This is a genomic window from Amycolatopsis balhimycina FH 1894 (assembly GCF_000384295.1).
GTDB lineage: Bacteria > Actinomycetota > Actinomycetes > Mycobacteriales > Pseudonocardiaceae > Amycolatopsis > Amycolatopsis balhimycina.
Genome location: NZ_KB913037.1, coordinates 673,594 through 731,264, shown reverse-complemented (window position 1 = coordinate 731,264; position 57,671 = coordinate 673,594). Strand labels below are relative to the sequence as shown.

The following is a 57,671-nucleotide window of genomic DNA, read 5'->3' as shown; positions in this document are numbered from 1 at the left end:
GCCGACTTCACGCCGATCCACAGCTACAAGACGCCGTCGTACCGGCTGTACTTCGAGTTCGCCGACGAACTGTTCGCGTGCCTGCGGCGGCACGTCGGCGAAGACATCGGCCACCCGCCGCCGCTGCCGCCGTGCCTGGCGGCGGTTCCGGCCGAGCGGTTCGCGGAGTTCGTCCGCTACTACTGCGAGGACCGCGAGTCGGGGGAAGCCCACAACTACTTCGGCAATGGAGGCGTGTTCTGATGACCCTGGGCTACGAAGAGGCAGTCGGCTCGCTGCACGCGATCGATCCCGCGTGGCCGCGGCCCGCCGTGCTCGACGTCCTCGAAGCGCCCGAGAACCGGCACCTCCTCGACTTCGTGCAGGAGGACCCGTTCGGGGCGCACGTGTTCCCGGGCAACGTCCCCGGCTCACCGCCGGAGTTCCTGCGCGACCTGGACGCGCAGCTGGCTCTGTCCTCGGGGCCGATCCACCTGTGGTCCTACATCCCGACCTGCGCCTACCGCTGCCGGTTCTGCCAGTACCCGGTGGTGCTGGTCAAGGGCAAGATCGAGAAGGCGGCGCACTGGGTCGATCTCAACATCGCCGAGGCGCGGCTGTGGCTCGACGCCGTGCCCCACCTGCGCGGCGCCGAGGTCGGGGAGTTCAACGTCTTCGGCGGCACGCCGTCGCTGCTGCCGGAGCCGGAGATCCGCCGCCTGCTGGAGTTCTACCGGTCGAACTTCGGGTTCACCGCCGACACGACGATCCGCTTCGAAGGCGACCCGAGCACGTTCACCCCGGCCAAGCTCGAACTATTGCGGGAACTGGGCTGCACCAAGCTGTCCAGCGGCGTCCAGTCGTTCGACGACCACGTGCTCGAGCTGTGCGGCCGCGAGCACACGGCGTCGATGTGCGTCGACTTCGTCCGCAACGCGACCGCGGCGGGGTTCGAGTGGGTCAGCATCGACCTGATGTACGGCCTGCTCGACCAGACCCTCGACAGCGTCCGGCGCGACCTCGACGTCGTGCTGGAGAACGAGGTGACCGCGGTGGTGTGCACGAAGCTGCACCTGGCCTCCTACAGCGACACCCGCACCGGCGTGACCGGTGAGAAGCCCGCGGCGTGGCAGTTGCCCGCGTACCGGGACAAGCTGGTGCGCGACGGCCACCGCTGGCCTGCGCTCGGTGAGCAGTACCAGATGCGGGAACTGCTCACCGAGGGCCTGCGCGCGGCGGGCTACACCGAGCACCCGACGATGTACTTCGCGCGCGACGGCCTCGGACCCGAGAAGTGGAAGTCCATCATGGTCGACCAGGACAAGCAGGAACCCGAGGTGGCGATCGGGCTGGGCGGCAGTTCGAGCTGCCGCGCGTCCGAGGCGATCACCGACGTGAACTCCCGCCGCTACACCGAAACCGTGCTGTCCGGCTGGATCCCGCTGGGGTCGGCGACGCGGTTCACGGCCGAGGCGCAGGAGGCCCGGGCCGTCAAGATGGCGCTGACGACGTTGCAGCCGCTGCGGGATTCCCTGCACACCGCGCGGTTCCCCGGGCGTTCGCTGTTCAAGGAACCGTGGCTGGGCAAGTTCCGTTCGCTGGCTTCGCGAGGCCTCGTGCGGGTGCGGCCGGACGACGGCGTGGTCGAGCTGACGCCGCCGGGGGAGACGCTGGTGGAGGCGATCATCACCACGGAACTCTGAAGATCACTACATCGGGTGACGGCTGTCTCGCGAGGAGCGACCGGGGCGGGCAGCATGGGCTCGGACGTCCCGTACCGAGATCGGAGCCCGGATGAGCCGAACCGTCGCCGGACTGCTCGCCGGCGCTGTCGTGACGGTGGTCCTCGCCACCCCGGCCGAAGCGGCGCCCGCGGACTACTCGCTGGCGGCCGCGAACTACGCGGGCACGCAGATCGCGGCGCACGAAGGCGTGCAGGGGAGCGTCCGCGCCGACCCGGCGGGGCAGACGCTCGGGCACGACGTCAGCGGTCACCAGGGCGTCGTCGACTGGCCCGCCGCGGCCGGCGCCGGCGCGAAGTTCACCTACGTCAAGGCGACCGAGGGCACGGGATTCGTCAACCCCCGGTTCGGTCCGCAGTACGACGGCGCGCACGCGGCGGGCATGATCCGCGGCGCCTACCACTTCGCCCGCCCGGACGTCTCGGGCGGCGCGCAGCAGGCGGAGTACTTCCTCGCCCACGGCGGCGGCTGGCGCTCCGACGGGACGACGCTGCCGGGCGCGCTGGACATCGAGTACAACCCGTACGGCGAAGTCTGTTACGGCAAGAGCCCGGCCGACATGACGGCCTGGATCGCGGATTTCACGCGCACGTACCTGGCGAAGGTCAAGCGCAGCGCGCTGATCTACACGAGCACGGCGTGGTGGAAGCGCTGCACGGGCAACACCGGCCGGTTCGGGAACACGAACCCGCTGTGGCTGGCCCGGTACGCCCCGGCGATCGGCGAGCTGCCGGCGGGCTGGGCGAAACAGGCCATCTGGCAGTTCGCGCGCGACGGCGGCCTGCCGGGGGACCAGAACTACTACAACGGCCCGCTCGGCCGCGTCCAGGCCTTGGCGAAGGGCCCCCGCTAAAGCCGTAGCCGCAGGTCGGGCCACGGCGGCCGGTGCACCATGGCGAGGCCGGCGAGGGTCGCGGCGACCAGCCCGATGCCCACCGCCAGCAGGGCGACGCGGGTGGCGTCCACCGCCGGTTCCCACTTGGCCTGGCCGTCACGGACCGCGAACACCCCGACCGGCCGGTGGACCGGGATCACCGTCGTCCCGTCCGGGGTTTCGTAAGGATCGCCGAAGATGCGGGGTTCGGTCATGCTCGCCATCGAACCGAAAAGCGCCGCCGCTGACAAGATCGGACAAAACCTTGTCGCCTCCGTGACCGGGTGCTTACGATCGGTCGAGGTCTTCGTGGTTTGTCCTCTGTGGACCGAGGAGGCACCGTGCGCAGGATCGCCGTTCTCGCTGCGGTTTCTTTCGCCGCGGCCGTCGTCGTCTCCGCTCCGGGCGCCGCAGGGGCCCCGCGGGCCTGGTTCACGTCGTGGGCGCAGTCGCAGGACGGCCGGGCCGACACCGCGGTCACCGGCCGGTCGCTGCGGATGATCACCCACCTCAGCCAGGGCGGCGACGCCGTGCGCGTCCGGTTCCAGAACACGTTCGGCACCGGGCCGCTGGCCATCGGGCACGCGACCGCCGGGCCGAGCGCGGGCGGCGCCGCGGTCACGGAGGTGCGCGACCTGACCTTCGGCGGGCGCCTCGCCGTCACGATCCCGGTGGGCGGCGAGGTCTGGAGCGACGAGACGAGACTCGCGACGGGCCCGGATTCCGACCTCGCGGTCAGCATGTCGGTCGAGGGCACCGCCGTGCCCGGCCGGCACGGCGCCGCGCTGCGCGACAACTACCTCACCCCGCCGGGTTCGGAGGACCACACCGCCGACGTCGCGGGCGGGGCTTTCACGTCGACGGTCGGCTCGACGTACGTCGTCAGCGCCGTCGACGTGCACAACACCGCGTTGCGGGGCACGGTCGTGCCGTTCGGCAGCTCGGTCGTCGACGGCATCGGCAGCACCAACTGCGGCCCGGGCTGCACCCAGCTCGGCGCGAACCGGCGGTGGACCGACGACCTGGCGCGGCGGATGGTCGCCTCGTCCACGCAGCTCGCCGTCGCCAACGCCGGCGTCTCGGGCACGACGAGCGCCCGGTCGTGTCCCGGCATGCCGCCGTCGGCCGCGGGCCTGGACGCTTCGAGCCGGCTGGACCGGGACGTGCTGGCGCTGCACGGCGTCACGGCCGTCATCTACTACTACGGCACGAACGACCTGGCGTACGACTGCGACGCGGCGACGATCCTCGACAGCTACCGCGCGGTGTTCGCGCGGCTGCGGGCGGCCGGGATCCCGGTGTACGTCACGCCGAGCACGCCACGGCCGGGGTACGGCGACCAGGCCAACCTGGCCCGGCACGAGATCGCCCTGTTCGTCCAGCGCTGGAACACCTGCGGCGGCACGTGTTCCGGCGTCGTGGATTTCGCCACGGTGCTGGCGGATCCCCTGCAGCCGAACAGCATCCTGCCGGCGTACGACAACGGCGACGGCATCCACGCGAACGCCGCCGGCCAGCAGGCGCTCGCAGACTTCGTCTCGCTGCCGATGCTCGCCCGATCCGGGCCGGTTCTCCACACGATGGGGTGACCGGGCGAGTCGGAACGGGGGAACTGTGCCCGCCGGTCCGCAGAGTACGTCGGGTGATGAACGAGTCGATGGACGACGCCGGGTGCTGCCTGCTGTCGGTCGCCTGGAACGTCGTCCCGCCGGCCGAAGGGCAGCCCGGCTCCCGTCGCGGCGATCTGCGGCGCACGGTGGTGGCCGTGTGCCGGACCGCCGGCCACGGCGCCCGGGACTGGGCCGCGCGGTACGGGGCAGGCACCGAAACCGAGTACCGGCCGTTCCTGCAGCTCGCCGACGTCGCCTACGAGATCGCGACGCTCCTGCTGCTCGTGGAGGACTTCCTGGTGCCGGACCTGGAACGGGAGCACCGCCGCTGGGCGGAGATCGAGGAGCTGGCGTCACGGATGACGGAGCTGGCCGAGTGGACGGCGGCTTTCCTCTTGTCAGGCGCATCCTTACGGCTGTAAGGTCGCCCCTGACAAGGAGGTTTTCCATGGGTACTGCGGTGATTGCCCGTTGTTCGTTCTGCGCGAAGCCGAACACGGAGGTGGAGACACTCATCGGCGGGCCGGGGGTGTTCATTTGCGACGGCTGCGTCCAGCTGTGCGTGACGGCGATCGACGGAAAGCCCGCCGACGCGCCGCTCATCGCACCGTGGGAGCACGACCTGCCGTTGGAGCAGGTGCTGTCGAACCTGGGTCCGGTATCGGCGGCGAGCACCCAGGTGCAGCAGAACCTGGCGGCGTGGGTGGCGAAGGCCCGCGCCCTGGGTGGCACGTGGTCGCAGATCGGCGAGGCCCTGGGGATGACACGCCAGTCGGCGTGGGAGCGGTTCGCCTAGGGTTTGACACCCACACCGGCGTAGAAGCGGACTTCGTGCGCGAACCTCGTCTCCCGCAGCAAACTCGGGGCAGTCCCACCGTGTCGAGGCCGCGAAGGCCGGTTGCGCGTGTCGTGGCCGGACTCGGCGTTGCCCGTCGGAGCTGAGCGCCGGGTAGTGGCGGCGGCACTCTCCTGCGTCGGCCCGCCCGATGGGGCAGACTCTGCGCCGCTTCGTTGACGCCCGTCTCGGGCGGCGCGCAGGCTGGAGCCCGGCTGTCTGGGAACAGGACGATTCCGGCTCGACGTCCGGCGGTGTCGAACGCACCGCGGGACGGTCGCGCCACGGACCCGGGGGATTTCCGTTGGCGAGCACGAAACTGGACGCGGCACTGGCCTCCCGGGTGCACGGTGCCCGGGCCCGGGTCGCGGAGGAGCTGCCGGAGCGAGTCCGGGTGCTCGTGCACGTCACCGGCGACCTGCACGCGGTGGAAGAGGCCGGCCTGTGGGTGGAGCTGGTCGCCGGCCCGGTGGTCACGGGCACGATCGCCGTCGACGACCTCGAAGCGGTTGCCGAGCTGCCGGATGTCGCCTACGTGAGCAGCGACCGGATTCGCCTTTCGCACCTCAACAAGAGCGTGCCCGCGATGCACGGCGACGCCGCTCGCACCATCCCGCCCGGATTCAGCGGCAAGGGCGTCGTCGTCGGCGTCGTCGACTCCGGGATCGACATCTTCCACGGTTCGTTCCGCACCCCGTCGACCGGGAAGACCCGCATCCACTCACTGCTCGATCTCACGCAGCGGCACACGATGGCGGTGACCGGCACCGGCACCGGGAACCCCGTCGGGCTGCGGTGGCGGCCACCGCCGCTGCCCCACGAAAAGGTGCCGTCGGGCCCGGCGAACACCACCGCCCCGCTGCCCCTGACCGCGACCAAGGAGCAGGTGCAGGCGGCCCTGCTGGCGGCGTTCCCCTCCATCAAGGCCGAGGACATCGAAGTGACCGGTGGTCCGTGGCCGGGGACTGCCATCGTCGTCGATTTCGTGGGGAAGTACGCGCCCAACGTCTACGACACCGGGCGGATCGCTTCGTTCGTGCCGACCGGCACGGGCGCGTCCGGCATCAGCATCATCCGGGGCCGGGAGTTCGTCCGTGAGGAGATCGACCTCGGGCTGAGCCTGCCGATCCAGCCGTACCTTTCCCGGGACGTCGACGGGCACGGCACGCACGTCGCGGGGATCGCCGCCGGCAACGGGGCGCAGAAGGGCAACTGCCACGGCGCCGGCCGCTACGTCGGGGTCGCGCCGGAGGCCGACCTGATCATCGTGCGCCGGACCGGCTTCGACAGCGACATCCTGCGGGGCGTCAAGTACATCTTCGACACGGCCGCGGCGCTGGGCAAACCGGCCGTGGTGAACATGAGCTTCGGCAACAACCTCGGTCCGCACGATGGCACCGACACCCTCGACATCGGGCTGGACGGGCAGCTGACCGGCACGACGAAGCGGATGATCGTGACTTCCGCCGGCAACGACGGCGCGGTGCTGGACCCGGTGAATCCGGTGGTGGGCGGGGCGCTCTACCCAGCCGGCGGCGGTGTGCACGCGCGCAAGACGGTGCCGGCGCACACCGCGGCGAACGCGCCGGTGACCGTCCGGGTCGTCGTCGCGACGACTGACGATCGAGCGGACAAGGAAGACGACTTCCTCGATCTCTGGTACCCGGGTGCCGGCCAGCTCGACGTGGACCTGGTGGCGCCGGGGAACGCGGGCTCGTTCGGCCGGACCGGGCTGACCGGACAGACCGCCAAGCCCGTCGCCGGTCACCCGGTGACCATCCAGTCGGTGCGCAACGCCTCACCCAAGGGCACCCACCTGATCAGGATCACCATCGCGCCGAGGGCGGGCAGCACGATCGCCATGGGCGAGTGGACGGTCAAGCTGTGGGAGACGGCCGGCACGGCGACGATCTTCGACTGCTGGATCCCGGTGACGACCGAGGACGTCCACCCCCGGTTCCACCTCGAAGACCAGGTCCGCACCCGGACCGTGCACTCGCCGGGAACCGCGAACCTGCCCATCACGGTCGGCGCGTACAACCCCGACGACCATCAGGTCGCCGAGACGTCGGCGCGGGGATCGACGGCCGACGGCCGGACCAAGCCGGAGCTGTGCGCCCCGGGAGTGGACATCACCTCGGCGCTGAACCGCGGGGAGAGCTCCGGCGGCAGCTGGTGCGAGTGCTGCTACGACTTCTACCAGACCGAATCGGGCACCAGCCAGGCCGCGCCGCACGTCACCGGCGTGGTGGCGCTGATGTTCGAGATGAACCCGAACCTGAGCCACGCGCAGGTCAAGGACTTCCTGCAGCGGACGTGCGACCCGCCGGACCCGAACCCCCATCTCCCCAACGGCGAGGACGGGTACGGCTTCGGGCTCGTGAACGCCGAAAAGGCCGTGAAGGCGGCGAAACCGCAGGCCGTGAGCCTTGGCGGCGAGCCGATCGTGCTCTCGCCCGCCGCGTACTTCCCCGTCGCCGGGCGGGCGCGGCGGCTGCGGGACCGGGTGGGGCGCAGCCCGGAGGGCCGGCTGATCGCGGCGCTGGTGTCCGAGCACGTGGATGAGGTCCGGCGCCTGATCGACACCGACCGCCGGGTTCTGGTGGCCTGGCACCGCATGCACGGGCCGGTGCTGCTGCGGCTGCTGGTCAGCGACGTCGACCGGGACGTGCCGGTGCCGGTGCGGCTCGGCGGCAGGCCGGTGGCCGAAGGGCTCGCCCGGTTCCTCGACGCGCTGGCCCGGGCCGGCAGCCCCGCGCTGCGGGCGGCGGTGGCCGAACACCGCGAAGGGGTGCTCGGCCTGCCGGGCAGGTGGTTTCCCCCGGCGGACGACGCGAAGGCGAGCTGATGGCGGCGAAGGCGGGCACCCTCGAACTGCTGGCCAGGGAGATCGCGTCCGCGTTGCGGCCGCTGGAGCAGCACCTCGCCGAGAGCACGCGCGAAGAGTTCCTCGAACGGCTCGGGCTGCGCCTGCCGGGCGGGCTCGGGGCGGCCGGCGGCGCCATCGGCGCGGTCGTAGTGCAGGCCGGCGGCCTCGCCCCGCTCATCGGGCGGCTCGTGGACGCCGTCGGCGGCGGGGACGTCAAGCAGGTCGCGGACGCGGGTGTGGCCCTGCTCGGCGCGATCCGCACGACGCTCGACGCGATCACCGCGCTCGGACCCGCCCTCGACGCGGCGGTCGCCGCGGCGGGCAGCCTGACCGACGCCCAGCGAGCGCGCCTGCGCGCCGAAGTGGCGCAACTGCCGAAGCGGCTGGTGGACTTCGTCCTGCTCGGCTACCTCGAAGGCAAGGGCCCGGGTGTCGTCGACTTCCTCACCCTCACCGGGATCGTCCAGAGCGAGCCCGTTCTCCTCGACAGCGCCGACCCCACGGTGGTGCCGGTCCGCCGGAAGGCGATCCGGTTCGACCGGCTGATCGCGGCGCTGACCGACCCGCCGGGCTGGCTGCGGGACATCTTCGACTTCGGCAACGCGACCTTCGACGGCTCGAAACTGTTCAGCGCGATCGGGGCGTACTTCGCGGGGCGCGACATCCCCTACGTCCAGCTCGCGCCGCCTGGCGGGGCGCCGGTGCTGGACGCCTACGTGCTCCGGCTCGCCGCCGACCGCGCGAGCCTGCCGCCGTCCATCACCGCCCGGCTGCGCCTGCCGCTCGCCGGCGACCTCGTCGAGAAGATCCCGCTGACTCCCTTGTGGACGGTCGTCGTCGAGGTGCACGGCCGGTACGACGAGGGCCTGACCGCGCGGATCGTCCCGCCGTTCGGGTTCGAGCTGCTTCCGGCGACCGGCGAGCTGCACGTGGACGCGTCCGTCGGGCTGGAGGCGAAGGGGACCGAGCCCATCGTCCTCATCGGACGGACCGGCTCGTCGCGGCTGGAGTTCACCCGGTTCGCCGTCGCGCTGGGCCTCGAAGCGGACGGGACGACCGCCGGCGCGGTCTCCGCCGAACCGTCGGCCCGGATGGTCCTCGAAGGCGGGCACGTGCTCGTCGACCTGTCCGAAGGGGACGGTTTCCTCCGCACGATCACCGGCGGCGGCCGGTTCGAAGCCGGGTTCGACGTGCAGGCGCGGTGGACGCCGTCCGGTGGCCTGCAGCTCGGCGGCAGCGGGGGCGTCGACCTCGCCCTGCCGATCCACGTCGACCTCGGGCCCGTCGAGATCACCACGCTGTACCTGAGCGCCGGCGTCGCGGACGGCGGGGTCCCGATCGAGATCTCCGGCGGCTTCACCGCCTCGCTCGGGCCGATCTCCGCGACGGTCGACCGGGTCGGCGTCGTCGCCGTGACGAGGTTCCCCGCCGGGGGCGGCAACCTCGGCCCGCTGGACCTGGGGTTCCGGTTCAAGGCCCCGAGCGGGATCGGGCTCGTCGTGGACGCCGGCGTCGTCACCGGTGGCGGGTTCCTGTCCTACGACGAGAAGACCCGCGAGTACGCCGGCGCGCTGGAGCTGCGGTTCGCGGGGTTCCTCGAGCTGAAGGCGATCGGGCTGATCAGCACCAGGATGCCCGACGGCTCCGACGGCTTCTCCCTGCTCGCGGTGATCACCACCGAGTTCCCCGGCGGGCTGCAGCTCGGGCTCGGCTTCACCCTGCTCGGGGTCGGCGGCGTGCTCGGGCTGCACCGCCGGATGAACCTCGACGCGCTGGTCGAGGGCGTGCACAGCGGCGCCATCGAATCCGTGATGTTCCCCCGCGACGTCGTCGCGAACGCCCCGCGCATCCTGTCCGACCTGCGGGCCTTCTTCCCGCCGGAGCAGGGCACCTTCCTGGTCGGGCCGATGGCGAAGATCGGCTGGGGCACCCCGGCCCTGGTCACCGTCTCGCTCGCGGTCATCGTCGAGATCCCCGGCGACATCGCCATCCTCGGCGTGCTCCGGTGCGTGCTGCCCGAGGAGCACCTGCCGCTGCTGGTGCTGCAGGTGAACTTCGTCGGCGCGATCGAGTTCGGCAAGCAGCGCCTGTGGTTCTACGCGGAGCTGTTCGACTCCCACATCCTGTCCGTCACCATCTCGGGCGGCATGGGGCTGCTCATCGGCTGGGGCGACGACGCCGACCTCGTGCTGTCGGTGGGCGGGTTCCACCCGTCGTTCTCGCCGCCGCAGCTGCCGTTCCCCGTGCCGCAGCGGATCTGTGTCGACATCCTCAACCAGCCCGGCGAGCGGATCAGTGTCTCCGGCTACTTCGCCGTCACCAGCAACACCGTCCAGTTCGGCGCCGCGGCCGAGCTCGTGCTCGGGTTCGACGACTTCGGCATCAACGGCCACCTCAGCTTCGACGCGCTGTTCCAGTTCTCGCCGTTCGCCTTCGTCATCGAGATCTCGGCCGGGGTGACGCTCAAGGCGTTCGGCGTCGGCCTGTTCGGCATCGACCTGCGGTTCCAGCTGTCCGGCCCGGCGCCGTGGCGCGCCCGCGGCAGCGGGTCGATCTCCCTGCTGTTCTTCGAGATCTCGGCCGACTTCGACATCTCCTGGGGCTCGAAGGACAACCCCACCCTGCCGCCCATCGCCGTGCTGCCGCTGCTGGCGGGCGAACTCGGCAAGCAGGAGGGGTGGCAGACCCGGCTGCCGACCGGTGGCACCAACCCGCTGGTCACGCTGCGCCCGCTCGACGACACCGACCAGCTCGTGCTGCACCCGCTCGGCACGTTGTTCATCCGCCAGCGCGCGATCCCGCTGAACGTCACGGTCGACAAGGTCGGGGCGCAGCGCCCGGCGGACGGCAAGCGGTTCACCGTCACCCCGGCCGGCGGCTTGCGGCGGGTCTCGACCACCAGCGACAAGTTCGCGATGGCCCAGTTCCAGAACATGGACGACGCGGCCAAGCTGTCGCGGCCCGCCTTCGAGAACCAGGACGCCGGCCTCGAGCTCGCCGCCGCGGACCAGCGGCTGCTGTCGACGCGGGCCGCCCGGCGCAGCGCGCGGTACGAGATGATCGTCACCGACAGCAAGGTGCGGAAGGCGCACCAGGCCGGCGCCGCCGTCGCGGAAGCGGAGGTGGCAGCGGCGGCGGCGCCGACGAAACGGCTCTACCGGCCGAGCTCCGGGGTGTTCACGAAGCTGCTCGACGGCAGCAGCACCGCGCGGTCCCCGCTGTCCCGGCAGGAAGCCGCGCAGCGGCAGCCGTTCCCGGCGGAGCAGACCGTGCGGCTGCCCGGGCAGCGGTTCGTGATCGCCCAGCAGCGCAACAACAGCCAGGCGTTCGCGCCCACCACCGGCGGCCCGGTCCCCAGCGGCACGGAAGCCGTCTTCGGCAGCAGGACCGCTGCCGAGGACGCGCTCGCCGGCTGGGTGCGCGCGGACGCCCGGCTCGCCGGCACGCTCCACGTCCTGCCCGGCACCGAGGCCGCGGGCACGCCCGCGCGTCACGGGACCTGGTCGAGCGCCGGGCCGCTGCCCGCGGCGACCGCCTTCGGCCCGGGTACCGAAGTGCTGCTCCGCACCGGGAAGGTCCTCGTCGCCGGCGGGCGCGACGGGACAGGCCAGGCCATCGCCGCCACCGCGGTGTTCGACCCGGTGCCGGGCACCTGGACCGCGGCGGGGCAGCTGGGCCACGCCCGCGACGGGCACACCGTGAGCCTCCTGCCGGACGGGACCGTGCTGGCCGTCGGCGGCCGCGCCGCGGCCGCGCCGGACGGCCTGGCGAGTGCCGAGCGCTACGACCCGGTCGCCGCGGCGTGGACCCCGGCGGCCCACCAGCCCGCCACGGCCAGGTACGGGCACACGGCCACGGTGCTCGCCTCGGGCGACGTGCTGGTCACCGGCGGGATCGGGGCGCACGGCCGCTCACTGTCCACTGTGGAGCTGTACCGGGCGCGGACCGGCGCGTGGGAGCCGGACCGCAAGCCGATGACCGACCGCAGGCACGGGCACCGGGCGGTGCTCGTCGACGGCGGCCGGGTCCTGGTCGCCGGCGGCGCGGTGGCGACCGGCGAGGACGAGGTGCCCACGGCCCTCTGCGAGCTCTACGACCCGGAGACCGGCTCGTGGACACCGACCGGCAGCATGACGACCCCCCGCGCCGGGCACCAGGTGACACCGCTGCCCGGCGGCGCGGTGCTCGTCACCGGCGGCGACGGCCCGGTGACCACCGCCGGCGGCCGCGTCCGGCTGTCCGCTGTGGACAGTGCGGAACGCTACGACCCGCACACGGGGCAGTGGACGACCGTGGCGCGCATGCCCGCCGGCCGCACCCGCCACCGGGCCCTGCCGCTGCCGGACGGCCAGGTCGCCGTGATCGGCGGCGCCGCCACCGTCCCGGCCGCGGGCTACCGCTCGGTGGTCACCTACGACCCGAGGACCGGCGCCTGGGCCGGCGTCGGCGCCCTCGCCACCGGCCGATGGGACTTCGCGGCCGTCGCGCTGGCCGACGGGCGGGTCCTCGTCGCCGGCGGCCACGCCCGCGCCGGGGCCTCGGCGGCGAGCGGCACCGCCACGGCGACGAACCAGACCGAGATCCTCACCCCGTGACACCCACGAAGGGGCTCCACCGATGAGCAGTCCGACAATCGCGGCGACCGGGACCTGGACGGCCGCGGGCACCCTGCCGTCGCCGGCCGCGTGGTACGGCCGGCACGACGGCGCCGTGCTCCTGACCGGTGGCACCGACAAGGTGCTCGTCATCGGCGGGGCGGACGGATCGGCCACCGCGGCCGGCCGGACCGCCGTCTACGACGCGGCGGCGAAGACCTGGACCGCGGCCGCGGCCATGCAGGTGACGCGCCGGCTGTACACCGCCACCGTGCTGGACGGCGGCAGCGTGCTCGTGGCCGGCGGGATCACCGGATCGCGGCAGTTCCCCTCGCCCGGCCTGAACACGGTGGAGCTCTACGACCCCGCGCAGGACGCCTGGACCACCGCGGCCCCGATGAAGCACGCGCGGTGGGGTCACAGCGCGGTGCTCGTCGGCGGCAAGGTGCTGGTGGCCGGCGGCTTCGCCGTCCGGTCGGGACAGTCGGAGCTGGCGCTGGCCGGTGCCGAGCTGTACGACCCGGTGGCGAAGACCTGGACCGAGGTGGGGCCGATGACCGACCCGCGGGGCGGGCACGCGGCCGTCCTGCTCAAGAACGGCAAGGTGCTCGTGACCGGGGGCGCGGTGCCGGTCGGCAAGGGCACCGACACCGACCTCGCCTACTGCGAGCTGTACGACCCGGCGCAGAAGACCTGGTCGGTCACCGGCAGCATGACCGCGGCCCGGGCCGGGCACCAGGCCACCGCGCTCGACGGCGGTGCCGCGGTGCTCGTCACCGGCGGCCGCGCGCCGGGCGGGCGCGGGGACGGCACGTTCGACCCGTTCAGCCGGGCGGCCGCCGAACTGTACGACCAGGCCACCGGCACCTGGTCGCCGGTGGACGACCTGCCGGGCGGCCGCGTGCACCACCGGGCCGTCGCCCTCGGCCCGGACCAGGCGCTCGTGGTCGGCGGCACCGGTGACGTCCACGACGACGCCGGCTACGAGAGCGCGGCGATCTTCGACCGCGCCACCAAGAAGTGGACGACGGCGGGCGGCCTGGCCACCGGCCGGTGGGCCTTCGCCGCCGTGGCGCTGTCCGGCGGCCGGGCCATGGTCGCCGGCGGCGTCGCGCGGTCCGGTGCCGCGGCGGCGAGCGCGGGGGCCGAGGAACTGACCGGCACCGCCGAAATCTTCGCCACGGCGGCGACGCCGTGACCGCGTACTCGTTCCTGCCCTGGCTGCGGTCGGGCATCGCCACCGAGATCGTCGCGCCGACCGGGGACTCCAGCCGCGCGACCATCCCGGTCACGCTGCACGTCGCCGGCGACCCGATCACCGGCAACGCCCCGCCCCTCGGCGCCGACGTCGTGCGGGACGTGCAGATCTACGGACCCGGCGACGTGATCGGCGTGGCCGCCAACGCCGTCTCGCGGGTCGAACCGCGGCCGTGGATCACCAACGTCGAGCCGAACTACCTCGCGCACATCGAGTTCTACGACGAGGACTTCCTCTGGCGCTACAGCCCGGCCGGCGCGAAGGACGCCGGCGGGCGGCTCGCGCCGTGGCTCGCGCTCGTCGTGCTCGCCGCGGACAAGGACGGGAAGGACGGCGAGTTCACCGAGACCGCGGTGCCCGGCAGGCCCCTGCCGTTCGTCACCGTCCTCGACCCGGCCGTGCTGCCGCCGCTCGGGCAGCTGGGCGCGTTCGCGCACGTCCACGTCAACGGCGAGCTCGACGAGCCGGTGGTGTCGGCGAACATGGACGCCGTGCTCCCCGCGCTGCAGCGGGTGCTCGACACCAACCCGGACAACGCGTGCGCCCGGCTGATCTGCCCGCGGCGGCTCGCGCCGAACACCGGCTACCACGCCTTCCTCGTGTCCGCGTACGAAAGCGGACGCCGCGCCGGCCTCGGCCTGCCGCCCCGGCCGGTCGGCACCCGGTTCGCCTGGGGCGAGGGCGAGCACGAGCTGCCCGGGCAGCTGCCGTACTACCACCGCTGGTTCTTCGCCACCGGCAGCGCGGGCGACTTCGAGTACCTGGTGCGGCTGCTCGACCCGGGCCACGTCCCGGCGGAGGTCGGCCTGCGGGACATGGACGTCCACCGCAAGGCGGCACCCGGGCTCCCGGGCATCACCACGCCGGCCGCCATCGGCGGCGTGCTGCACCTCGGCGGCGCGCTGGCCGACCCCGACCACCAGGACGACGTCCGGGACACCTGGGACGGCTGGGAGGTGGACGGCGCTCCGTTCCACCCGTTCCAGACCGCGCTCGCCGAGCGGATCAACCTGGCGGACGACTATCTGGAGCGGGGGCCCGCCGAGGCGCACGCGAACCTCGCCGAGCCGGAGCCCCGGCGTGATCCGGTGATCACGCCGCCGCTGTACGGCCGCTGGCACGCCCGCACCGCCCGGCTGATCCACGAGCGGTCCGGCTCGCCGGTCCCGGCCGTCCGCAACTGGGTGCACCGGGTGAACCTCGACCCCCGGTACCGGGTCGCCGCGAGCCTCGGCGCGCGGATCGTCCGCGAGCGGCAGGACGAGTTCATGGACGCGGCCTGGGCGCAGGTCGGCGAAGTCGTCGCCGCCAACGCCCGCATCCGCGCCGCGCAGCTTCAGCGCGAAGTCGGGTTCGCGCTGAAGAAGAAGCACCTCGACGAGCCGGCGACCTTCGCCGCCGACGGCCCGCTTTCCGCGCGGGCGCTGACCCTCACCGCGCCGGCCCACCCCCGGGTCCGGCTGGGGACGGGCCCGGCCGCCCTCGCCGCGGGCGGCGCGGCGGGGGAGCGGGTCGCCGTCGGCTACCAGGTCGCGCGCAGCCGGGTCACAGCGGCGCCGATGTCCGCCCCGATGCGCCGGATCACCCGGCCGGGCACCCGGCTCACCCGCGCACTCGGCTTCCCCACCGGGCGGCCGGACGAGCTGGTTTCCTTGCTGGACCGGGAAACCGGCGGCGTGAGCGCCGCCGGCCCGAAGCGGACCCCGAGCGCGGTCGTCACCCCGGCCGAGATCGCCGCCACGATGACCGACCCGGTCTTCGGGTCCGGCGAGCTGCCCCACAGCGCCGACTTCCGGATCACATTGCCGGGCACCGGGTTCGTGGCCCACGAGGGCGGCGGCGACAGCGTGGAGGCCGCGCGCTTCCGGGCGGCGGTCTTCGACGTCGAAGACGCCTGGCGCGTCGCCGGGATCGGTGGGCAGGCCGAGCCGCCCGAGCTGCTCGGCGTCGCCGCGGCCACCGGGGCGATGCTCACCGGCCTCGACTCCGACGCCACCGTGCCGGCGGCCGTGCTCGACTCGATCGCCGTGCCGAAGCGGCTGCGGCCGTTCGCCGAACGGTTCCAGGAGGTGATGGCCTACCCGGTCATCGACCTGCCGATGTACCGGGCGCTGCTCGACCTGTCGGTCGACTCGTTCGTCCCGAACCTCGGCAAGGTCCCGCCGAACACGATCTGCCTGCTGAGCACGAACCAGAAGTTCATCGAGGCGTTCCTGCTCGGGCTCAACTTCGAGATGAACCGGGAACTGCTGTGGCGGGAGTACCCGGCCGACCAGCGCGGCACGACCTTCCGCCAGTTCTGGGACCCCCGCACCGAGCTGCCCCGGCCCGGCGAATCCGAGGCCGCACGGCGGGAGCGGCTCTACGACATCCCGCCCATCCACCTGTGGGACAGGGCTTCCGCGCTCGGCACGCACGACAACCGGGACATCGAGCAGGAAGAGGAGCTCGTGCTGGTGATCAGGGGCGAGCTGCTCAAGAAGTACCCCAACGCCGCCGTCTACGCCCAGCGCGCCGCCTGGTTCCCCGACAACCAGCACCCGGACCTGAAGAAGGAGCGCGTCCCGGTCGAGCCGCACGACCCGGCCCACCCGACGACCGGCGAAATCAAGCTTCCCCTGTACGAGGCGCAGGTCGCACCGGACATCTACCTGCTGGGGTTCGACCTGACGAAGAAGAAGGCCAAGGGCGACCCGAACGGCGGTGACCCCGGGTGGTTCTTCGTCATCAAGGAACGGCCCGGTGAACCGCGGTTCGGCCTCGACGACGGGCCGGTCGTCGACGTCGAAACGTGGAACGACCTGACCTGGGCCGCCGTGACCGACCCCGGCGACCGGTTCCTCGACGTCGACGACCCGGCGAAGACGGTGCCGCTGGTGCGCCTCAGCGACCCGGCGGCCGACGCGGAGAAGCAGGGCCAGCACGACGACGACGGGTGGATCCCGGTGTGGCAGGCGGGGCTGAGCTCAGCCGAGATCGCCTACGTCCTGTTCCAGGCGCCCGTGCTGATGGCCGTCCACGCTCAGGAGATGTTGCTCTGATGACCGACGACGTGCTCGCCGCCGCGGAGCCGAGCGGTGCGTACCCGGTGCTGCTCGGCCCGGTCCGGCTCGAGGTCCACTTCACCGACACCCACCTGCTGGTGCGGATCTTCCCCGACGAGTGGGCGATCGACAAGTTCGAGGACAAGCTCACCGCCGCCGAGGTCGAGGTCCTCGACGCGTACTGGACCGCGTTGTGGCGGGCGGGCGGCGACCGGGTCGCCGAGGAGGCGGCCTGGCACGAGCTGGTCGCCCGGATCCCGGCGGGCCGGGCGACGTGGCTGCTCACCCAGCACGAGCCGGCCAACCCGGCCGACCGGCCGTCGGTGCCGGCGGGCACGACCGTGCTCGCCGTCGTCACGCCCCAGCCCGTCGCCGCGAACGACCGGCAGCCGACCGTCGACTACTGGACCGCCGTCTGGCGGGCCCGTGGCGACCGCGGCGCCGTGCTCGCCGCCGACCTCGCCCTGCTCGCCGCGGTCGGCGCCACCCGGGCCGGCGCCATCCGGGCCCGCCGTCCGGTCGGGCTCACGCCGGTGCCGGCCGGCGCGACCGACGCCGTCGCCGTCGCGTTCCTGGTGCTGCCCCCGATGCCGGCCGAGCGGATCCGGCCGAAGGCGTGGACGCAGCCGGCCCGCGCGACGCTGCTGCCGGACCGGTTCCAGGTGATCGGCTACGTCGGCGGCCGGCAGGTGTTCTCGGAGCCCGCCCCCAACCCGGTGCGGGAACCGCTGCTCGTGAGCCCCGACCCGGCAGCCACCGAGGACAAGGACAAGCCGAAGATCAACGAGGAGACCGGCGAACTGCGGGTGCCGCCCGCGCTGACCTGGCTGACGAACTTCGACGAGGCCGTCAACGCCGGCATGGGGGTGCGGATCCCGCTGAAACCCGCGTTCCACCAGCGGGTCGACCGGCTGGTCGTGCTGGGGCTGCGGCAGAAGTCCGGGCCGGAGCAGACGGCGGCCGAGCTCGGCACGCTGATCACGAACCAGCTTCGCAGCCCCAACGGGTACAGCATCCTGCCGCAGGGCACGCCCACCAACAACACCGAGCAGGCACCGGCGGGCCGCGGCGAGCAGGAAGAGGCCGAGGCGGCGCGGCGCAGCGCCTTCGGCGTCTCGGCGAGCGGGTGGCGGGACCGCAGCGACGGCCGGTGGTTCGCCGAGCTGCTCGGGCTGGACCCGGCTGTCCTCACCGGCATGCCGGGCGCCGACGGCACCGACCAGCGCGAGGCACGGGCCGCCAACACCGCGCTGTGGCCGGCCACCTGGGGCTCCTACCTCAAGACGACCCTGCACCCGATCATTTCCGACGACGTCGCCGCGCAGACCCGCGACTTCTTCGTCAGGCATGTGTCCGGCCGGGGACCGATCCCGGCCGTCCGGATCGGGCGGCAGCCCTACGGGATCCTGCCCACGACCTCCTTCAAGCGGATGACCTGGCCGGACACCGCGACCCACCGGCGTGGCCTCGCGAAGCTGCTCGACGCGGCCACGGAGGACTGGACGGCCGCCGCGTCCCGCGTCGAGCACCTCGGCCGGGCCGCGGGCACCGCCGACCCGCACCAGCGGCTCCTCGACATCCTCGCCCTGCAGCCCACCTCCGCCGAGTACCACCAGCGGTACGCGATGAGCGTCGCGGATCTGTACAACCGGGAGAACCTCCGCGGTGGCGGCCCGCAGGTGGTGACCGCGCTGACCACACTCGACATGGCGCCACCGGTGCTGGCGTTGCTGGCCCGCCTCGGCTACCCGGCCGACGCCGCGCACCCGCGCCCGGACCTGCTCGACCGCTTGTTCACCGACGTGCAGCAGCCGCTGCTCGGCCCGCTCGTCGGCGACCGCCCGCTGTCGGAGACCGATCCGCTGCCGGACGAGGAGAACTACCTGCGCCGGCTCGCCGAGTTCGGCCGAACCGACCTGGAGCGGATCCGGCTCGAGGACGGGTTCGGCGACGGCACGCCGCCCGCCGCCCTGCTGTACCTGCTGCTGCGCCACGGGGTCCTGCTCGGCTGGGCGGAGGCGGCCCGGCGGCTCGCGGGCCTGCCGGCGCCGTCACCGGATCCGCTGTTCCTCCAGATCACCGGCAACCTCCCCGCCGAGCTGCGTGAGAGCCGGTACCTGCGCCTTTACTCGCCGGACGCGGCGATCACGGGCAGCCCGGCCCAGCTGGTCCGGGAGTTCCTGCCGTCCGTCATCGGCACCCACCCGGCGACCACCGAGCTGGCCGGGCAGCTCGAGGCGATCGCCGGCCTCGCCGCCGTGCCGACCGCCCGGCTCGAACGCCTGCTCGCCGAGCACCTCGACTGCGCCACGTACCGGCTCGACGCGTGGCGGCTCGGCCTCGTCACCGAGCGGCTCACCGAACTGCGCTACGGCCCCGACGGCACCGCACCGCCGAAACGCGGCCTGCAGCTGGGCGCCTACGGCTGGCTGGAGAACATCGAACGCCGGGACACCACGAAGAAACCGCTCGTCGACGTGCCGCTGACCGGGGACCTCGCGACCCTGTTCAAGACCACCACCGCCCAGCGGGACCCGGACAACGGGGGATACGTGCACGCGCCGTCACCGAGCCACGCGACGACCGCCGCCGTCCTGCGGGCCGGCCACCTCGCGAACCGCGCGTCCGGCAAGCAGGACGCCTTCGCGATCAACCTCGCCTCGAACCGGGTGCGGACCGCGCTGACCCTGCTCGACGGGCTGCGCCAGGGCCAGTCCCTCGGTGCCCTGCTCGGCTACCGGCTGGAACGGGCCCTGCACGACCGGTTCAGCGAAGACCCCGACGACCCGGTGGAACTGGACCGGGTCATCACGCCGTTGCGGGGCGCGTTCCCCCTGCGCGCCGGCCGGCTGCAGGACCTGCGTCCCGGGGACCAGGCCGAGATCGAGCTGGTGGAGGCCCGCACGGTCGTCGACGGCCTCGCGCTCGTCCGCCGGGCCACCCGCGAGCCCGCACGGCCGCACTACCCCTACGGCGCCACCGGGTTGCCCGCCGACCTCACCAAGACCGAGAAGCGGGTCATGGACGAGGAGGTGGCCGACCTCGTCGACATCCACGACGCGCTCGCCGACCTCGCCGTGGCGGAGGGCACGCACCAGGCGCTGCTCGGCAACACCGACCGCGCGGCGGCGACCCTCGACGCCTACAGCAAGGAAGGGTTCCCGCCCGATCCGGCCGTCGTGCGCACGCCCCGCGGCGGCGCCACGCTGACCCACCGGTTCGGCCTGCGGCTCACCCACGGCGTCCCGCCCGGGGCGACCCCGCGCGCGATGGCGGAGCCTTCGGTCGACGACTGGCTGAAGGACCTGCTGCCCGCGCGGCAGGACGTCGCGGCCGTGGTCCGGTGGACCGACCCGGTGACCGGGGCGGCGCGGCAGCGGGTCGTCACGCAGCTCGACATCGGCCTGGCGCCGATCGACCTGCTGTCGGGGGTCCGTCCTGTCGACCAAGCGCAGCTCACCGACCTCGACGACCGGATCCTCGGGGTGGTGGCGGACCAGGACGCGCCCCGGCCCGACGCGAAGCCGGTCATCCACTACATCGACCGGATCGAGAACAAGATCACGTTCTTCGAGGCTTCGCCGCTGATCGCGGCGCTGCGGACGCTGCTCACCACCGCGCGGCCGCTGCGGGTGACCGACCTGATGCCCGCGGGCGGCGCGGTGGACCGGACCGTCGACGACGCGGTCACCGTGCCGAGGCCGCGGCCGGCCGCGGTCCGCAAGGCGACGCAGGACCTGCGCGACAAAACGAAGGAGTACTTCGACGACCTGGTCGCGGTGGTGGCGGTGCCGGCCCAGGTGCTCAAGCGGATCGACGACTTGCTCACCGGCTACGCGCGGCTCGCCGCCGAGGCCGGCCGCTTCGGCATGGTCCGCAGCGGCTGGGGCGAGGCGATCCTGTGGCGCGGCGGCGTCTACCGGGACCTGCTCGCGGCCGTCGCCGCCGCCGCGGACCGCATGAGCGCCACGCTCGCGCGGGCCACCACCCTCATCGCCGCCTACGACGCACTCCCACCGTCCACACCGGACAGTGAGCGCTTCCGGATCCTGCAGCAGGCCGAGGCGCTGCTGACCACGAAACCGGCCGTGCCCCGGCCGGCCACGCCGGCGAAGCTGCGCGTGATCGTCGGGAACCGGCGGCAGGCGTTCACCACCCGCACACAGGCGCTCGCCGGCCAGGCCGCGTCGAAGAAGAAGACCCTCAGCGGGCTGTACACCGACATCGCCGCCCTCCTGCCGCTGACCGACTTCGACTCGACCGGCCTCGACCTGAAACCGTTCGAGAACCGGATCACCGGGCACGCGGCCGAGCTGCTGACCCGCACGCAGGCCCTGCTGGGGGACCTCGACGCGCGGCTCGAAGCCACGAAGACCACGCTCGCCGACTACGACAAGGCCGTCACCGGGCCGGACCGGGTCCGGATCGCGACCACGGCGCTGCGGGCGATGCTCGGCGAGGACGTACTCGTCGTGCCCGAGTTCACCCCGCCGGCGCAGCTCGACGCGGACTGGAAGAAAGCCGTCGACGACAGCGGCGAGCTCGTCGAGCACCTCGTCGAGGCCCACGGCCGGGACTTCCCGGTCGACGACTGGCTGCACGGGATCGCCCGCGTGCGCGAGAAGCCGCGGTTGTGGGAACGCGTGGTCCTCCTCAGCGACGCGTTGCGCGGGCCCGGTGGCCTGCTCGGCGACCTGCTGGGCCACGCCGAACCGGTGCTCACGCCGGTCCAGCTGCCCTACCGCAGGCACGACCACTGGCTGGGCATGGAGTTCCACGCCGACAGCGACGTCACCGCCGACCGGTTGCTGTTCACCGCGCACTACGCGCAGGAACCCCTGCTGGGCGGCGACTCCCACTGCGGGCTGCTGTTCGACGAGTGGACCGAGGTCGTGCCCGCCGAACGGGAGACGACCGCGCTCGCCGTGCACTACGACGCGCCGGACTCCGAGCCGCCCCAGGTCATGCTGCTGGTGACGCCGCCGCGGCCGGACGGCTGGGCGGACGGAGACCTCCTCGCCGCCGTCACCGAGACCTTCGACCTCGCGCGGCTCCGCGCCGTCGAACCGGAGCACCTCGACGGGACGGCGTACGCGCACCTGCTGCCCGCGACCATCCTGTCGGCCACGCGGCAGCCGATCACCATCAGCACCGATCTCGCCGTCACCAACCTGCGGGGGAAGGCCCGATGACCGAACCGGCACCGATCCTCGACCTGCCCGCCGCGCTGAGCGGGACCGATCTGCCGACCGTCGGCGTGTGGAACCGGCTCGAGGGCAGGCCGCGCACGGCGGACTTCGAGCGCGCGCTGCGCGTGGAGGTCCGCGATCCATTGTGGATGCTCACCCGGCAGTGGCAGCTCGGCGAGTTCGAGGGCACCGACGGCGGGTCCCCGGTCACCGCGACGTACTCCGTCGCCGCGGCCCGCCCGAGCCGTTTCCGGTCCTTCGGCGGCGGACCGGAGGACCTGCCCGGTGACCGTCCGGTCGAGACCCTCGCGGAGCGCCGGGCCGTCCCGTTCGCGTTCGGCGCCGACCGCATCTCGTTCGACCTGCGCCTGGCCATCGGCCGCCGCTGGCTCAAGCTCCTCGGCACCGACCTGCTCGTCCGGACCTACCGGCACCTCTACGTCGAGCACTACCCGATCCGGCTGCCGGATCCGGGCTCCGACACCGACTCCCGGCTCGTCGCGCACCCGGAGGTGTGGGCGGCCACCCAGACCGTCGCGGGGCGGCGGATGGACGGATACGCGTTCTACCAGAACCTCAAGGCGGGCAAGGAACCCTACGACGGGATGACCGGGCTGGGCGGCATCCTGTTCATCCACTTCGGCAAGCTCAGGGAGCTGGCCGCCAAGCTGGTCGCGTGGTTCGAGGACCTGATCGACCAGCCGGCGGGCGACGCGGCGTGGGACCCGCGCCGGCTGGAGCACCGGTTCGCGATCGCCGCGGCCACCGAAGGCGGCGGCGAGAAGGTCCTGACCGCCGAGGAGTACCCGGGCGGCACGCTCGACTGGCACGCGTTCTCCGTCGACCGGAAGAGCACGCTCGGCGGCACCGGCCCCGCGCCCCAGGTGCTGAACCGGACGGTGTTCCCCGCCCCGGTGCGGTTCTCCGGGATGCCGCTGCCGAGGTGGTGGGCGATCGAGGACGGCCGCACGAACTTCGCCGCCGTGCGCCCGGACAGCACCGACCTCGCCCGGCTCGTCTTCCTCGAGTTCGCCCTGGTGTACAGCAACGACTGGTTCCAGGTGCCGTGCGACCTGCCCGCCGGCACGATCGCCACGATCAGGGGCCTTGCCGTCACCGACGTCTTCGGCGTGCAGCGGTGGATCACCGCGGCGGGCGAGGGCGACGACGAGGACCGCGGCCGCTGGTCGATGTTCACCCTGGACGTCGCGGGCACCGAGCACGTGCCGGCGGACACCGCGCTGTTCCTGCCGCCGTCGGTGCCGACGGTCGCCAACGGGCCGGCGCTGGAGGAGGTGGCGCTGGTGCGCGACGAGAACGCGAACCTCGTGTGGGGCGTGGAGCAGATCGTCCGGCTGGCCACCGGCGACTCGCGCCGCGGCAGCGAAGTGGCCGCGGAGCTGCTCGCCCACCGGCAGCGCTTCGTGCCGGCTCCGGAGGACCCGGCCGACAAACCCCGCGCGCCGATCACCTACCAGGCGATGAACACCGTCCCGGAGAACTGGATCCCGTTCCTGCCCGTCCACACCGCCGACGGCAACCGCGAGATCCAGCTGCAGCGCGGCACCATGCCGAGCGCGATCGACGGCGCCGACGTCCGGCCCCGCACCGCCCTCCTGCGAGAGGGCCTGGACAGCGGCCAGTGGTACTTCGTGAATGAGGAAGAGATACCGCAGACCGGCACCCGGCTCACGGTGGCCTACAACCGCACCCGCTGGCGCGACGGCCGGGTGGTGGTCTGGCTGAGCACCCGGCGGGGCACCGGCCGCGGCGAGGCCACCAGCGGCCTGGCCTTCGATCAGCTCGTCGACACGCCGATGGACCCGCCGTAGCCGCGAGGTTGCAGCCGCTCACAGGTCCCGTCGGCGACTGTCGCCGCCGCTCCGGATCCAGCCGAGTTCCTGGCGCTGCCTGGCGCCGCGGCGTCGGCGATCGGCCTGTGACTACTCGCCACGCTGCGGCATGGGCCTGGTTAAAGTCGTCCGTGAAGCGACGGAGGGCTTCCTTCACGGCGCGGTCGTCGGGTGGCTGGCCGGCGCTGCGTTCGGACCAGTAGATGCGGGCGTCGACGGTTTGCCGGATGGTGTCTGGTCGGTATCGGGGCCCCGCCGGCGGCGCGTAGCCCAGGTTCTCACCTCATCGGACGGTGCCGACCGCGGCCCGTCGAGGCCGGCACCGTCCGATGAAGCGCTCACGCGCAGGAGGTACCGATGCTGCCCGGAGCGCCCACCCACTGGGCGGAGACACCCATCGAGGGGGAGTAGATCATCCGCGACCACCAGTAGGAGCCGTTGTTGCGCGAATAGCCCTGTGTATAACCGGTCGGGCATTGGACCGCTCGCAGCTGCGTCGACGGGCTCTCGCCGTTCCAGTTCGTGCGCGCCCAGTTTGTCTTGCATGTCGGTGACCAACGAAGGTCGACGTAAGCGGACGTGCCGGGGATTCTTGCGGACACAACCGAACTTGAGGTTCGCCCCGTTCGCCGGACCACCGGTGCGGTTGGGTGTTGTGGCTCGTGGTGTGAGGGGCCGGCCGTTGGGCTCTCCCGTTGAATTTGAGCCATTAGCTCTACCGCGCTTGCCACGTGATCCTCTGCGACGTCCGCCTGAATTATGGTTTCCATATCCCGACACGGCGTTCACAAGAAGTCGCCTTCCGGCAAGTCCGACTGATGATTTGGTGTTGGCTCCGCGATCGTGAAGACCATCGTCTCGTCGCCGGACGCGCCGTCGAAACGCTGGATGTTGACCACCATGCGCGCGTGATCGCCAGTGACGACACCGGTGCAGTTGTTCAAGATCGGCGGCCGTCGCCCCGCTGGTGGACCCGGCTCGGCCGTCCGGATGGCGGCACACCGCTGCCATAGCCGGTGCCAATGCTTGAGATCGAACCTGTCCTCGTCGACTGCCAGGCGCGACGCCCGGGCTTTGGCCAAGCAGGAACGCACGAACAGTTCGACAGTTTCCCAGTTGGGGAATCGCTCGCCTCGCAGCACCGGTGACAACGTCTGACCCGATTCGGCGAGTAGTGCGTTGAGTTGATCTTCACTTGCTGGTGTTGATCTTGTGATGGATGTTTCCGGGTGGCGGGCATGGTTTCGGCCCGATGGTCGCGCCGGGTTCGCGGGGTCCGAGGGTCCTTGCCGGGGCCGAGTGGGCCGGGATGATCAGGATACTGCGGGCAGTTTCCGGAGCCGGGCGAGGATTTCGGCGAGCAGGTCGTGGCCGGGCGGCAGATGCAGGGTCGGTTGCCCTACCTGGAAATCGAGCCGGGCGGGGATGTTGATGAGGCGGTGGCGCAGGGTCGCGATCATGGCTTTGCCGTTGCGGGTGCCCCAGCCGGAGAGCCGGCCGTGCGGGCCCTCGGTGGCGGTGAGCTGGTGCAGCCAGGCGGCCATGGCCGTGGCGAGCAGCGCGCCCCACATCCAGGCGGTGTTGACCTCGGCATAGCCCGAAGGCAGGTGGCGCAACGCGGCACCGTGTTTGCTGTCGCGGAACAGGTTCTCGATGGTGGTGCGATGCCGGTACCAGTACTCGACCGCGGCCACTTTGTCCTTCGTGGACACGTCGATATTGGTGAGAATGAAGGAATAACCGTAGATCGCGTCAGCGTCTCCCAACTCGTCCAGCGGCAGAACCTGCTGGCCGGGATGCAGGGTGCGGCGTCGCCGCGAACGGGAATCGGCCGAGATCTGGGAGACATCCAGGCGGACCCGGCGGATCAGCAGGAACGTCTTGGCGGGCCACCAATCCGGCCGATAGTCGGCCACCGCAACCTGGGCGCCGTCCATGTCGATCGCGTCCGCCCAGTCGTCCTCGGCGATGCCGGACAGCATCCGCCAGAGCGGGGCGATGCGTTTCGCGCCGATCGCGAACTCAACCCCCTGGACGAACGCGACCCGGGCCAGTTCACCGGCGAAGTAGCCGGCGTCGGCCCGCAACCGCACCCTGCCCTGCCTCGCCCGCCGAGGCAGCGCAGCCAGCGCCCGCAGCAGCAACCCGCTCGCACTCGCGCGCGGATCATCGTTACCGGACAACAACTCCGCCGCCAACACGGTCTCGACCTCCGCCCAGGACGCCACGTGCGGACGCCCGCTGCGCTGCCCCTGGTAGTTGTAAGCGACACCACGCTTCTTGCGCCCGTACACCTCCACATCGCTGGCATCCAGATCGACCGTCACCGTCCGGCACAACCGTTTCCGTCGCGCCGCGGGCACCCGCTCCAGCATCCGCTCTGTCACCGAAGCGACTCCGGCTTCTACCGAAGTCCATTGTGGATCAGTAAACCTGCGCGCCAGCCCAGCAGCAGTAGTCGAGGACAACCCCGGCACCGGCGTGAGCACCTGACCCGCCACATCAGCACGCCGCCGGTCCAACCCGACCAGAAAGTCTTCCCCGGCCACCTGCGCCGCGGCCAGACCAACCAGCAACTCACCGGCCCCGAACCCGCGGTCACGCTGCTTGATCGGCCCCACCGCCGCATCCAACGACCTGACCACACCCAGTCGCTCCACCAACTCCGCGACCGCGGCCATCCCCGACGCCGACGTCAACGACGCGTCCGGCGTGCCGACCCGCACCTGTGGCCGTCCACCACGTAAGCTACCCACCAGATAGGTGTCCTCTCCCGGGCGTGATTGTGTCTTCGCAACCACCATCATCCCAGGCCAGAGCGGCACCTATCGTCATCTCAGCAGCGTGTCAGCCTTACTCGCGGATTCGGGTCTGAGGGCGGAGCGGACCGCCGACCGGCCGCGTGAGGCGCTGTGCGAACACGTCGAGGTCTCGCAGCGACGGCTGCCCCACGTCGAGGCGGAGCGCCGGCATCGCCTGGTGCAGATCGTCGTGATCTTCGTCCACGCTCATCGCAGCCTCCCTTCACGCAGGCAAGTGTGCGCGTTGTTCGGCGCGCGCGGAATCCGCCGCCCGAATGGCGTCCCTCGTTCGTCCCGCGGGACCAAACGAGACAACGCGGCGCTGATCCTTCAAATGTCACACCACGAGAAAGGACAACAACGATGAGTGGAGCAGCAGTCAGCAACGGGTCGTCGGCGGAGCCCAGCGGCAGCGTGGTCGCGGCGGTCGAGGCGATTAGCGACGCTCTGTGCCGGCGTGGCTACCTGACGACCGAATGGTGGACCACCATCGTCGGCGCGGCCCTGACGGTAGCGCTCACGTATGTCGGCATGCCGGGGCCGGCCGTCGCCAAGGTGGTCGTCGTCGCGGCGCCGGTGGTGGTCGCGGCGGTTTATGCCATGGCTCGCACGATCCATAAGTCGGCACTCGCTGCGCTGCTGGCGCACAGTCTCTGGCGGAACTCGCCTGATGATCCTCCGGAGGAGCCGTCCGCGTCGAGCTGATTTCCCGACACCGATCCCGTCCTAATCGCCGATCGAGGACGTCTGCATCAATGATCCCGAAAGGAAATGTTATGTCCAAGAATCTTGAAGCCCATGCTCACCCGGTCGACGGAGCGTGGATGGTCACCAGCGCGCAGCTGGCCGACAACCGCGGCGTCACCTGCACCGTCTCGCTCACCGCGACCTACAAGTTCGCGTCCTTCACGGCCGTGGCCTGGCTGGAGTACCTGGACGCCGGTGGCGGCCTGCTGGGGCGGTCGCAGCAGTGGCAGCGTGATTGCGGTCCGGCGCCGCTGTTCGGCGCGGCGCACGCGAGCGGCACGTTCTCCGAGACTGCCCCGGAGGGCACGGTGGGGTTCCGGATCGTTCAGACGGCCGAGTACCACGCCGACTTCAGCACTGCGTTCACGGTGATCTCGCTGGTGTTCGTGGCACTCGGCCTCGGCACGGGCACTGGGCCCGTGGCGTTCCCGCAGGGTCTTGGCGGCTCCCGTGTGATGCCGCACGACTGGATGCACGACCCGGCGCTGGCCGGGCGGATCTCGGTGGCAGTCAGCTGACGCCGTCGGCAAAGTCCGTTTCCTGAATGACGAATCGACATGCTGGCCGGCAGCGCGGAGGCGGTGCCGGCCAGCATGATCACGGCACTGGCGATCAACATGGTCCGACCGTTGTAAATGCAACAAAGCGCGGTCTGCTCGGGACGATTCCGCTGTTGTGTGGCCTGGACGAATGCTGGGCTGACAACTGCCCCGGCTACCGGCTCATCCTGCCGGCCCAGCCGCCGCCGTGGTGGGCCGTTCCGCGGACGTGCTCGCCCAGCGCTCCATCTTCCGCCGGAGGACCGTTGCTTGAAGGCCGAGCTGACCGAGTGCTGCCGCCTCTCGGGGTTATCGAAGCGCCTTCGTCGCCAGGCCGGGTGTTCGCACGAGGACAGCGGCGATACTGGTGGCTAGTGCCTGACCTTGGTCACTGAGGGTTGTAGTCGGGTGCGGTCCCGGTTCGGCGGGCGGAACGCCGATGACGCCGAGGAAGGGCGCGACGGCGACGGTGTGCCCGAGGTCGCTGGTGGCGGTCTCGAGCCCGATGTCCCACGTCAACCAGGCGCCGGGGCCGCCGGCCACCCCGAGCCGGCGGTTGAGCGCGTTGTCCTTCGTGCCCGCGGCGGTCCAGCCCCAGTCCCCGGGCGTGATCGACGTGAAGTGCACGCCCAGGACCATGCCGGGCTCGGCGCCGCGCACCGCGATCGGCCCGGTCAGGCAGTGCCCGCGCCGGTCCGGGAACATCGTGGCGCCCCGCACCCGCCGGTCGAGGTAGCCGGCGGCGTCGAGCGAGCCGACGACGACGGAGTCCCCCGGGTCGACCGTGAGCACGGGCGGGGTGGCTCGGTCGAAGACGTCCACTGTGGTCTCGCGCGTGGCGGGAAGCTGGTACTGGGCCACGAGTTTCCTTTCGACGTCGGGCTCAGCGCAGCGCCGACCCGGCGGTCGGCATGAGCCGGATCGTGGCCGCCGGGTCGCTCGTCAGCGTCGAAACGGTGGCGGCCAGGGGAGCGCACCGGGGATCCTGGTGGACGGCGTCGAGGATACGTCGGCGGTCGGCGTCGTCTTCGAAGCGCCTGATCCAGACGACGGCGTCTTCGTCGCCGGCCACGGTGAACGAGCCCACCACCCGCATCCCCCGTTCCCGGTGCAGCGGGATGACGGTCTCGTCCAGGTAGCGGGCCAGTTCGACGCCGCGGCCCTGCCGGGCGTGCTCGGTGCGGATTTCGTAGAACATCGGCGGTGCTCCTCGGGTAGCGGTCAGGTCCGGGGTGTGAGGCGGGCGGTGGCGAGGGCGTAGACGTCCGGGGAGCCTTCCCACGGCGCGGTGCGCACGACGGTCCAGTGCCCGATGAGCCACTGCCCATCGAGCTTGCGTAGCTTCAGGTCCCAGCGGCCGCGCATCGTGCAGTGGTCGACGACGCCGGGATCGGCGGGGACGTGGTGGTAGGCGACCACGTGCGCGCGGCAGGTGGCCTCGTCGCCGGCCTGCCGCACGAGGAGGTCGGTGGCGGCGTGGTGGGTGCAGTCGAACCCCGCCAAGGTCGTGCGGGCCAGCTCGACCAGGTCGGCGGCGGTCACGGTGGTCGGCGGCTTGCCGTGGTAGTGGGTCGACAGGTCCAGCGTCACCTGCTCGGCGAACAGCCGTCGCAGGGCGATCCAGTCCCGGTCGTCCTGGGCGTGGGCCAGGCCGGCGACGACGTCGGCGATGGCCAACCGGTCGGCCGGCTCCGGCAGCGCGTTCATGCTCGGTCCTCCTCGGACGTGGGGCGTTCGATCACCGGCAGGATCAGCCGGCTGGGGTGCGCGGGTCCGTGGTGGACGTGGTTGACGGCGACCACCACCACGGCGTCCGCGTCGTCCGTGGCGATCGTCGCGCCGGTGTTGGTGTTGCGGTCGTAGCGGGGGAAGTTGCTGCTGGAGACCTCGAGCCGGATGCGGTGCCCCGGCCGGAAGACGTTCGCGGTGACGCCCAGGTCGAGGCTGAGTTCGGTGACCGTGCCCGGCGCCAGGAGGGCGGGTTCGGTGAGCGACTCGCGGTAGCGGACGCGCTGGATGCCTTCGCACAGCAGAATCGCCCGGCCGTCGGGGTGCACGTCGACGAGCTTGCCCGGTGTGGACGAACTGATGTGCAGCACCAGGGTGATGTGGCCGGTGACCTCGAGGGGCCGCCGGAGAACCGGAGTGGTGAAGCACAAGACGTCCTCGCGCGTTTCGACCGCGGCCTGGTCGGCCGGTCCGGGGTAGGCGCCCGGCGCGGCGGCGAGCACGGTGCCACCCAGGCTGGGCACCGGATCGCACGGGTCGTAGCGGAAGGTGTCCGTCGCCTCCTCGGCCGGGGCCTCGCGGGTCAGGACGCCGTCGTCGGCCGCGGTACCGGCCCGGCCACCGCCGTCGAGGAAGAAGCCGGTGTACCGGGTGTCCGGCAGCGGCCAGTCCGGCTCGTCGCGCCACTCGTCGGCCCCCATCACGAAGAGCCGGACGCGGTGGGTGTCGTCGGGGGCGCCGGTCCGGCCGCGGACCCAGCGGTCGAAGAACCGCAGGTGCGCTTCGGTGATGCCGGCGGTCTTGATGCTGCCGGCGAGCCCGAACGACCGGTCGGGGTAGGTGCCGAGGTCGGTGCCGTCGGGGTGGGACCAGGGGCCGATGACCATCCGCTGGCCGTCGCGGGCGGCGGCGCTGCCACCGTGCCGGCGCAGCATCGTGTACGACCGCACGGTTTCGCCGATGAACACGTCGTACCACCCGCCGATGTGGAGGGCCGGCACGGTGATCCGCTCGCAGTGGTCGATCGCGGCGATCTCCCGCCAGAAGGCATCGCGTTCCGGGTGGTCGAGCACCTGGCCGAGCCAGGGCAGGGAGCGGGTCACCGCGGCGCGGCCGGCGATCGGCAGCGGTTCGTGCAGCGATCGCGGTTCGGACAGGCCGGACAGCAGCGCTCCGGCGTCGGCGGGGTCACCGCGGCCGTCGTCGAGTCCGCGCCGCAGGTTGCGCAGGGCGGAGAGGGTGCCCCAGGTCAGGACCGCGTCCTGGGACAACGCGCCGCCGGGGGAGCGCCACGGTGCCGCGTACGGGTCGGCCGAGCTCATCACCGGCGCGATCGCCCGCAGCGCCGGAACGTCGTGCGGCGCGGCCTGCCACTGGCTGAACCCCATGTAGGACCCGCCCCACATGCCGACCGCGCCGTCACACCACGGCTGCGCGGCCAGCCAGGCGAGGGTGTCGAGGCTGTCCGGGCCTTCGTGAGTGTGCGGCACGAACGTCCCGGGGGACCGGGAGGTGCCCCGGACGTCCTGCGCCACCACGGCGTAACCGGCTTCGACGAGGGCGAACACGTCGGGGAGTTTCGGATTGCCGTACAGCCCGGCGTCGTCCTTGCCGTAGGGCGTGCGGACCAGCAACGCCGGGAACGGTCCGGGTCCGTCCGGGAGCCACACGTTGGTGGCGAGCGCGACGCTGTCACGCATCGGCACCGGCACGTCCACCTCCACCGTGAAGCTCATGCCGTCACCGGATTCCCGGCCGACGTGATCATCCAGTGGCTGAACGCGGCGTAGTGCCGCGCGAACCCCTGCGGCGTGGCGGCGTGCTCCACCGCCGCCGACAGCTCCGCGACGTGGGCGTACCGCGGGATCCGGTCCGCCTCGTAGGCGGCCAGCGCCGCGGGCACTGCCCAATCGGTCCAGCGGCCGGTGGTTGCTCCGGCACGGGACAGGGTACCGGCTGGCCGTGGACGACGCGTCGCTCGACCTGATGGCCGCCCGGAAACTGGGGGCACGGGCCCGCGTACTGGCCGGGCAGGGCGATTCCGCCGGTGCCGTGACCTCCTACGTGCAGGCGCTGGACCTCTGGCAGGGGCGGTGTTGCGCGGGACTCGAATCGGCCGCGCGCGCGAATTCGGCTTTCGCGGCCGTCGATCGGGAAGCCGCGGTCATGACTTGCGACGCGGCCGATGCTGCGCTGCGGGCCAGGCAGGCCCGCATGGTGCTACCGGCGCTGTGGAAGGCCGTCGGGCGGGATCCGCTGGACGAGGCACTGCACGCGAGGCTGCTGCTGTGCCTGGCGGAGAACGGCCGGCAGGCCGAGGCGTTGACCACGTACGACGTGCTTCGGCGGCGGCTCGCCGAGGAACTCGGGATCGATCCCGGCGCGGAGCTGGTGTCCGCGCACCAGCGAGTTCTGCGACAGCAGAGCAGCAGCCGGCCGTCTTCGCCCGATGCCCGGTCCGAGGAGCACACGACCGGCGGTCCGGCCGCCCCTGCGGTCCGGCCGGCCCAGCTGCCCCCGGACCTGCCGTTCTTCGCCGGTCGACGCCACGAGCTGGCACTGCTCGACGAACTGCTGACGGGCCACGACGAGCACGCGACGGTGACCGTGGCCGTCGACGGCATGCCGGGTGTCGGGAAGTCGACGCTGGCCGTGCGCTGGGCACATCAGGCTGCCGAGCACTTTCCCGACGGGCAGTTGTTCCTCGACCTGCGTGGTTTCACCGCGGACGAGGCCCCGGTCAGCCAGGCCGATGCGCTGCGCAGCTTGTTGTCCGGCCTCGGTGTTCCCTCGCACGCCGTCCCGGCGGACATCGACGCCAGGATCGGGTTGTACCGCACCATGCTGGCCGGACGGCGGGTACTGGTCGTGCTGGACAACGCCCGTGACGCACGGCAGGCAGCCGCCCTGCTGCCCGCCGCCCCGGGCTGCGCCGGGATCGTGACCAGCCGCACCAAGCTCACTGGCCTGGTCGTCCAGGGCGCCCGCATGATGACGGTGGAGCTGCCGACGCTGCAGGAAGCGCGGCAGAGTCTGCGCGCTCGTCTCGGTGCCGCGAGGGTGGACGCGGAACCGTCCGCAGTCGAGACGATCATCGCGTGCTGTGGGCGTCTGCCGCTGGCCATGGCGGTGGCCGGTGCCCGCGCCCAGGGCAGTCCCCGGTTCTCCCTGACGTCGATCGCCGATGAACTTCGAGCCGGGTGGGACGAGCTGGACGCCATCGTGGCCGACGACCCGCGCAGCAACGTCCGCCGGGTGTTCTCCTGGTCCTACCAGGCGTTGCGGCCCGAGGCCGGCCGGTTGTTCCGGCTGCTGTCACTGCACAACGGCACGGACATCTCGACGGCCGCTGCGGCGAGCTTGGCCGGCCTGCAGATCCGGCAGACCCGTGAGTCACTGGGTGAGCTGACCCGCGGTCACCTGCTGGTGGAGCGGTTCCCGGGCCGATTCGGGTGCCACGACCTCATTCGCGCCTACGCGGCCGCGCTGGCCGACGAGGTGGAGCCGGCCGCCGAGCGTGCCGCGGCGGTGGCGCGGCTGATCTCCCACTACCAGCACACCGCATACCTCGCCCGGCAATGGCTGTCGCCGGAGCTCACCGCCGGGTCGCCACCCGCGCCGCACGACGGTGTCGCCGTGGCGGCCATCCCGGACTACGAGTCGGCCATCAGAACGTTGGCGACGATCTCCTCGGCGGTCGCGATCCAGGTCCGCGATTCCAGCCACCGGCCGGAATGACCGACCGACGACCGCGCTGACGACGTGGCGTTTCCCGTTCCTTGAGCAGGTGCGAGATGCATGGCCATGGAATCGGGTCGTGGATTGTTCAAACGATGCGTCATGGCCGGTTCCAATGGGTCGCCATGACCGGCATCGTGCCCAACCGGCATCCCGGGTCGGCCGATCGAATCCGCTCCGAGCGCCTGCGCGGTTCACTCACGGTGCCGGCCTGCCGGCCAGGGCCTCGGCAAAGTCGGTCGCCGGGGGTGAGTGGCTGGCCGGACGGGGCGTCCCACTCGGCGTAGAACCCACTCATCTTGCTCTCGCACACCGCCTTGGCGAACGTGCTGCCGGGTCGGTCATGACGTCACGGGCGCGGTTCCAGCCGTAGTCTCCGCCGCCTCCGGGCGGCCGCCTGCTGTCGTAGTCGCTGCCGAGCAGCCCGGCGATCAAGACGCGAAGGTTCTTGTTGGTGAAGCCGGTCGCGGCGAGCAGGGTGTGACACAAGGCGCCGGTCAGGGCCATGACCCGAGGATCACCGAACCGCAGGGCCGGGGTCCTGTGCCCCTCCGCGTCGGCGGTGGGGTGCGCGATCCGCTCAAAGGCTGGACTCGCGAGGACACAGCCCTGGCCGACGTGTTCAGCATCCAGGATCCGGTGGTTGACCGCACGGACTTTGGCCTGCAGGTCGTCCAGGTTCGGCAAGCGGGCGCAGTCGGCCGACCGCAGACGCTAACCCGGCATCGCCCTCATCACCCCGGTCGCCCGCGCAGGCTGCCCCGGATGCGAACCGGGTCGTCCTGCGCGGTCAGCCGGCCGGGGTCCAGCCGAGGACGTCGGCGTACGCCGCTTCCAAGCCCGCGTTGGCGCGGATGCTCGCCGGGATGCCGCCGGCGTCGGTGATCGCGTGGTTGTTCTTGATCACCACGGCCTTCTGGTTGTAGTCGGCGCTGCCGTTCTCCCAGTAGTTGTTCTCGATGTCGAGCGGGTCGTAGGTGCCCTTGTTCAGCGTGTAGTCGGTGTGCTTGGAGCCCCAGGCGAGGTCGGCGTTGTACAGTCCGTTGCCGGTGATCGTGATGTTCCCCGCGCCGTTGTCGGTGTAGACGGCTTTGCCCGCGCCCTTCTGGTCGTGGATCACGTTGCCGGTGATCTTCTCACCGCCGGCCATGGTCGGCCCGGTGTTGCCGTTGGTGTAGATCCCGGCGCCGTCGGCGAGCAGCTGCATGTGGTCGAAGATCAGGTTGTTCGACAGGGTGTTGTTGTTGCTGTAGTTGGGTTCAGCCTTGATCTTCACCTTGTCCGGCCAGCCTCCCCAGCCGATGGAGATCCCGCTGTAGGGGGTGTGGTCGATTTGGTTGTGCGAGACCGTGGTGTGTTCGGTGTAGCCGAGGTCCATCCCGATGCCGCCCGCGTACTCCACCGACGTGGCGAACACGTGGTTGTCGAGCAGCCGGTTGCCGCTGGTGTGCTGCGCGGCCGCGGTGGGCAGGGTGAGGTCGACGCCGCCGAGCTCCAGTCCGTTGCCGGAGATGTCGGTGAACACGCTGCCCTGCACCAGGTCGTTCTGCGAGCCGGTGCCGAGGTCGAGTCCCGCCGCGCCGAGGTGGACGAACGCGTCCCGCGTGAAGCTGATGTTCTTGTCGTAGGCGAAGGAGACGTTGCCCGGTTCCTTCGTCCAGTTGCCGTACGGGCACTTGCCGCTGTCGACGAACTGGCACAGCCCTTGCTGGTCGAAACCGTGCGTGCCGGTCAACGTGTAGTTCGCCTGGATCTCCGAGAACCCTTCGGGCGTGCTCGGGAAGTTCCAGGTGGCGTAGGAGAACTGGAGGCCGCTGAACGTGATGTCGTGGACCGGCGCCGAAGCCGTCCCGATGCCGGACACCAGGGTTTCCAGCGCGGGCGCGGTCACCGTCTCCTTGGTGATGTCCTCATCGGGCTTCGGCACGTAGAAGACGGTGTGCGCGGCGTTGTCGAGGTACCACTCACCGGCGGAAAGCAGCTCGTAGGCGTTCTCCACCGCGGTGGGCAGCTCGGTGATGGCCTGGCGGCCGACCAGCTCGACCGTGCGACCGGAGTCGTCGGTGCGCATCACCCGCTTCGTCGAGTTGTCCCAGCACGGCTGCGCCATCTTGATCGTCGTCGGCGAGATCGAACTGACCGGACACCGCGGCTGCGTCCACGCGCCGAGGCCCCCGGTGTAGACGAAGTCGATGTCCTTGGGGTTGCGCCAGTTGTCCATCGCGGCCGACGACGTCGTGTAGCCGCCGGTGATCCTGGTCAGTGTCACCGGAAGGGTGCCGGTCGCGCGGGGAACGCGGGCACCGTTGACGTACAGCTGGCGCGTCCGCAGCGTCGCGGGGACGGGCGCGGACCAGATGTTCTTGCCGCTGTCGGCCACTTTCCAGCCGGTGATCGGGATGCCGCCGCTGACGACCGGCCGGGCGCCGGGCGCGGCGGTCCAGACCACGCGGTGGCCGTTGGTGCCGGAGTCGGCGGCGGTCAGCTGCAGCGGCGCACTCAGCGCGTAGGTACCGCCCGCGAGGCTGACGGAGACGTCGCCGGTCATGCCCGGGATCAGCTCGCGCACGAGCTGCTGGGCGCGTGGCAGCGTCCGGACGGCCTGGGCCTCGCTCGTGCCGTCGTGGGTGTCGTCGCCGTTCGGCGCGACGTGGACGACCTGCTGCGGCGCCGACGTCGCCGGGGTCACGAGCACCCCGGTGGCCGTCAGCGCCAGCCCGGTTGCGAACATGGCCGCCTTGACTCGTGTGCGCACGATGACCGTCCCTCGTCGGAGGCTCTGGGTGGCTCAGAGTTTGACGGGCCCGACGAAGTACTGTCAACGATTGGTCGGATGAATGATCGGGATAAATGGGGCGAACTGGTCTATTTTGCGTCCAGATGTCCCGGTCATCGGATCTCTGTTTCGCTTAAGCCTTGACGATCCGCACCCAGTTCCGGAAGAACCGCCGGTCGCCGGTGGCACCCGCTTGTCCGCCCGATGGACAAGCCCGACCTCGCCGACGCGACCACTTCCAGCCAGAGCACGACCGCAGCTGTTGCAGTCCCGACCTCGCTGAGGCTGGAGGTGGCCGAGCCGGTGAGGGTTCCGTCTGCATTGTGCGTGAGGTGCTGCGGATCGATCTGCCGGATACGGGCTGACGGTGTGGCGTGCTCCTCGCACTCCAACAGAGCGCGTCGATCCCTTGAGGTTCTTCGGCGGGAAGTCGCGTGGCAGGGTGACGATCCAGGTGCTGGGCAAGCCGTCGACGGTGTAGCGCCGGTTCGCGAGCGTGGCACCGGAATCGGCTGGAACTCGGAGCGATTATCGATATCCTCTCGGAAACCGAAAGAGGGGGAGTTCCGTGGCTGCTGTCGAGCGCACGCTCAGACCGATCGCCGTCCTGCTGTACGTCAACGTGGGGATCAGCGTCTTGCTCACGGTGCTGACCTTCGTGTTCAAGAGTTCCGTACTCGATTACCAGGTCCAGCACCTGGTCGAGGCGGGGAAGGTCATGCCGGGCCGGGAGGCGGCCACGCGTGGTGTGCTGGAGGGCACGCTCTGGATCCGGCCGCTGTCGATCCTGGTCGTGTCGGTCGTTTACGTCCGTTTTGTCGCGCGGCTGAAACTCGGTCTGCGACGCACTTACTACCGGCTCTTGGCTGTCGCGATCATCGGCGCGGGTGCACTGGCCTATCTGATCGTCATCTCGCAGTTCCCGGTCTGGTACCGCGTCATCCAGGGTGTGCAGGGACTCGTGCTGCTGAGTTTGCTGCCGATATTGGCCACGAAGGACATCCGGGACCACTTTGCGCCGGAGCCGGAGGCGATGAAGATCTGGGACGACGCGTAGTCAGGGGAAGACTCGAGGGTCCTGCGAGGCAGTCGTGAGAGGACTCCGAGGGTGGAGTTGGCCATTGAGGAGGTCGCCGTACTGGCGTGATAAGGCGTGGGGTAAATGATCATGGATCGGGATTCGCTGGCGGGACTGCTTGATGGGCACGGTGAGGCGGCTCAACTGGCGAAGGATGCGTTTCTTGCGGGTGCCGACTACAGATTGTGGGACGATGGAACGGCGCATGTTGGCTCTCTTTGGGCAATCTGTGGTTGGCGCCTGAGACTGGTTCAGCGGAAGGGTCGAACATCTACGGGATTCGTCGAAGCGGTTGAAGCTCTTCGTGTCTATGGTGGTACGCCGGATGTAGTGATCGGACATATCGATGACAGGCCGCAGAGTGGCTACTACTTCCAGTTGTTCCTTGCTGCTGACTTATCGGAGATAATCGCATGTCTGGGCGTTGTCGATTGAGAACTCGGCTGGTACCGGGAGGCTCTGGTGTTGCGGAAACGCATCGACGACGGGTCCGGTCGCGTCGTCACCCACATCGCCTATGAGGCAACACTATGAGCAACGCTAGGAGACACCGACATGGTTGACCGCCAAGGACGCTCTGAGCTGCATTACGGCGCCCTCGAAGGCGCCGCTGAACAGGCCAGCGCGCTCCTGGAGGCGGGACACGACCCGAACCTCGGCGACCGTGACGGCTTCGTTCCGCTCCATCTGGCGGCACAGCAGGAGAATGTCGAGGTTGTCGATGTACTTCTTAAGGCTGGAGCAAACGTCGACGCGGTTAACAAATACGGCAACACGCCACTCTTTGTGGCGGTATTTAATTCGCAGGGGCGAGGTGACATCATTCAGCTCCTTCGAAGGTGCGGGGCAGACCCGGGTAAAGAAAATGGTTCTGGACAAACCCCTGTTGGACTGGCTCGTCTCATTGCGAATTACGATGTCAAGCAGTTCTTCGATGACCTCGAACAGTAGTTGACTTGATGCTCTGGCTGCATCGGAGCGGCCGTGTTGTGCAGCCCGGCCTGCAGTGATTGAGCGGCTTCAGATGCGCCGCCCGTTTGCTGGATGAGTTGTTGGTGAGTGTGGCCCGCCGGGACGCATGCTCTGCGGCATGAGTGGACTTGAGCCGATCGCTCGAGTGTCGCCGGTGCCACAATCGGCAGCCGCCTCACATGTGCTGCCGTCCGAGGGCGCAACGCTGGGTAGGGTGCCTGAACTGTGACAGGCTCGCGCACCAGGGCCGTGGCACCTGTAGGCAGGCGGTGCCGCAACCCGAGTTGCGTCCACTCGACAGTGAGGCAGGCGATGAGCAAAGGCGAACCGGCGGGGCGGAACGGAAAGTACTTCGCCTGCACTTTTGTTCTCTTCCTCGTCATCTCGTTCGCAGGTGTGACCTGGATCCACCAGCAGCCACTCCAGGAGTGGTGGCCCATCATCGCCGGTGTGCTGGCAGCCGTCGTCGGACTGGCGTGCCGGTGGCTTCTCGACCGGAATTTGTCAAGGTGGGTGAGACCAGTGGGTGTTAGGCGGCTTCGGTTTTGGTCTCCTGGCTGGTGTCGTCGGTGGGTCGGTTGATCCAGACGGTGTCGGGGAGATCGAGCACCTTCGGCGCCGTGGTGATGCCACCGAACCGGTGCGGGTGCCTGGCCCGGGCTTCGGTGAGCACGGCGCGCCGGTCGGCGGCTTTGGCGGTTGCCAGGCCGAAGTGGACGTCGGCGGGGGTGTGCAGGCCGATGCCGGTGTGTCGATGTTCGTGGTTGTACCACTGGGCGAACTCGTCCATGAATTTCCTTGCCTCCGACAGTGACCCGAAGCGTTCGGGGAATTCCGGACCGTATTTCAAGGTCTTGAACAGTGATTCCGAGTACGGGTTGTCGTTGGACACCCGAGGCCGCGAGTGTGACCGTGTGACCTCGAGGTCGGCGAGCAAGACGGCGACGGTTTTGCTGGTCATCGACGTGCCCCGGTCGGCGTGCACGACCTGCGGGACGCCGTGGACGGTGAAGATCTGTTCCATCAGTTCTTTCGCCAGGACACCGGATTCGTGGGCGTGGACATGGACGCCGACGATGAACCGGGAGTAGATATCGATCATCACGTACGCGTCGAAGTAGGTGCCTTTCACCGGGCCCGCCAGCTTGGTGATGTCCCACGAATACACCTGACGCGGTGCGGTCGCGACCAGTTCCGGACAGGCCTTCGCTGGGTGACGCGCCAGCCGGCGGCGTTCCTTGACCTGCTTGTTCTCCGCCAGCACCCGGTACATCGTGGACACCGAGCACACGTAGACGCCCTCGTCGAGCAGCTGGGCATAGATCTGCAACGGCGCCAGGTCCACAAATCGTTCGCTGGTGAGCACCTGGAGTATCCGCAGGCGTTCGGAAACGGTCAGTTTGTTGACCGGTTCCGGCGCCGGATGCGCCATGACCGCCGGCGTGGCCGCGGCGGCGGTCTTGCCGTGCCGGATCGCCGTTGAGCGCGCCAGCCCGGTCAGCCAGGCGGCTTGCCTCGTGGGCACACCATCGGCGGTCATGGACGCGTAGGCGTGGGTCAGCGCTTCTTGCGCTTCTCGTCGGAATCCGCTCTCTCGGAGAGACCTTCCAAGAGAGCGTGCGCTTTTCCCATGATGTCCAGGGCCGTCTCGGTGGTGTTCAGCCGTTTGCTCAAACGGGCGTTCTCCCGCGTGAGCCGCGCGATCTCAGCCTGCTCCGCGGACAGTCTGCCGACCTTCTCGCCGGGCTTTTTGCCCGCCAGCACGCCGGCATCGCGCTGCTTGCGCCACTCGCTGATCAACGACGAGTACAGGCCTTCCCGCCGCAGGTATCCGCCGCCGTCGCCCTGCTCACACGCCGCCTCGTAGGCGTCCAGATGGGCGAGCTTCTCCGACGCGGTGAACGTGCGTCGCCGTGGCCCGTCGCTGCGCGGGTGCTGGGAATCCATCCGCTCATTGTCGCCCTCGACTACCGGGGACATGGTCTTGCGGGTCATGTCAGTCGATCCGTATCTCGCCCTGCATCAGGCCGGGTTGCTGTGAACCAGTGGACTCAACTCACCCTGACACGCAGGGGACCGTTGGAGCGGCGGCTGAGTCCTGCCGACCCGTCGCCAGCCTCACCGCGTCCTCAGATGAGCTGCCGGTCAGCGGCTACTTAAGCGGACAGTCGTTGGAGTGGTGGGTAGTGCACCGATCGCACATCCGGCGGCCGGACAATAGTTCACTCGGTCACGTCGCGGTGGCGGAGCAATATGAGTTCGATCAGGGTGCACACGACGACGTAGGCAGCACCGCACACCGCGCCGCCGGCGAAGTCTGAGGTTCAGTGTGGCCGGGCCTGGCCGATGGTTGTCCAGCGCCCCAGCCAGGAGGGCAGCAGGGCGGGATGGATGTCGTGCAGTGCGGGAACCTCTGTCGGCACACTGGCCACCAAGTGGTATCCGATCGTCAGGCCGACCCCGCCGACAGCTGAGCGGGTGAGCGGGTGAGCGGGTGAGCGCGCCGGCCAGCACGCCGATCGAGGCCAGCGCCGTCAACCACAGCGCCACGTACCCGGCGGCCGCCAGGCCGCGAACCAGATACTCACCGGTGGACGGGTCGACCGCGAGGGCCGCCGCATGCGCGGGACCGTTCGGGGCTGGGACGAGAGCGGCCACCGTGCCCAGCAGCACCAGCGCTGTCGTAACACCGAAACAGAAAGCGACGGCGCCCGCCAGTCTGGTCAGATACACGCGGGTGATCGTCACGGGCCGGACCAGCAGGTAGCGCCGGTACCCGCTGGAGGCGTCGGCACCGATCGCCGTTCCGCTGATGACCGCGACCGCGATGGGCACGAAGACCGGTGAGCCGAACAACCTCACGGTGGCTGTAGGTGCGGGTCATGCCGTAGTGGGCTCGCTCGCAGTGCCGCGGCGGCGGCGGACCGAACGGCCGGGTGCGGGTCGACCAGGGCGTCGGCGAGGAGGGAACGCAGGCTGTCAGGGTCGGTTCGGCCCAGAGCGGTCGCGGCGTTGGCCCGGACGCGTGGCCTGGGGTCGTGTAGCGCCTCGGTCAGCAGCGGGAGCGTCTTGTCGTGGGTGATTCGCCCGAGTGCCGCGGCGGCGCGGGATCGGACCAACTCGTCCTCGTCCTTGAGCGCGTTGGTCAGCGTCCATATGTGGGCCGGGTCGGCTCGTTGGCCGATGATCCAGACGATGGCGCGGCGGACGAGCGGGTCGGGATCGTGGCTGGGTAGGTAGTGCTGTGTGCCGATGCGGGCGAGGATTCGTCCGGCAAGCTTGCGGACACGTCGCTCGTCGGTGGCCAGCAGCACCTGCACCAAGGTGGGCGCGACCGAGTCGTCGGCCAGGCGAACCAGGCCGGTGAGGGCGGTGTGGACGTGCCAACTGTCGCAGGCGGCGGCCAGCCGGCCGAGAGCGCGGTGATCGCCGTGCTTGGCCAGCACACGGAAGGCCCGTGCACGGATGACAGGGTGGACGTCGTCGGTGGCCTTGAGGGCGGCGGGAGTCGCCAACGGCCCGCCGATCCGGTTCAGGGCCAGCAGGGCGCACTCGCGAACGTAGGACGAACTGTGGTCGAGCAGCGGCACGATCGCCGGCGCGGCCTCCAGCGCTTCGAGCTTGCCCAGCGCTTCCACTACGGGCAGCGACTGGGGGCCGTCGGACTCGCGCAGGACATCGATGAGCGGGCCGGTCGCTTCGGCGACGCGCAGGTTGCCGAGCACTTCTGCGGCCGCGAAGCGGCCCGGGCGGCGGTGGCGGAGGTGCTCGATCAGCACCGGCGCGACCCCCAGGTCGCCGGCCCGGCTCAGTGCGCGGGTGATGTCGTGTGCGGCGCCGTGATGTACCTGCCCCAGTGCGTGGGCCAGGACGTCCAGCCGTCTCGGGTCGCTGGTCTCGGCGATGCGCTGGGCGGCGGAGCGGCCGGTCCAGGCCCGGGCGCGGTCCGTCTCGTTCAGCAGCTCGACCAGCCGGTCGAACACCTCGTCCGAGGACTGCGCGGTGAGGCCTTCCAGGGCGGCCTGCACGACGTGGGCGGCGGGGTCGGACAGGGCTTGCACGAGGATGGGCTGATGGGCGGGATCGTGGCCGGAGCCGAGGGCTCTGACCGCGATGGCGCGGACCGGGCTGTTCGGGTGGGCCGCCAGGGTGGTCAGCCAGGCCGGCCCGGCCGGGTCGGACACAACCGCGTGCGCGTACTGGTAGAGCGCCTTGTGCGCCTCGATGCGCGCCTCCGGCCATTCGTCCGGCTTGATCGGTTCGAGGTTGACCAGCCGGGCGACCAGCGCGTCCCCCATGGCGGCATCCGAATCCCCATGTTCGTGCATGACTTTCAGTATGCCCGGCAGCACCAACGAGATTCGCCCGCAGGATCGGCACGAGAGTGGCGCAGCAGCGGACCGGCCCGGTCTGGGCGGTGAGATTGTGACCGCGCAGCCGCCACAGATGCCCCGAAGCCGCCGGCCGCACCATCGTTGCCCGGCCGAACGCCGTCGTCGCTCACGCTGCCGCGCAGAAGCGAAGGGAGCCGGTGTGGAGGCCATCCTGGCCGTCGACCTATCGGCTCTGGTGAGCACGGTAGTCAGTCTCATCACAATCGATCCGACTCAGCGGGCACGCCTAACCTCCCGTGGGCCGCCATGCGGGCCAGCCCAACAACGTCCGCCCAGCCGCCGGCGTACAGCACGAACTCGCTTCCCCCGCGTCCCCGTGCACACGCACACCCCACACGACATCGGCCGACGCGCCTGGCCGCGATCCCGCAGAAGCGGCGCCGGCCATGGAACGTCGTTGTCCATCCGAGTGAGCTCATCGGCCGCCAGTCCCAGCTCACGGCCGCCACGCCGGGCGGCCACCATCACGGCCGCCCGGTCGAGATCAAGATTGCTGAGGTCGATCCGGCGCTCCACGCCGCCCACAGTAACGGCGCTTGGCGCACTACGGCTGAACATTCCAGTCGTCCGCAGCTCGTCCCAAGGTTGCGAATATCCGCTCATCAGCGTAAGGCGTTTATTTTCTTCCTCCAGAAGCGGTTCATCTCCGGCATGCTCGGCGGGATCGGCCCCTGGTGACGAGGCGTCCTACGCGGGGGATCCCGCCACGACCGGGCGGCGGTGTCTGGCGAGGACGATGGCGGCGGCCACCGTCCACACCATCGACAGGATCCGGCCGATGGGCAGGAAGGCGCTCGCGTAGTAGAACACCAACGACAGCACCGAGAGCGTCGCCAGAGTCCCCGCGACGTAGCCGAACCAGCGGGACGGCGCGCCGAGGAAGCCGCCGCGGGCGAGGGCGGTCGCGGCAACGAGGACGAACAGGCCCAAGGTGACCACGTTGACGACCCCGCCGGCGTAGAAGCTGCCCAGCCGCAGCGTCTGGACGGTGGCCAAGGACGCCGAGCCGGCGACGATCGCCAAGGCGAGGGAGAAAGCGCACGACACCAGCATCGCCAGCACGGAGATTCCCGCGGTACCGGCGAGCAGGCGTGCCCTGGCCGGTTCGGTGGCCGGGATCCGGACGACGGCGCGGGCGAATCCGGCGAAACCGAGAACGGAGACGGCCTGCAGCAGGGCGACGGCCACGGTGGCCGCGGGGTTGGCTGAGTAGTACGCCGCGACGTCGGCTGCTGGGGCGTCGGGCAGGGGCAGGCTCCGGTCACTGAGGACGCCGGCGAAGTTCACCAACAGGTACGCGACCAGGAACACGATCGCCCCTGTCAGGGCCCACCGCGTCGTGGTGGGCTGGTGTGCCGGGACGTCGGATGCCGGTGTGGACCCCATGATCCATGCTCCTTCGGGAGTCTTTTGCTGCGGATGACTCCCGACCTTGCCGCAGGCGCCGGCTCTCCGCGTCGGTGTGAGGGCGGCCATCGGAGATACGCACGCTGACGTAGGAAGACGCCGCCACGGCTCAGGCCGGGCGGAAGCTGCCCGCGCAGGGATAGCCCGGAAGGCCGGCCTTCGTCGGCTTCCCCGGCCGCGGGTGGCCCCGCAACCACAGCCGCCCGGTCGTCTGCGGGCGGTGGCCGCGGTGGAGGCTGGGCAGCATCCGGAGGAGGTCGCGGTGACCTTGGGGATGGCGCGTAGCACGGTGTTCGGCTGGATCGCGAAGTACCGCGATGGCGGCAAGCAGGCGTTGAAGGCCAGGTCGGGTGGCGTACCTACAGGCCAACCATGGCCCGGCCACCGGGCAGGCGCGGCATCATTACGGCCTAACCAGATCCACCGCGACATCCGACCACACCACCCGGCGCGGTGGCCAGGCGGCCAGTCGCAGGACTCGTCGCGTCAATCCGCTGCTTGACAGACCGCGGCTTCCTGCTGCGGCGAAGCCGGACCTCGGGTCGTCACCGTGCCAACAATCGTCTGCGAACCGCGCCAGCCGAGTGTCACCAGCCGACGGCGTCGAGGTAGACGGTGGCGGCGGTGCCGACGGGGCTTTCGCGCAGCTGCACGCCGATCTGCTGGGCGTTGCCGGAGTAGCCGGAGGGCGTGTAGCTCAGCTCAGTCCAGGAGCCGCGTTGGCTGAGGACCGTGTCGGCGCCGATGTGCCAGGTTCCGGACAGGTCCTGGACGTACAGCTTCGCGGTGACGGTCGCCGTGGTCGTGCCGGGGACGTAGAAGTGGGCGGTCAGGGGACGGCCGGCGCCGGGGCCGCCGCCTGGCGGGTTGACGTGGACGTACGGCTGGTCGGCGGCGCTGTTCGAGGTGAACGTCACCCGCAGGGCGTGGGTGCCGTCCTCGCCACCGACGTCGGTGCTGCCGGCGAGCGCGCTGACGTGCCCGGTGCCGGCCCAGCCGTCGAGTCCCGCGTCCTCGAAGGAGTACTTCGGGCCGGGCGCCGGGACCGAGGTGGTGGTCGTGGTGGTCGGCGGGGTGCCGGCCAGCGCGTCGTAGGCGGCTTTGAACGCGATGCCTTCCGGGGCGAGGGTTCCGTCGCCCTCGACCAGGGGGAGGTGGTCCTGCTGCTGGTTGCGGACGTCGAAGTGCATCGAGGCGGTGACGCCGTTCGCGGCGAGGGTCTGCAGTGCCGTGGTGGTCCACCGGCGGAGGAAGTCGGCGTCGGCGTGCTTGCCGTCGCCGTGCACGATGTCGGGCGTGTAGTTCCACTCCGTGACCCAGATCGGCAGCTGCTGCCCGATCGTGTCGGTCATCAGGTTCCTCGCGGCCGTGAGGTGCTTGGGCCAGCTGCCGAGGGCGGCCAGGCACTGGTCTTCGGTCTTGGTGGCGTCGTTGCAGGTGTACTCGTGCCAGCTGACCGCGTCCGGCCGCGGGTTCGCGCCGGCCAGGAACGTCTTCAGGTAGCTCAGGTCGGCGGTGTTCAGCTGGTAGCCGGCCGGGCCGAGGAACCGCGCGCCGGGGTTGGCCGCCGCCTTCAGGGCCGGGACGGTGTGGTTCCAGCTGGCGACGTAGTCGGCGGCGCCGACCTGGCCGGGACTGCCCGGGAGGTCGGTCTCGTTGGCCCACTCGTAGTAGACCGGCTGGTTTCCGAAGACGGAGTTGACGTAACGGACCACTTCGGTGTCGTCGGCGAGCAGGTCCGGGTCCTGCGGGTTGCGCAGGATGACCAGCGGGGTGAGGCCGAGCTCCCGGACCTGCCGGGCCGCCAACTGGAACTCGGCCCGGTTCGCGATGCCCGCCTGGTCGGGCGACGGCCCGCGCACGGGCATCCGGATCACGCTGGTGTGCGCGGCGGCGAGCCCGGCCCGCAGGGCGGGCTGGGTGAGGAACCAGTCGCTGTTCAGCGAATTCGGGTCGAGGGTGAGGTTTTCGCCCCACAGCAGCGGGGACACCGGCGGGCCGTCGTCGCCGCGGGCGGGTGTGGACCGGACCGCGAAGACCACGGCGGCGAGCGCGGCGAGCAGGGCGGCGAGCGCGGCGAGCAGGGCCGCGGGTGGGGCGAACCATCGATGCGTTCTCGGCTGCACAAGAGTTCCTTCCGGCATGGGCGGCACGAAAGCGACGGCCCGCACGTTAACGGCTTCCGGCCTGGTCACCGCGGGTGCGGACCAAGCGCGGACCGGACGCGGACCACGCGGTGACCGGCCGCCGGTCCGGTGTTGGTCCGCGTCCGGTCGCAGTGGCTGCGACCACCGGCGTCCTGCGGGGAGCATTCGCGCTGTCCAATTCCGGCCCACCCCACGACCTGGAGGAAACCATGTCTTCGCCTCGCTTTCCGCGGCGCACGACTGTGACCGCGCTGTCGCTGCTCGGTTTCGGTGCCCTGGCCGCGCCCTTGGCCACGACGCCGGCGCAGGCGGCCGACGGCGGCTGCCTCACGTACCACCCGGGCGGCTACAGCATCGGCATCTGCGTCAACAACCGGAACAACCACGACCGGGCCTACCCCGACTACTACGTCAACCAGCCCGCCCTGCCCGGCAACTGCCGGATCGTCGTGGAGCTGTGGGACCGGAGCAACCGGCGGTTCGGCGACGAGTTCCAGGACGGGAGCTCGTGCTCGCCGGGCCACCACCCCGTCTCCGGCTACTGGTGCAACGCGGACTGGCGGCCCGTGCCCGCCGACACCGACATCAAGGTGCACGCCTACTTCCGGCTCTACGTCAACGGCAGGCAGGTCAACGACACGACGACCAACAGCCCGGAGATCACCGTCACCTCCCGTGGCGAGAACGACTGCCACGGCGGCTGACGTGCCGCGACGGCCATCCCCGACCACCGCACGAGGAGGTTTGCGGAAGTGAGCAAGGCAAAGCTGGCACTGGCACTGGTTCCCGTGGCCGGCACGGTGATGTACCTGGGGGTCTTCACCGGGCTCGGGCAGGGCGCGACCGCGGCCGGCGCACTGCAGTACTACGTGTCTCCGGCGGGAAGCGACAGCTCGGGCGACGGGTCGCAGGCGCACCCGTGGGCCACGATCGATCACGCCTCGGACCGGGTTTCGGTGGGCGAGAACGGAACCGTGGCCGTTGTCCTGACCGGGTGATCCGCGTCGGCCGGTGAGAGTGGGAGCCGGTCGGCGCGGGTCACCATCCGACGGCGTCGAGCCAGAGGATGACCGGGTCGTCGGTGAACTGGTAGATCTCGATGCCGATGGCGTGCACGAGGTCGATGTTCGGCACTGTCCAGTCGTAGCGCTTCCACGCGGTGTCCGACGGCAGCTGCGCCTCACCGCCCTCCGGGGTCTCGAGGGCCCAGAAGCGGTGGGATTTCGAGTCGTAGGCGAAGAACCGCACGCTCGCGCGTTCCGGCAGTGGCACCCGCAGGTAGCAGGTGACCTTCATGCCCGGCCGCAGGGTTTCCAGCCCGTGGGTGGTGCCCAGCGACTTGTCCGTCATGTTGCTGAACCCGGTGGTGGTGATCTGCAGGGACTGCTTGCCTTCGTAGGCCGTGGTCGCGGAGACGTCGTAGCGGATCCGCGGGCCGCCCCACAGCGGGCTCCACCGCTCGATGCCGTCTTCGAAGCCGAACCGCACGGGCGGCGACGCCGCCAGCGAGGGTGTCGCCGTCCCGGGCGAACTCCACCGCCAGACCCCGGCCGCCAGCCCGGCGAGCACCACCACCGCGGCCGCGACGACGACCAGCCGGCGCCGCGGCGTCCAGCGCCGCACGGGCCCGGCGGTGACTGCGGGCCCGGCGGTGACTGCGGGCGCGGTGGTGGTCTCGGGCTCGGGCGGCCGCAGGAGCCGCTCGGTGCTGAGGTCGGCCCGCTCGGTCAGCGCCTTCTCGCGCAGGTTCCGCAACGCGCCGTCGGAGATCCGGAAGACGCGTTCGCAGCCTTCGACCAGGTTCTGCGGCGGGATCCGGCGGCCCAGCTCGTAGTCGACCAGGCTCCCGTGCCCGCTGAGGTGGAGCTCTTTCGCCAAGGCCCGCAACGACATCCCCTGGGACATCCGGTGGTTGCGGATCGCGGCTCCGAGACGCTTGGCGTAGTCGACGTCGTCGTGATCGGGCATGGCCTACAACGTACCGAGCGAACACGGCTCGTCACTCGCCATTCCGGCGCAACATCGCCCATTCGCCTCCGGGTGCCGTCCCGGCGGGCGCACGATGCCGCGCAGAGGAGGTCACCGGTGGAGGCCGTAAAGGTCCGGCCGGTCCGGACGGGTGGCAGGCGCGCTTCCGGCGAGCGCGCCCAGTCACCCCGGTGCGGGGGAGTTCGATGGGATGCTGCGCAGTGCCGGCACGGCTTCTCGCCAGCGCCGCCTCGCTCCGCGGGGCGCTGGGGGCGCGAAATATGAGGGGATGCTGAAGCACGCCGAAGCTACCCTCATCAAGGCCGGGGGCTGGGAGTATCCAACAAATCAAGACGGCCGCCCTGTGTTCGGGAGGTTGTTCGCGCCGAGACTTCCGGCCGCGCGGGAACCAGTACCCGAACCAAGTCGATATGGGCTAGCCCAGCTTCAGGACGGGCAACACGGCTCCGTCTACGCCGCGAAGGTGCAGCTGGTGGTGTGTGAGTGCCGCTTTCCGTGGGCAGCGACACCGGCTATTCCTGCAGCTCGTACACGCCCAGCGGCGTGGACACGCCCGGCGGAGAGGCGCTTGAGGTGGATCACGTGCAGTATCGCTACGAAGTACGCCAGTCGAGAACCGCCGCGCTGGTCGGTACGTTCGACCTGGACAGCGATGGTCGTCACACGCTGGTCGATTTACAGTGTCCTGACCACATCGGAGCCGGAAGTTCGAAAGATTCCGCAGTCGCTGAGGTCACGGCCGACAGTGACCTCGCAACGGCGCTGAAGTCCTACATCGAATCGCCGCAACCTTGAATCAGGGCCGTGCCCGATCGCAGGTCGGAGTCCATGTTCTCCGCGATCGTCGACAGGTACAGCCGCTGCCGCTCGTTCAGCCCGGCACAGGCAGGTCGCGAACGTTGGCGAAGCCGACCTCCACGATCGAGCGCGGTGTCCGGGCCGTGCTCGCGGTGGAACACTCTGGAACGCCTCAGGTACGAGTGGTCGACAGACCACCCTCCACTTGAGGAGAGGCAGATCATGAAGTTACTCAGGGTGTTGTTGGTGGGCGCGTTGGCGACCGTGCTCACCACGGTCGGAGTGGGACTCGGCGCGGGAGTGGCCGAGGCGGGCACCGCCGTCGCGCCGAACGCCACCAGTCTCACCGGGAACTGGACCGACAACGGGTCGGCGATGCCGTCCATCATTCAGGGCGGTGTGGGCGGCGACAACCTCGTGGTGAACATGTCGTTCGCGAACCGCCCCACCGCCTTCGGAAAGGTGACCAGCGCGACTACCTTCTTCGTCACCTTCCCGGACGCCGGCAGGTTCACCGGCACGATCGTCGGCGGCGGCGACGTCCTCCAGTGGTCGAACGGTTCGGTGTGGCGCAGGGTGTTCACCGGGCAGCTGGTGCACGACATCAACGGGTCGTGGACGGACGGCATATCGTTCCGGCGCGTCACCAACACCGGCGGCTACGTCCGGGTGACCTTGGACAACGGCACCCAGGTCGGCGTCGGGTTCGCGCGCAACGCATCGACGATCGAGGTCAGTTTCACCGCCGGCGGCACCTTCCTGGGCACGATCGATCCGAACGGGTTGATCCGCTGGTCCAACAACACGACGTGGAGCCATCCGATCCTGCACTGAGGGTCTGTTCGCCGTGTGGTGTCGCCGGTCCGCCACGGCGACACCATCGACGGTCTGTCGACGGGGTCTGCGACGGTGGGCACCATGACCCAAGCACCAGCACCGCCCGCGGCGATCACCTGCGTGCGACACGGCCTCAACTGGCGCATCGACTGGCGTCGCCGCAGCGTCCGCGTCAGGAACAGCGTCGGGATGCGGCGTCTTACCGTGCTGCTGAACAACCCTGGCGCCGAGATCCACGCACTCGACCTCGCCGGCACACTCCACAGCCGCGGCGAAGGCACCCCGACGGGCCGTGGCCAGCCCGTCCTGGACCACACGGCACTCAGCCAGTACCGCCTGCGGATCGCTCAGCTCACCGCGGAGATCGACGAGCACCAAGCCCGCAACGACCACGTAGGGACAGCCCGGCTGCAGGTCGAGTACGACTGGCTTCTCGACGAGCTGTCCGCTGTGACCGGGATCGGCGGCCAAGTCCGCGACTTCGCCGATCGTGGTGAACGCGCGCGCATCGCGGTCGGCAAGACCATCCGACGCGCCCTGGCGAACATCACCACGCTCGACCGCGAACTCGGCGAACACCTGCGCGACAACGTACACACCGGAACCCGGTGCTCCTACTGGCCGCCGCCGGACACCTCGCAGTTCCGCACGTGAGACGACCCCAAGGAGGAAAACATGCGCACGAAAACTCGCCTACGGCTGACGACCATCACAACCGCCGTGTTCCTGTCATTGGCCGGCACGGCCGCGGCTGCGAGCGCCGCCCCCATGAGCGCCGCCGAGATCAACGCCGCCGCCGCGGTTGACGGATATCACCAGATCCGGAACGCCGCGTAGTCCCAGTGCGTCGACGCGCCGGGAGGAGCACTCAACGTCCGGCTCAGACTCGCTCCCTGTTCCGCCTTCGTCGCCACCCGGATGTGGGCACTGGTGCCGACAGGAGCACCCAACACCTACTTCGTGGTGAACAGGGCGAGCGGACTGGCGCGGGACCTGACCGCGGACGTCGAAGAAGGAGAGACAGCCTTCATACTGCTCGTCGACGTTCGACAGGGTCGGCGGATCCGACGGGGTGACGTTCACCAGCGACGCAGAGTTCGGCGGGGCGACCTGCGGGGCGTCTCACAGTGATTGTCAAGCCGCGATCGGGGCAGGAGCTGGTTCGGGATGCCGGTAGTGGGTGCCGTTGCGGAGCATGGCGTAGAGCACGTCGCAGCGGCGGCGGGCCAAGCAGATCAGCGCAGCGTTGTGCTTCTTGCCCTCAGCCCTCTTCCGGCGGCCCACTCATCCCGCTCCGGTCGCTGGCCGGGCTCTCCGTATCGGCAAGCGCCAGGCAGAACGCGAAGCGGCAGCGATCCAGGCCCCCTGGGACTTCTGATACTCCAGCAGGAGTCCGTTCTGTCCGCCGTGATGGTGTGGGTTGTCCAGGCTCTGGCGCGGGTTTCGTGGTCTGGCGACCCGGAGTCAGCGTTGAGTCAGGCCAGGATGACTCGTTTGCGGAGAAGGTCAAGCTTCGCGCGGTGGTGGGTCCGCCGCTTGTTCGTGCTGCGCAACGGCAAGCCGGCGGGCGTGCTGTCCCGCCGCGACCTCGTCCGCGTCTTCACCCGCGGCGACGCCGACCTCGAGCGCGAGGTCTGCGACCGCGTGCTGCGCCGGCAGCTCAACCTCGGCCCCGACCGGGTCCGCGTCGAGGTACGGGCCGGGATTGTGAGGTGGTCTCGGCGAAAACACCTGTCGGGCTCGCTCGACTCATCGCTAATTATGACGTCAAGCAATTCTTTGATGACCTCGAATAGGTTTGATCCGCAAGTTCTGGGCTCAAGCTTCCGGTGTCCCGCTAAGACCAATGCAGGCCAGGGTTCCGCTGCCGCGTTCGTGGTGGAACACCAGCGTGGCGGGGGTTCCCAGAACGGCGCCGCCAGGATCGCCGCGCTCGTGTCACAGCCGTCGGACAGGGGCTGCTCGTAGTTCGCCTGTCCCTGCTTGCAGCAGCCAGGCCGACGGTGGGTCGTACCGGAACGCAAACAGTCGCTGGCCGCCGGGGGCCAGTCCGTACCGGCGGTCGGCCGGCACCGCGATCCGTTCCCCGTCGGGGTGCGCCAGATCGTCCCTTCGTCGTCGGCTGCCAGGGTGGCGCCGGACTGCGAGTCCATCTGCCACGGATCGGCGATCAGTGGTTCCGGGTCGGTGCCCGGGTGCCAGCGGAACGCGCGGCTGCCCGTGACGAAGGCTTGCCGGTAGTACACGGTCTCGTCGTGGACGGCCAGGACTTGGTGGGTCAGGTCGTCGGTGCGGGGCAGTCTCGCGACGTCGCCGGTAGTCACGTCCAGTAGGTGGTGCCGGTCCCAGGACCGGCGCCCGACGGGGTGCTCGACGCCGGCGAGGAAGCGTCCGTCGGCGCTGCGTACCGGGTGGGTGCCCAGGTCGACGGGCAGTCGCTCGACGGTTCCGTCCCACCGCACCAGCTCACCGGGGCCGGGTGAGGTGGCCACCGCGATCCCGGTGAGCGTCTCGTAGGCGCGGGCGCGGTACTGGTCCGGGACGCGGCCGAGGCCCACCGGCCCGTCCAGACGCCACACGATGACGTCACCATTTCCGCTGATCACCCCAGCGCGCGGCGGCGCACCCGGAAGCGTGACCGGGTTCGCCGCCCGCGCTGGCCACCGTACTGCGGCCACGGGTGCCGACGTGGACCGAAGCGGGGGGACGTGGTCGCGCCGGGATCCCGCCGTCGACTTTCTCGATGTACCGGGTGGCGGCGTAGGCCAGCAGGCCAGGAACGTCGTCGGCGGGGATGAGCAGCCGTTCGGCGAGGCGCGGTCACGCCGAGCCGGGTCGCCTCGGGCTGGATCACTTGCTGGCGGCGTGCGCGACCGGCTCGAACCCCATCCAGTACCGACCCGACCTCATCACCGGCTCCTCGCACAAACCGGCCAGGACCTCGATCCTCCCTGAACCCGGCCATTCAAGATCTGCGGCCACTGCCCCGTTGGGCACATTCTGGCGGCTGCCCTGGCGATGCCGCCGCGTTTGCCTCACCCTTGACGGATGGATATGCGGGCGCGGGCGGCGCCGGTCGGGGACCACGCGGACACCGGGTCTCTCGGTCATAAGCCGGGGCCGCGTCCGACTATCGACAACGCCTCGGTCGCCCGTCTGTACCGCTCCGGGGTCGACCTCAGCGCGCTGACGACCGGCGGAAACGCGGCGGTGTGCCGTGCGGTCGAGGGAGCCGGATCCAGTGGGGCACCGGAGGGGTTCACCGAGCGGCTGGCCGCAACCGGCGCGGGGCAGCCGATCCCCGCAGTGCCGAAGGAGCGGCTCGAGGCCGGCTTCGGCGTGCCGTTGAACGACGTCCGGCTGCACACCGGTTCGGCATCGGCCGCCCTTGCCCGGCAGGTCGATGCGCGGGCGTTCACCGTCGGCTCGGATGTCCACTTCGGGCAGGGCCAGTTCGACGCCGGCTCGCCGCCGGGATTTCGCCTGCTGGCCCACGAGGTGACGCACACCCTGCAGCAGAGCGGAAATCCGGCCGGCGACCGGCTGGAGGTGTCGGCGCCGGATTCGCCCGCCGAGCAGGCCGCGGACCGCGCGGCTGACGCCGTGGCCGGCGGTGGGCGGATCGCCGGCAGCCCCACCGGGACTCCGCCGGTGATCGGCCGCGACCCCACCCCAGCCGCTCCGGCCGCTCCGGCCACCGTCACCGGGCTCGACCCGGCGCTCGCTGCATCACTCAGCGACGAGGACAAGCACGCCCTCGCGCAGACGTTCACGCAAGGCATCCATGCCGCTCCGCCCCAAACGATGATCGTCGGGATGACGTTCGGGACGCGGCTGACCGGTTACCGCGTGCCGGTCATCAGGCTCACCCCGGTGGCCGAGGTCGGCCGAGGGGTCGAGGCCTACATCATGCAGATCGGCAAGGGCCGCTCGATCCTGTTGTCCTCGATCGGCGGCGGCAGCGTCCTGCTCGACGCCGGGAGCGGGACCACCACCAGCGTCAACGCGCAATCTGTGCAGCGCCTGGTATCCGCGATCGGCGCGGTCACGGCGAACGGGGTGGCCACCCCGCAGTTGATCAAGCTATCCCACGCGGACACCGACCACTACAACGCGGCGCGGGAGCTGTTGCGGCAGAGTGCGTTCTCGCGCACCGCGGTCGAGGTGGCGACCCAGCAACTGGGCGCGGCCAGCGGCGGTGCGTGGACAGCGAGCAGCCTGACCGTCGACACAGATCAGCGGCTGATCACCGTCGACATCACCGGCGGGTCGGTCATGGTCCGCAAGTCCGTGATCGACAACATGGAGCTGACCGAGTTCCGCTCAGTGGCCGCCGCCCAGGCGCTCGCCGAGCCGGACCGCACCACGTTCAACCGCAACGCCACCAGTCCCGTCGTGGTGGTCCGGGACCTGGTCAGCGGCGAAAGGATGGTGTTCACCGGCGACGCGGAGGGCCACCAGTTCACCGAGATCGTCAACGCCGTCGGAGACGCCGCGATGCGTCGGATCCTTGGCGCGGAAGGGCTCAACCTCCGGGTGATGGAGGACCCGCACCATTTCGGCAAGCAGGCCGGCCCGGACGCGACCGGGATGCTGAACATGCTGAAGCTGGCGTTCGAGTCCGGCGAGGGGGACTTGCGGGTGTTCGCCCAGACGACCCGGCAGTTCGCCACCAACGAGACCCGCCAGCAGCGCTCGTTCCGTTTCCTGGACGCGATCGGCGTCGCCCCGGAACGCGTGGAGGGTGATCCGTCACCGGCCGGGCAGTCGCAGGTGACCAGGGCGCGGGGAAGCACCATGGAGCGGGTCACGCTGGACTTCACCGGCGTGCAGCGGGCGATGGAAACTCTGCAGGCCAACGAGACCGCGCTGCGCGCCGGGTACCGCAAGCTCGCCGAGCTGAAGGGTTTGCGGGCCGACGCCGGGGCCATGCGAGAGGCGCTGTCGGCCGGTGCGCCCGCGCCGCTGACCTCCTCGCTCGCCGCCACCGACGCCGAGCTGACCCGGGTGCAGACCGCGTTGCAGACCGCCGTGGACGCAGTGTGGACCCAGGCCCGAACCGCCGCCGACGCTGCCGAAGGACTGAAGGGAAGCGCCGACTTCTCCGGTGTGACAGCGGCTTTGAACCAGGTGAACGCCACCGTCAATGCCGAGCAGGAGAACCTCACTAAGGCGGCCAACGACATGGAGGCGCATCAGGCCGGGCTTTCCTTGTACAGCAGGCTGTACGTCAATGCCCTGCGCATGGTCGCGGCGCTGCAGGCGGACGACGTGACCGAGCTGCACGCCCGCCGGGCCGAGCACACCGATCTGGTCCGCGCCGCCGCCGGCACGCTCGGGCCGGACCTGGTGCATGATCACGTCCGGGCGGCCTGGGCCGCCACCCGGGCGGAATGGACGCCGGCCCGGATCGAGGAAGCCACCCGGGAAACCTCGCAGCGGCTCGTGTCCCGCCAGATGAGTGCCGAGTTCCGGGCCAGGCTGGCCGAGTCACTGATCCGCCAGGGGCAGCTCAACGAGCTGGCCGCGCGTGCCGAGCACGGCGGCCGGACCGTGTACGGAGCCGGCGGTACCATCGTGACCCCGGTGTCGACCCGGGTCGGCGCGGGCATCCTGGCCATGATCGAGATCGTCCGGATCGGTCTGGACATCGCGGTGCAGCTGAAGGACGCCAACCAGCGGGCCGAGGAGAACCAGGCGGCCAACCGGCGCGACGGTGTGCGCACTATGCTGTGGTGGCAGCAGCATGGCGTGAAGCCCACCATCGCGCTGGCCCAGAAGGGCACGCTGTACGGCTGGAACCTCGTGTTCACCGGCGATCAGGCGCAGGCCGCACAGGCGGCCACGTCTGACACCCGGCCGCCAGGAGTGCCGGAGTTCGACATGGTCGTGGTGACGAGCATCGACCCCGACGGCCTGCGCGCGATGGTCCACCATCTGATCGCCGAGTTGGCCGGGCTCGGCGACTGGTACACGTTCGTCAACTCCTACCCACCCGGCCAAGCCCTGCGCAAGATCGGCGCGGACTGGGCGGTTCTGTTGTGGGACAGCGAGGAAGAGGAATACCGCTACTTCGTGCTCGAGGGACTCGCGCCGGGCGTGCCCGCCGAGCTGGACCGGCTCAGCACCGACCTGGAAGCCGGGCAGCAGGCCCGGATGGACGCCGCCGCCGGTGCGCCGGGTGCTCCCGCGGCGTCCACCGTCAAGGACAGTGCGCTCGTGTTCGGGCAGGAGCGCCGGGTGCAAGTCTACGACCAGCACGGTCACCCCCACGTGATCGACTTCGACGAGGTGCAACCGAAGTTCCTGCGCCAGGCCACGGTGGCCTATCCATTCCGCGCCGAAGGGCCTCTGGTCCGGGTGAAGGCCGCCGACATGATCACCTACCGACGTCTGGCCGACTGGTTCTGGCCGGAGCAGACCGGGCAGCAATCCTGGGACGCTTCCGGCCTCATCCACGACGAATGGATCTCCCGCACCAACTCCGAAGGCTTCGCCTACGTGCGCGAAAACCAGCTGGTGCCGACAAGCCGGTAACCCACCCGTCGATCGTGCTGCGACGTTCGATCATGACGACGTCCTGGTCGGGTCGTGGGTGTCGCCGACGACGGGAACCGTCGGCAACACCCACGGCGGGTCGTGCCGGTCGGCGAGTGCGCCGCCCAGTAGTGTGAACAGCAGGATCGGGACTGTGCCGGCGAAGGTGACGATGCCGACCGCTGCCGGTGTCGGCGACAGGGCGACGGCGAGCAAGGGAAGAGCGGCGTTACGGACGCCGTCCCCGAGCAGTGATGTCCCGGCCGCGGCGAAAATCCGAAAGGAATCGGCCTTGCTCGTGGTCAGTTCCAGCGCCCCCATGGCGGAGAACCTCAACCCGGCCAACCCCGCGGGTCCTGCAACGATCGCCCAGAGCAGAAGGGCTGGCCTCCTCGACTTGCGCAGAACCGGCCTGGCGCGCGCTCATGCCGACGAGAGGATGGGCGGTAGTACGGTGCCCGTCGGTCGCGGCGCCTATTCTCGGTCCATATCCGCATCGCCTCGTCGCAGCGAGTCTAGGCTCCCGTCATGCCATCCGACATGCCGCTCACCAGGCGGTCCTTCCCCGATCTGCGGCCGATCGCAGTACCTCAGTCGATTGCCGTACTGCCCGACCGGAGGTGGACTGCTGACGAGTGGGGCCAGATCCGGATGGGCTACCGGTCGCCGGACATGGACCACAGATGGGACGTCCTGGTCGAGGGTGACGTCGTTTTCATGCACCGGAGCTGGACCGGATACGGCATCTACGAGGTGACGTTCACGCTCACGACTGGTGGCGGTAGAACGGTGGGCTCGGCGCTCGTCGAGACTGATCCACAGCGTCATCGCAGGCAGAGCGACGACCACGACCGTCTGACGATCGAGTTGATCATCACCTCGATCATGCTCGGCGAACCAGCCAAGGACCTGTGGACTGCCCTACGCGACCTGACCACCCGTTCCTGACCTGGCCACATCTCGGTGGCACGCAACGAACACGCTGTCATGCTGCGCAGCGCAGAATCCAGTCAGTCCCAGTAGTTGAAGAGCCCCTCGCCCAAATCGACCGGAGCCCAGTACTCCAGGTCGGCCGGGGTCAGCACCTGGAACGCCGGGAACTCCGCCAGCACGGCGACCAGCTCGGGAGCTTCGACGAACGTCAGCGGTCCCCAGCCGACCGCCGTCCCGTCGATTACCCGTGGCTCGGCGATCGCCACGACCGGCTCCGCCCGGTCCCTGGTGCACACGATCGACCGGTGGTGTCCGCCGTGGTCGAGGACGCCCTGGTGGAAGTTCGGCGTGACACCGTCGGCGATCCGGAACTCGACGATCCGGCCGCCGGTGCGCCGGGCC

General features: G+C 70.6%; 47 protein-coding genes and 1 pseudogene (2 of these 48 only partly in view). 27 read left to right on the top strand and 21 right to left on the bottom strand.

The genetic code is table 11. The annotated features are described in order from the left end of the window. The 3 genes from A3CE_RS0102430 to A3CE_RS0102420 form a co-directional block, all read left to right on the top strand. A protein-coding gene (locus tag A3CE_RS0102430; protein ID WP_245589412.1) for a glycosyltransferase crosses the window boundary here: on the top strand, window positions 1-243 show its 3' portion. 2,331 nt of this gene lie to the left of the window's left edge; only the last 243 of its 2,574 coding nucleotides appear in the window; its start codon lies beyond the left edge, outside the window; the stop codon is at window positions 241-243. After that, a complete protein-coding gene (locus A3CE_RS0102425; protein ID WP_020638476.1) occupies window positions 243-1,682 on the top strand; it encodes a radical SAM protein in 1,440 nt (479 codons plus the stop codon). Before A3CE_RS0102430 ends, A3CE_RS0102425 begins: the two co-directional genes overlap by 1 nt. A 91-nt stretch (window positions 1,683-1,773) precedes the next feature. Further along, window positions 1,774-2,574, top strand: coding sequence for a GH25 family lysozyme (locus A3CE_RS0102420; protein ID WP_020638475.1), 801 nt, complete (start codon window positions 1,774-1,776; stop codon window positions 2,572-2,574). On the opposite strand, the gene A3CE_RS0102415 is transcribed toward A3CE_RS0102420, so the two are convergent. Further along, entirely contained in the window at window positions 2,571-2,810 is a 240-nt protein-coding gene (locus A3CE_RS0102415; RefSeq protein ID WP_084642027.1) for a hypothetical protein, read from the bottom strand. The two genes, A3CE_RS0102420 and A3CE_RS0102415, sit on opposite strands and share 4 nt — an antisense overlap. 126 nt (window positions 2,811-2,936) lie before the next feature. Here A3CE_RS0102415 and A3CE_RS0102410 point away from each other — a divergent pair, with 126 nt between their 5' ends. The 9 genes from A3CE_RS0102410 (at window position 2,937) to A3CE_RS53225 (ending at window position 23,827) form a co-directional block, all read left to right on the top strand. Then, window positions 2,937-4,184: a GDSL-type esterase/lipase family protein gene (locus A3CE_RS0102410; protein ID WP_020638473.1), complete on the top strand. Its 1,248-nt coding sequence runs from the start codon at window positions 2,937-2,939 to the stop codon at window positions 4,182-4,184. A 56-nt stretch (window positions 4,185-4,240) separates the two neighbouring features. Then, window positions 4,241-4,627 carry a hypothetical protein gene (locus A3CE_RS0102405; protein ID WP_020638472.1) on the top strand — a complete coding sequence of 129 codons (387 nt, stop codon included), beginning with the start codon at window positions 4,241-4,243 and terminating at the stop codon, window positions 4,625-4,627. 26 nt (window positions 4,628-4,653) lie between these two features. After that, the gene (locus A3CE_RS0102400; RefSeq protein ID WP_084641195.1) at window positions 4,654-5,001 is read left to right on the top strand and encodes a ClpX C4-type zinc finger protein; all 348 of its coding nucleotides are present in this window, start codon (window positions 4,654-4,656) and stop codon (window positions 4,999-5,001) included. A gap of 343 nt (window positions 5,002-5,344) precedes the next feature. Next, window positions 5,345-7,888 carry a S8 family serine peptidase gene (locus tag A3CE_RS0102395; RefSeq protein ID WP_020638470.1) on the top strand — a complete coding sequence of 848 codons (2,544 nt, stop codon included), beginning with the start codon at window positions 5,345-5,347 and terminating at the stop codon, window positions 7,886-7,888. Further along, window positions 7,888-12,504, top strand: coding sequence for a DUF6603 domain-containing protein (locus A3CE_RS49830; RefSeq protein ID WP_125591957.1), 4,617 nt, complete (start codon window positions 7,888-7,890; stop codon window positions 12,502-12,504). The genes A3CE_RS0102395 and A3CE_RS49830 overlap by 1 nt, the downstream gene beginning before the upstream one ends. Window positions 12,505-12,526: 22 nt before the next feature. Further along, window positions 12,527-13,702, top strand: coding sequence for a Kelch repeat-containing protein (locus A3CE_RS0102385; RefSeq protein WP_020638468.1), 1,176 nt, complete (start codon window positions 12,527-12,529; stop codon window positions 13,700-13,702). Continuing rightward, window positions 13,699-16,803 carry a hypothetical protein gene (locus A3CE_RS0102380; RefSeq protein WP_020638467.1) on the top strand — a complete coding sequence of 1,035 codons (3,105 nt, stop codon included), beginning with the start codon at window positions 13,699-13,701 and terminating at the stop codon, window positions 16,801-16,803. Before A3CE_RS0102385 ends, A3CE_RS0102380 begins: the two co-directional genes overlap by 4 nt. Continuing rightward, the gene (locus tag A3CE_RS53230) at window positions 16,803-21,998 is read left to right on the top strand and encodes a hypothetical protein (protein ID WP_020638466.1); all 5,196 of its coding nucleotides are present in this window, start codon (window positions 16,803-16,805) and stop codon (window positions 21,996-21,998) included. Before A3CE_RS0102380 ends, A3CE_RS53230 begins: the two co-directional genes overlap by 1 nt. Then, window positions 21,995-23,827, top strand: coding sequence for a hypothetical protein (locus A3CE_RS53225; protein ID WP_020638465.1), 1,833 nt, complete (start codon window positions 21,995-21,997; stop codon window positions 23,825-23,827). The genes A3CE_RS53230 and A3CE_RS53225 overlap by 4 nt, the downstream gene beginning before the upstream one ends. Window positions 23,828-24,186: 359 nt before the next feature. Here the strand turns inward: A3CE_RS53225 and A3CE_RS59725 are convergent, their stop codons facing one another. From A3CE_RS59725 to A3CE_RS55990, 4 genes are all read right to left on the bottom strand, one after another. Further along, the gene (locus A3CE_RS59725) at window positions 24,187-24,558 is read right to left on the bottom strand and encodes a DUF2690 domain-containing protein (RefSeq protein ID WP_376741623.1); all 372 of its coding nucleotides are present in this window, start codon (window positions 24,556-24,558) and stop codon (window positions 24,187-24,189) included. Between the two features lie 75 nt (window positions 24,559-24,633). Next, window positions 24,634-24,990 (bottom strand): hypothetical protein, encoded by a 357-nt coding sequence (locus tag A3CE_RS55995; protein WP_125591953.1) that lies wholly within the window; start codon window positions 24,988-24,990, stop codon window positions 24,634-24,636. 171 nt (window positions 24,991-25,161) lie between these two features. Continuing rightward, a complete protein-coding gene (locus tag A3CE_RS0102360; protein ID WP_169523912.1) occupies window positions 25,162-26,574 on the bottom strand; it encodes an IS1380 family transposase in 1,413 nt (470 codons plus the stop codon). A gap of 127 nt (window positions 26,575-26,701) precedes the next feature. Further along, on the bottom strand, window positions 26,702-26,860 hold the full coding sequence (locus tag A3CE_RS55990; RefSeq protein WP_020638462.1) for a hypothetical protein: 159 nt from the start codon (window positions 26,858-26,860) through the stop codon (window positions 26,702-26,704). Between the two features lie 152 nt (window positions 26,861-27,012). On the opposite strand from A3CE_RS55990, the gene A3CE_RS0102350 reads away from it, so the two are divergent. Both A3CE_RS0102350 and A3CE_RS0102345 read left to right on the top strand, forming a co-directional pair. Continuing rightward, complete coding sequence (locus tag A3CE_RS0102350) at window positions 27,013-27,354, top strand: hypothetical protein (protein WP_125591949.1); 342 nt, start codon at window positions 27,013-27,015, stop codon at window positions 27,352-27,354. Window positions 27,355-27,425: 71 nt separating this feature from the next. Further along, a complete protein-coding gene (locus A3CE_RS0102345) occupies window positions 27,426-27,914 on the top strand; it encodes a hypothetical protein (RefSeq protein WP_125591947.1) in 489 nt (162 codons plus the stop codon). Between the two features lie 330 nt (window positions 27,915-28,244). Here A3CE_RS0102345 and A3CE_RS49825 read toward each other — a convergent pair whose 3' ends face one another. The 5 genes from A3CE_RS49825 to A3CE_RS55985 are packed head-to-tail and all read right to left on the bottom strand — an operon-like array spanning window position 28,245 to window position 31,566. Continuing rightward, on the bottom strand, window positions 28,245-28,796 hold the full coding sequence (locus tag A3CE_RS49825) for an acetamidase/formamidase family protein (protein WP_020638459.1): 552 nt from the start codon (window positions 28,794-28,796) through the stop codon (window positions 28,245-28,247). Between the two features lie 22 nt (window positions 28,797-28,818). After that, window positions 28,819-29,133, bottom strand: coding sequence for an NIPSNAP family protein (locus tag A3CE_RS0102335; RefSeq protein WP_020638458.1), 315 nt, complete (start codon window positions 29,131-29,133; stop codon window positions 28,819-28,821). 23 nt (window positions 29,134-29,156) lie between these two features. Then, on the bottom strand, window positions 29,157-29,642 hold the full coding sequence (locus A3CE_RS0102330; RefSeq protein ID WP_020638457.1) for a nuclear transport factor 2 family protein: 486 nt from the start codon (window positions 29,640-29,642) through the stop codon (window positions 29,157-29,159). Next, entirely contained in the window at window positions 29,639-31,399 is a 1,761-nt protein-coding gene (locus tag A3CE_RS0102325) for a CocE/NonD family hydrolase (protein ID WP_020638456.1), read from the bottom strand. Before A3CE_RS0102325 ends, A3CE_RS0102330 begins: the two co-directional genes overlap by 4 nt. Beyond that, window positions 31,396-31,566 carry a hypothetical protein gene (locus A3CE_RS55985; protein WP_020638455.1) on the bottom strand — a complete coding sequence of 57 codons (171 nt, stop codon included), beginning with the start codon at window positions 31,564-31,566 and terminating at the stop codon, window positions 31,396-31,398. The genes A3CE_RS0102325 and A3CE_RS55985 overlap by 4 nt, the downstream gene beginning before the upstream one ends. A 59-nt stretch (window positions 31,567-31,625) precedes the next feature. Between A3CE_RS55985 and A3CE_RS49820 the strand changes: the two genes are divergently transcribed. Beyond that, on the top strand, window positions 31,626-33,401 hold the full coding sequence (locus tag A3CE_RS49820) for an AfsR/SARP family transcriptional regulator (RefSeq protein WP_020638454.1): 1,776 nt from the start codon (window positions 31,626-31,628) through the stop codon (window positions 33,399-33,401). Between the two features lie 294 nt (window positions 33,402-33,695). Here the strand turns inward: A3CE_RS49820 and A3CE_RS57825 are convergent, their stop codons facing one another. Both A3CE_RS57825 and A3CE_RS0102305 read right to left on the bottom strand, forming a co-directional pair. Continuing rightward, window positions 33,696-33,908, bottom strand: a complete 213-nt coding sequence (locus A3CE_RS57825) for a hypothetical protein (RefSeq protein ID WP_211231799.1) — start codon at window positions 33,906-33,908, stop codon at window positions 33,696-33,698. Window positions 33,909-34,191: 283 nt separating this feature from the next. After that, window positions 34,192-36,156, bottom strand: coding sequence for a right-handed parallel beta-helix repeat-containing protein (locus A3CE_RS0102305; RefSeq protein ID WP_026468069.1), 1,965 nt, complete (start codon window positions 36,154-36,156; stop codon window positions 34,192-34,194). A 589-nt stretch (window positions 36,157-36,745) separates the two neighbouring features. Between A3CE_RS0102305 and A3CE_RS0102300 the strand changes: the two genes are divergently transcribed. The 3 genes from A3CE_RS0102300 to A3CE_RS54650 all read left to right on the top strand — a co-directional run bounded on the left by A3CE_RS0102300 (window position 36,746) and on the right by A3CE_RS54650 (window position 38,206). Beyond that, window positions 36,746-37,234 carry a hypothetical protein gene (locus A3CE_RS0102300; RefSeq protein WP_020638451.1) on the top strand — a complete coding sequence of 163 codons (489 nt, stop codon included), beginning with the start codon at window positions 36,746-36,748 and terminating at the stop codon, window positions 37,232-37,234. 105 nt (window positions 37,235-37,339) lie between these two features. Then, the gene (locus tag A3CE_RS55980) at window positions 37,340-37,690 is read left to right on the top strand and encodes a hypothetical protein (protein ID WP_125591945.1); all 351 of its coding nucleotides are present in this window, start codon (window positions 37,340-37,342) and stop codon (window positions 37,688-37,690) included. A gap of 120 nt (window positions 37,691-37,810) precedes the next feature. Next, window positions 37,811-38,206: an ankyrin repeat domain-containing protein gene (locus A3CE_RS54650; RefSeq protein WP_084641187.1), complete on the top strand. Its 396-nt coding sequence runs from the start codon at window positions 37,811-37,813 to the stop codon at window positions 38,204-38,206. Window positions 38,207-38,756: 550 nt separating this feature from the next. Here the strand turns inward: A3CE_RS54650 and A3CE_RS0102290 are convergent. The 3 genes from A3CE_RS0102290 to A3CE_RS0102275 all read right to left on the bottom strand — a co-directional run bounded on the left by A3CE_RS0102290 (window position 38,757) and on the right by A3CE_RS0102275 (window position 44,007). Continuing rightward, a protein-coding gene (locus A3CE_RS0102290) for an IS3 family transposase (protein WP_376741733.1) occupies window positions 38,757-40,174 on the bottom strand; the annotation gives its coding sequence in 2 pieces (ribosomal slippage) (window positions 38,757-39,811 and window positions 39,811-40,174; 1,419 coding nt in all). A 911-nt stretch (window positions 40,175-41,085) separates the two neighbouring features. Then, the gene (locus A3CE_RS0102280) at window positions 41,086-42,555 is read right to left on the bottom strand and encodes a HEAT repeat domain-containing protein (protein ID WP_169523910.1); all 1,470 of its coding nucleotides are present in this window, start codon (window positions 42,553-42,555) and stop codon (window positions 41,086-41,088) included. Between the two features lie 753 nt (window positions 42,556-43,308). Then, window positions 43,309-44,007 carry a hypothetical protein gene (locus A3CE_RS0102275; protein ID WP_020638446.1) on the bottom strand — a complete coding sequence of 233 codons (699 nt, stop codon included), beginning with the start codon at window positions 44,005-44,007 and terminating at the stop codon, window positions 43,309-43,311. A 76-nt stretch (window positions 44,008-44,083) separates the two neighbouring features. On the opposite strand from A3CE_RS0102275, the gene A3CE_RS59720 reads away from it, so the two are divergent. Next, window positions 44,084-44,530, top strand: coding sequence for a helix-turn-helix domain-containing protein (locus A3CE_RS59720; RefSeq protein WP_157376763.1), 447 nt, complete (start codon window positions 44,084-44,086; stop codon window positions 44,528-44,530). Window positions 44,531-44,615: 85 nt separating this feature from the next. Here A3CE_RS59720 and A3CE_RS0102270 read toward each other — a convergent pair whose 3' ends face one another. Beyond that, complete coding sequence (locus A3CE_RS0102270) at window positions 44,616-46,154, bottom strand: glycosyl hydrolase (RefSeq protein WP_020638445.1); 1,539 nt, start codon at window positions 46,152-46,154, stop codon at window positions 44,616-44,618. Between the two features lie 230 nt (window positions 46,155-46,384). Between A3CE_RS0102270 and A3CE_RS0102265 the strand changes: the two genes are divergently transcribed. Together A3CE_RS0102265 and A3CE_RS0102260 are read left to right on the top strand one after the other, a co-directional pair. After that, window positions 46,385-46,879 (top strand): hypothetical protein, encoded by a 495-nt coding sequence (locus A3CE_RS0102265; protein ID WP_157376762.1) that lies wholly within the window; start codon window positions 46,385-46,387, stop codon window positions 46,877-46,879. A gap of 48 nt (window positions 46,880-46,927) precedes the next feature. Continuing rightward, window positions 46,928-47,173, top strand: a complete 246-nt coding sequence (locus A3CE_RS0102260) for a hypothetical protein (RefSeq protein WP_020638443.1) — start codon at window positions 46,928-46,930, stop codon at window positions 47,171-47,173. Window positions 47,174-47,213: 40 nt separating this feature from the next. Here A3CE_RS0102260 and A3CE_RS0102255 read toward each other — a convergent pair whose 3' ends face one another. Beyond that, on the bottom strand, window positions 47,214-48,143 hold the full coding sequence (locus A3CE_RS0102255; RefSeq protein WP_020638442.1) for a helix-turn-helix domain-containing protein: 930 nt from the start codon (window positions 48,141-48,143) through the stop codon (window positions 47,214-47,216). Window positions 48,144-48,647: 504 nt separating this feature from the next. Here A3CE_RS0102255 and A3CE_RS0102250 point away from each other — a divergent pair. From A3CE_RS0102250 to A3CE_RS55975, 4 genes are all read left to right on the top strand, one after another. Further along, window positions 48,648-48,959, top strand: coding sequence for a hypothetical protein (locus A3CE_RS0102250; RefSeq protein ID WP_125592525.1), 312 nt, complete (start codon window positions 48,648-48,650; stop codon window positions 48,957-48,959). A 33-nt stretch (window positions 48,960-48,992) separates the two neighbouring features. Further along, a complete protein-coding gene (locus tag A3CE_RS0102245; RefSeq protein ID WP_125592523.1) occupies window positions 48,993-49,796 on the top strand; it encodes a hypothetical protein in 804 nt (267 codons plus the stop codon). A gap of 84 nt (window positions 49,797-49,880) precedes the next feature. Further along, on the top strand, window positions 49,881-50,453 hold the full coding sequence (locus A3CE_RS0102240; protein ID WP_125592521.1) for a hypothetical protein: 573 nt from the start codon (window positions 49,881-49,883) through the stop codon (window positions 50,451-50,453). A 21-nt stretch (window positions 50,454-50,474) separates the two neighbouring features. Beyond that, complete coding sequence (locus A3CE_RS55975; RefSeq protein ID WP_020638438.1) at window positions 50,475-50,636, top strand: hypothetical protein; 162 nt, start codon at window positions 50,475-50,477, stop codon at window positions 50,634-50,636. 297 nt (window positions 50,637-50,933) lie between these two features. On the opposite strand, the pseudogene A3CE_RS55970 reads toward A3CE_RS55975, so the two are convergent. Both A3CE_RS55970 and A3CE_RS57820 read right to left on the bottom strand, forming a co-directional pair. Then, window positions 50,934-51,074: pseudogene (locus A3CE_RS55970) on the bottom strand (IS110 family transposase); the annotation flags it as partial. A gap of 200 nt (window positions 51,075-51,274) precedes the next feature. Continuing rightward, entirely contained in the window at window positions 51,275-52,378 is a 1,104-nt protein-coding gene (locus A3CE_RS57820; protein WP_185839896.1) for a hypothetical protein, read from the bottom strand. A gap of 469 nt (window positions 52,379-52,847) precedes the next feature. Here A3CE_RS57820 and A3CE_RS53215 point away from each other — a divergent pair, with 469 nt between their 5' ends. Further along, the gene (locus A3CE_RS53215; RefSeq protein WP_084641174.1) at window positions 52,848-56,336 is read left to right on the top strand and encodes an eCIS core domain-containing protein; all 3,489 of its coding nucleotides are present in this window, start codon (window positions 52,848-52,850) and stop codon (window positions 56,334-56,336) included. 30 nt (window positions 56,337-56,366) lie between these two features. Here A3CE_RS53215 and A3CE_RS0102220 read toward each other — a convergent pair whose 3' ends face one another. Further along, a complete protein-coding gene (locus tag A3CE_RS0102220) occupies window positions 56,367-56,657 on the bottom strand; it encodes an MFS transporter (protein ID WP_020638435.1) in 291 nt (96 codons plus the stop codon). A gap of 207 nt (window positions 56,658-56,864) precedes the next feature. Here A3CE_RS0102220 and A3CE_RS49810 point away from each other — a divergent pair, with 207 nt between their 5' ends. Beyond that, entirely contained in the window at window positions 56,865-57,284 is a 420-nt protein-coding gene (locus A3CE_RS49810; protein WP_020638434.1) for a hypothetical protein, read from the top strand. 62 nt (window positions 57,285-57,346) lie between these two features. Here A3CE_RS49810 and A3CE_RS0102210 read toward each other — a convergent pair whose 3' ends face one another. Continuing rightward, window positions 57,347-57,671: the 3' portion of a hypothetical protein gene (locus A3CE_RS0102210; protein ID WP_020638433.1), read on the bottom strand. It continues 41 nt past the right edge of the window; the window shows 325 of its 366 coding nt (coding positions 42-366); its start codon lies off the right edge, out of view — the gene reads right to left on this strand; its stop codon occupies window positions 57,347-57,349.

What these genes read in the sequence shown, in the direction of transcription:
- A3CE_RS54650 (WP_084641187.1), top strand. Translation starts at nt 37,811, where the DNA reads ATGGTTGACCGCCAAGGACGCTCTGAGCTGCATTACGGCGCCCTCGAA.
- A3CE_RS0102415 (WP_084642027.1), bottom strand. Translation starts at nt 2,810, where the DNA reads ATGACCGAACCCCGCATCTTCGGCGATCCTTACGAAACCCCGGACGGG.
- A3CE_RS55975 (WP_020638438.1), top strand. Translation starts at nt 50,475, where the DNA reads ATGCGCACGAAAACTCGCCTACGGCTGACGACCATCACAACCGCCGTG.
- A3CE_RS49810 (WP_020638434.1), top strand. Translation starts at nt 56,865, where the DNA reads ATGCCATCCGACATGCCGCTCACCAGGCGGTCCTTCCCCGATCTGCGG.
- A3CE_RS53215 (WP_084641174.1), top strand. Translation starts at nt 52,848, where the DNA reads ATGGATATGCGGGCGCGGGCGGCGCCGGTCGGGGACCACGCGGACACC.
- A3CE_RS55990 (WP_020638462.1), bottom strand. Translation starts at nt 26,860, where the DNA reads ATGAGCGTGGACGAAGATCACGACGATCTGCACCAGGCGATGCCGGCG.
- A3CE_RS0102405 (WP_020638472.1), top strand. Translation starts at nt 4,241, where the DNA reads ATGAACGAGTCGATGGACGACGCCGGGTGCTGCCTGCTGTCGGTCGCC.
- A3CE_RS57825 (WP_211231799.1), bottom strand. Translation starts at nt 33,908, where the DNA reads ATGGCCCTGACCGGCGCCTTGTGTCACACCCTGCTCGCCGCGACCGGC.
- A3CE_RS53225 (WP_020638465.1), top strand. Translation starts at nt 21,995, where the DNA reads ATGACCGAACCGGCACCGATCCTCGACCTGCCCGCCGCGCTGAGCGGG.
- A3CE_RS0102425 (WP_020638476.1), top strand. Translation starts at nt 243, where the DNA reads ATGACCCTGGGCTACGAAGAGGCAGTCGGCTCGCTGCACGCGATCGAT.
- A3CE_RS0102245 (WP_125592523.1), top strand. Translation starts at nt 48,993, where the DNA reads ATGTTCTCCGCGATCGTCGACAGGTACAGCCGCTGCCGCTCGTTCAGC.
- A3CE_RS0102335 (WP_020638458.1), bottom strand. Translation starts at nt 29,133, where the DNA reads ATGTTCTACGAAATCCGCACCGAGCACGCCCGGCAGGGCCGCGGCGTC.
- A3CE_RS0102325 (WP_020638456.1), bottom strand. Translation starts at nt 31,399, where the DNA reads ATGAGCTTCACGGTGGAGGTGGACGTGCCGGTGCCGATGCGTGACAGC.
- A3CE_RS0102345 (WP_125591947.1), top strand. Translation starts at nt 27,426, where the DNA reads ATGTCCAAGAATCTTGAAGCCCATGCTCACCCGGTCGACGGAGCGTGG.
- A3CE_RS0102265 (WP_157376762.1), top strand. Translation starts at nt 46,385, where the DNA reads ATGTCTTCGCCTCGCTTTCCGCGGCGCACGACTGTGACCGCGCTGTCG.
- A3CE_RS0102240 (WP_125592521.1), top strand. Translation starts at nt 49,881, where the DNA reads ATGACCCAAGCACCAGCACCGCCCGCGGCGATCACCTGCGTGCGACAC.
- A3CE_RS0102420 (WP_020638475.1), top strand. Translation starts at nt 1,774, where the DNA reads ATGAGCCGAACCGTCGCCGGACTGCTCGCCGGCGCTGTCGTGACGGTG.
- A3CE_RS55980 (WP_125591945.1), top strand. Translation starts at nt 37,340, where the DNA reads ATGATCATGGATCGGGATTCGCTGGCGGGACTGCTTGATGGGCACGGT.
- A3CE_RS53230 (WP_020638466.1), top strand. Translation starts at nt 16,803, where the DNA reads ATGACCGACGACGTGCTCGCCGCCGCGGAGCCGAGCGGTGCGTACCCG.
- A3CE_RS0102350 (WP_125591949.1), top strand. Translation starts at nt 27,013, where the DNA reads ATGAGTGGAGCAGCAGTCAGCAACGGGTCGTCGGCGGAGCCCAGCGGC.
- A3CE_RS0102275 (WP_020638446.1), bottom strand. Translation starts at nt 44,007, where the DNA reads ATGGGGTCCACACCGGCATCCGACGTCCCGGCACACCAGCCCACCACG.
- A3CE_RS0102385 (WP_020638468.1), top strand. Translation starts at nt 12,527, where the DNA reads ATGAGCAGTCCGACAATCGCGGCGACCGGGACCTGGACGGCCGCGGGC.
- A3CE_RS49830 (WP_125591957.1), top strand. Translation starts at nt 7,888, where the DNA reads ATGGCGGCGAAGGCGGGCACCCTCGAACTGCTGGCCAGGGAGATCGCG.
- A3CE_RS0102255 (WP_020638442.1), bottom strand. Translation starts at nt 48,143, where the DNA reads ATGCCCGATCACGACGACGTCGACTACGCCAAGCGTCTCGGAGCCGCG.
- A3CE_RS0102330 (WP_020638457.1), bottom strand. Translation starts at nt 29,642, where the DNA reads ATGAACGCGCTGCCGGAGCCGGCCGACCGGTTGGCCATCGCCGACGTC.
- A3CE_RS59725 (WP_376741623.1), bottom strand. Translation starts at nt 24,558, where the DNA reads ATGGCTCAAATTCAACGGGAGAGCCCAACGGCCGGCCCCTCACACCAC.
- A3CE_RS0102220 (WP_020638435.1), bottom strand. Translation starts at nt 56,657, where the DNA reads ATGGGGGCGCTGGAACTGACCACGAGCAAGGCCGATTCCTTTCGGATT.
- A3CE_RS0102280 (WP_169523910.1), bottom strand. Translation starts at nt 42,555, where the DNA reads ATGCACGAACATGGGGATTCGGATGCCGCCATGGGGGACGCGCTGGTC.
- A3CE_RS0102400 (WP_084641195.1), top strand. Translation starts at nt 4,654, where the DNA reads ATGGGTACTGCGGTGATTGCCCGTTGTTCGTTCTGCGCGAAGCCGAAC.